The 57671-nt window shown below is 61.6% G+C and carries 51 protein-coding genes (2 of these 51 cut by a window edge); 27 read left to right on the forward strand and 24 right to left on the reverse strand.

The genetic code is table 11. The annotated features are described in order from the left end of the window. The 3 genes from PAA8504_RS16450 to PAA8504_RS16460 all read right to left on the reverse strand — a co-directional run. Window positions 1–1417 carry the 5' portion of a hypothetical protein gene (locus PAA8504_RS16450; RefSeq protein WP_108895294.1) on the reverse strand. The gene continues 302 nt to the left of window position 1, outside the view, so 1417 of the gene's 1719 nt are visible here — the first part of the coding sequence; its start codon is at window positions 1415–1417; its stop codon lies beyond the left edge, outside the window. A 55-nt stretch (window positions 1418–1472) separates the two neighbouring features. Beyond that, window positions 1473–1778: a helix-turn-helix domain-containing protein gene (locus tag PAA8504_RS16455; RefSeq protein ID WP_108895295.1), complete on the reverse strand. Its 306-nt coding sequence runs from the start codon at window positions 1776–1778 to the stop codon at window positions 1473–1475. Between the two features lie 299 nt (window positions 1779–2077). After that, a complete protein-coding gene (locus PAA8504_RS16460) occupies window positions 2078–3316 on the reverse strand; it encodes a GAF domain-containing sensor histidine kinase (protein ID WP_108895296.1) in 1239 nt (412 codons plus the stop codon). Window positions 3317–3624: 308 nt separating this feature from the next. On the opposite strand from PAA8504_RS16460, the gene PAA8504_RS21850 reads away from it, so the two are divergent. Next, entirely contained in the window at window positions 3625–3831 is a 207-nt protein-coding gene (locus PAA8504_RS21850) for a hypothetical protein (protein WP_146190513.1), read from the forward strand. Here PAA8504_RS21850 and PAA8504_RS16465 read toward each other — a convergent pair. Then, window positions 3797–5122 carry an FAD-binding oxidoreductase gene (locus tag PAA8504_RS16465; protein ID WP_108895297.1) on the reverse strand — a complete coding sequence of 442 codons (1326 nt, stop codon included), beginning with the start codon at window positions 5120–5122 and terminating at the stop codon, window positions 3797–3799. The two genes, PAA8504_RS21850 and PAA8504_RS16465, sit on opposite strands and share 35 nt — an antisense overlap. 59 nt (window positions 5123–5181) lie before the next feature. Then, window positions 5182–6075 carry a UbiA family prenyltransferase gene (locus PAA8504_RS16470; RefSeq protein WP_245897670.1) on the reverse strand — a complete coding sequence of 298 codons (894 nt, stop codon included), beginning with the start codon at window positions 6073–6075 and terminating at the stop codon, window positions 5182–5184. A gap of 207 nt (window positions 6076–6282) precedes the next feature. On the opposite strand from PAA8504_RS16470, the gene gmd reads away from it, so the two are divergent. Genes gmd through PAA8504_RS16485 form a run of 3 tightly spaced genes read left to right on the forward strand, consistent with a single transcriptional unit; the run spans window position 6283 to window position 9696 of the window. Further along, entirely contained in the window at window positions 6283–7257 is a 975-nt protein-coding gene (gene gmd, locus PAA8504_RS16475) for a GDP-mannose 4,6-dehydratase (RefSeq protein WP_108895299.1), read from the forward strand. 6 nt (window positions 7258–7263) lie between these two features. After that, a complete protein-coding gene (locus PAA8504_RS16480) occupies window positions 7264–8208 on the forward strand; it encodes an NAD-dependent epimerase/dehydratase family protein (protein WP_108895300.1) in 945 nt (314 codons plus the stop codon). 42 nt (window positions 8209–8250) lie between these two features. After that, a complete protein-coding gene (locus tag PAA8504_RS16485; RefSeq protein WP_108895301.1) occupies window positions 8251–9696 on the forward strand; it encodes a glycosyltransferase family 4 protein in 1446 nt (481 codons plus the stop codon). Between the two features lie 136 nt (window positions 9697–9832). Here PAA8504_RS16485 and PAA8504_RS16490 read toward each other — a convergent pair whose 3' ends face one another. After that, window positions 9833–10435 (reverse strand): helix-turn-helix transcriptional regulator, encoded by a 603-nt coding sequence (locus PAA8504_RS16490; RefSeq protein ID WP_108895302.1) that lies wholly within the window; start codon window positions 10433–10435, stop codon window positions 9833–9835. A gap of 224 nt (window positions 10436–10659) precedes the next feature. Here PAA8504_RS16490 and PAA8504_RS16495 point away from each other — a divergent pair, with 224 nt between their 5' ends. Further along, a complete protein-coding gene (locus PAA8504_RS16495) occupies window positions 10660–12468 on the forward strand; it encodes an ABC transporter ATP-binding protein (protein ID WP_108895303.1) in 1809 nt (602 codons plus the stop codon). A gap of 126 nt (window positions 12469–12594) precedes the next feature. Further along, window positions 12595–13896 (forward strand): glycosyltransferase family 4 protein, encoded by a 1302-nt coding sequence (locus PAA8504_RS16500; protein WP_108895304.1) that lies wholly within the window; start codon window positions 12595–12597, stop codon window positions 13894–13896. 181 nt (window positions 13897–14077) lie between these two features. Here the strand turns inward: PAA8504_RS16500 and PAA8504_RS21855 are convergent, their stop codons facing one another. The 3 genes from PAA8504_RS21855 to PAA8504_RS16510 all read right to left on the reverse strand — a co-directional run bounded on the left by PAA8504_RS21855 (window position 14078) and on the right by PAA8504_RS16510 (window position 16833). Continuing rightward, on the reverse strand, window positions 14078–14344 hold the full coding sequence (locus tag PAA8504_RS21855; protein ID WP_146190514.1) for a hypothetical protein: 267 nt from the start codon (window positions 14342–14344) through the stop codon (window positions 14078–14080). A 442-nt stretch (window positions 14345–14786) separates the two neighbouring features. Continuing rightward, window positions 14787–15689 carry a hypothetical protein gene (locus PAA8504_RS16505; protein WP_146190515.1) on the reverse strand — a complete coding sequence of 301 codons (903 nt, stop codon included), beginning with the start codon at window positions 15687–15689 and terminating at the stop codon, window positions 14787–14789. Between the two features lie 106 nt (window positions 15690–15795). Further along, window positions 15796–16833: a LysM peptidoglycan-binding domain-containing protein gene (locus PAA8504_RS16510; RefSeq protein ID WP_181375836.1), complete on the reverse strand. Its 1038-nt coding sequence runs from the start codon at window positions 16831–16833 to the stop codon at window positions 15796–15798. 639 nt (window positions 16834–17472) lie between these two features. Between PAA8504_RS16510 and PAA8504_RS21860 the strand changes: the two genes are divergently transcribed. Both PAA8504_RS21860 and PAA8504_RS16520 read left to right on the forward strand, forming a co-directional pair. Beyond that, window positions 17473–17949 carry a CFI-box extended C-terminal domain-containing protein gene (locus PAA8504_RS21860; RefSeq protein WP_146190516.1) on the forward strand — a complete coding sequence of 159 codons (477 nt, stop codon included), beginning with the start codon at window positions 17473–17475 and terminating at the stop codon, window positions 17947–17949. Between the two features lie 454 nt (window positions 17950–18403). After that, window positions 18404–18748: an H-NS histone family protein gene (locus PAA8504_RS16520; RefSeq protein ID WP_245897671.1), complete on the forward strand. Its 345-nt coding sequence runs from the start codon at window positions 18404–18406 to the stop codon at window positions 18746–18748. A 34-nt stretch (window positions 18749–18782) separates the two neighbouring features. Here PAA8504_RS16520 and PAA8504_RS16525 read toward each other — a convergent pair whose 3' ends face one another. Together PAA8504_RS16525 and PAA8504_RS16530 are read right to left on the reverse strand one after the other, a co-directional pair. Next, window positions 18783–19529, reverse strand: a complete 747-nt coding sequence (locus PAA8504_RS16525; protein WP_108895309.1) for an SDR family oxidoreductase — start codon at window positions 19527–19529, stop codon at window positions 18783–18785. A 156-nt stretch (window positions 19530–19685) separates the two neighbouring features. Further along, window positions 19686–20222, reverse strand: coding sequence for a hypothetical protein (locus PAA8504_RS16530; protein ID WP_108895310.1), 537 nt, complete (start codon window positions 20220–20222; stop codon window positions 19686–19688). Between the two features lie 626 nt (window positions 20223–20848). Between PAA8504_RS16530 and PAA8504_RS16535 the strand changes: the two genes are divergently transcribed. The 10 genes from PAA8504_RS16535 to PAA8504_RS16585 all read left to right on the forward strand — a co-directional run bounded on the left by PAA8504_RS16535 (window position 20849) and on the right by PAA8504_RS16585 (window position 30798). Then, on the forward strand, window positions 20849–21466 hold the full coding sequence (locus PAA8504_RS16535) for an autoinducer binding domain-containing protein (protein ID WP_108895311.1): 618 nt from the start codon (window positions 20849–20851) through the stop codon (window positions 21464–21466). A 114-nt stretch (window positions 21467–21580) separates the two neighbouring features. Then, entirely contained in the window at window positions 21581–22243 is a 663-nt protein-coding gene (locus PAA8504_RS16540) for an acyl-homoserine-lactone synthase (RefSeq protein ID WP_181375837.1), read from the forward strand. Window positions 22244–22920: 677 nt separating this feature from the next. Then, window positions 22921–23976 (forward strand): glycosyltransferase family 2 protein, encoded by a 1056-nt coding sequence (locus PAA8504_RS16545; protein WP_181375838.1) that lies wholly within the window; start codon window positions 22921–22923, stop codon window positions 23974–23976. A 5-nt stretch (window positions 23977–23981) separates the two neighbouring features. Continuing rightward, entirely contained in the window at window positions 23982–25466 is a 1485-nt protein-coding gene (locus PAA8504_RS16550) for a hypothetical protein (RefSeq protein WP_108895313.1), read from the forward strand. 16 nt (window positions 25467–25482) lie between these two features. Further along, complete coding sequence (locus tag PAA8504_RS16555) at window positions 25483–26226, forward strand: class I SAM-dependent methyltransferase (protein WP_108895350.1); 744 nt, start codon at window positions 25483–25485, stop codon at window positions 26224–26226. Further along, window positions 26223–27119, forward strand: coding sequence for a lysylphosphatidylglycerol synthase domain-containing protein (locus tag PAA8504_RS16560; RefSeq protein ID WP_108895314.1), 897 nt, complete (start codon window positions 26223–26225; stop codon window positions 27117–27119). The genes PAA8504_RS16555 and PAA8504_RS16560 overlap by 4 nt, the downstream gene beginning before the upstream one ends. A 237-nt stretch (window positions 27120–27356) precedes the next feature. Then, window positions 27357–27851: an autoinducer binding domain-containing protein gene (locus PAA8504_RS16565; protein WP_108895315.1), complete on the forward strand. Its 495-nt coding sequence runs from the start codon at window positions 27357–27359 to the stop codon at window positions 27849–27851. A 240-nt stretch (window positions 27852–28091) separates the two neighbouring features. Then, window positions 28092–28376 (forward strand): hypothetical protein, encoded by a 285-nt coding sequence (locus PAA8504_RS16570; protein ID WP_108895316.1) that lies wholly within the window; start codon window positions 28092–28094, stop codon window positions 28374–28376. Between the two features lie 420 nt (window positions 28377–28796). Continuing rightward, window positions 28797–29603, forward strand: a complete 807-nt coding sequence (locus tag PAA8504_RS22130) for a hypothetical protein (protein WP_181375839.1) — start codon at window positions 28797–28799, stop codon at window positions 29601–29603. A gap of 739 nt (window positions 29604–30342) precedes the next feature. After that, window positions 30343–30798: a hypothetical protein gene (locus PAA8504_RS16585; protein WP_146190517.1), complete on the forward strand. Its 456-nt coding sequence runs from the start codon at window positions 30343–30345 to the stop codon at window positions 30796–30798. A 531-nt stretch (window positions 30799–31329) separates the two neighbouring features. On the opposite strand, the gene PAA8504_RS16590 is transcribed toward PAA8504_RS16585, so the two are convergent. From PAA8504_RS16590 to PAA8504_RS16600, 4 genes are all read right to left on the reverse strand, one after another. Then, window positions 31330–32280: an NAD-dependent epimerase/dehydratase family protein gene (locus PAA8504_RS16590; protein ID WP_181375840.1), complete on the reverse strand. Its 951-nt coding sequence runs from the start codon at window positions 32278–32280 to the stop codon at window positions 31330–31332. 457 nt (window positions 32281–32737) lie between these two features. Then, window positions 32738–34012 carry a glycosyltransferase family 4 protein gene (locus PAA8504_RS16595; protein ID WP_181375841.1) on the reverse strand — a complete coding sequence of 425 codons (1275 nt, stop codon included), beginning with the start codon at window positions 34010–34012 and terminating at the stop codon, window positions 32738–32740. Continuing rightward, window positions 34005–34208, reverse strand: coding sequence for a hypothetical protein (locus tag PAA8504_RS22135; RefSeq protein ID WP_181375842.1), 204 nt, complete (start codon window positions 34206–34208; stop codon window positions 34005–34007). The genes PAA8504_RS16595 and PAA8504_RS22135 overlap by 8 nt, the downstream gene beginning before the upstream one ends. Before the next feature lie 86 nt (window positions 34209–34294). After that, complete coding sequence (locus PAA8504_RS16600) at window positions 34295–35527, reverse strand: glycosyltransferase family 2 protein (RefSeq protein ID WP_108895321.1); 1233 nt, start codon at window positions 35525–35527, stop codon at window positions 34295–34297. 230 nt (window positions 35528–35757) lie between these two features. Between PAA8504_RS16600 and PAA8504_RS16605 the strand changes: the two genes are divergently transcribed. From PAA8504_RS16605 to PAA8504_RS16625, 5 genes are all read left to right on the forward strand, one after another. Then, window positions 35758–36522 (forward strand): family 16 glycosylhydrolase, encoded by a 765-nt coding sequence (locus PAA8504_RS16605; RefSeq protein WP_181375843.1) that lies wholly within the window; start codon window positions 35758–35760, stop codon window positions 36520–36522. Continuing rightward, a complete protein-coding gene (locus tag PAA8504_RS16610) occupies window positions 36519–37796 on the forward strand; it encodes an O-antigen ligase family protein (protein WP_108895323.1) in 1278 nt (425 codons plus the stop codon). Before PAA8504_RS16605 ends, PAA8504_RS16610 begins: the two co-directional genes overlap by 4 nt. A 13-nt stretch (window positions 37797–37809) precedes the next feature. After that, window positions 37810–38979 (forward strand): glycosyltransferase family protein, encoded by a 1170-nt coding sequence (locus PAA8504_RS16615; protein WP_181375844.1) that lies wholly within the window; start codon window positions 37810–37812, stop codon window positions 38977–38979. Beyond that, window positions 38976–39944 (forward strand): glycosyltransferase family 2 protein, encoded by a 969-nt coding sequence (locus tag PAA8504_RS16620; RefSeq protein WP_108895325.1) that lies wholly within the window; start codon window positions 38976–38978, stop codon window positions 39942–39944. The genes PAA8504_RS16615 and PAA8504_RS16620 overlap by 4 nt, the downstream gene beginning before the upstream one ends. Window positions 39945–40523: 579 nt before the next feature. Beyond that, window positions 40524–42917: a Wzz/FepE/Etk N-terminal domain-containing protein gene (locus PAA8504_RS16625; RefSeq protein ID WP_146190518.1), complete on the forward strand. Its 2394-nt coding sequence runs from the start codon at window positions 40524–40526 to the stop codon at window positions 42915–42917. Between the two features lie 385 nt (window positions 42918–43302). On the opposite strand, the gene PAA8504_RS16635 is transcribed toward PAA8504_RS16625, so the two are convergent. The 6 genes from PAA8504_RS16635 to PAA8504_RS16660 all read right to left on the reverse strand — a co-directional run bounded on the left by PAA8504_RS16635 (window position 43303) and on the right by PAA8504_RS16660 (window position 48912). Then, the gene (locus PAA8504_RS16635; protein ID WP_108895328.1) at window positions 43303–45168 is read right to left on the reverse strand and encodes an ABC transporter ATP-binding protein; all 1866 of its coding nucleotides are present in this window, start codon (window positions 45166–45168) and stop codon (window positions 43303–43305) included. Then, complete coding sequence (locus tag PAA8504_RS16640; RefSeq protein WP_146190519.1) at window positions 45165–46124, reverse strand: phosphoenolpyruvate carboxykinase (ATP); 960 nt, start codon at window positions 46122–46124, stop codon at window positions 45165–45167. Before PAA8504_RS16640 ends, PAA8504_RS16635 begins: the two co-directional genes overlap by 4 nt. Then, on the reverse strand, window positions 46121–47986 hold the full coding sequence (locus tag PAA8504_RS16645) for an asparagine synthase-related protein (RefSeq protein WP_108895330.1): 1866 nt from the start codon (window positions 47984–47986) through the stop codon (window positions 46121–46123). Before PAA8504_RS16645 ends, PAA8504_RS16640 begins: the two co-directional genes overlap by 4 nt. Continuing rightward, window positions 47983–48411, reverse strand: a complete 429-nt coding sequence (locus tag PAA8504_RS16650; RefSeq protein ID WP_108895331.1) for a lasso peptide biosynthesis B2 protein — start codon at window positions 48409–48411, stop codon at window positions 47983–47985. Before PAA8504_RS16650 ends, PAA8504_RS16645 begins: the two co-directional genes overlap by 4 nt. Further along, window positions 48408–48677 (reverse strand): PqqD family protein, encoded by a 270-nt coding sequence (locus tag PAA8504_RS16655; protein ID WP_108895332.1) that lies wholly within the window; start codon window positions 48675–48677, stop codon window positions 48408–48410. Before PAA8504_RS16655 ends, PAA8504_RS16650 begins: the two co-directional genes overlap by 4 nt. A gap of 97 nt (window positions 48678–48774) precedes the next feature. After that, on the reverse strand, window positions 48775–48912 hold the full coding sequence (locus PAA8504_RS16660) for a putative RiPP precursor (protein WP_108895333.1): 138 nt from the start codon (window positions 48910–48912) through the stop codon (window positions 48775–48777). A gap of 184 nt (window positions 48913–49096) precedes the next feature. Here PAA8504_RS16660 and PAA8504_RS16665 point away from each other — a divergent pair, with 184 nt between their 5' ends. Next, on the forward strand, window positions 49097–50221 hold the full coding sequence (locus PAA8504_RS16665; RefSeq protein WP_108895334.1) for a nucleotidyltransferase family protein: 1125 nt from the start codon (window positions 49097–49099) through the stop codon (window positions 50219–50221). Continuing rightward, a complete protein-coding gene (locus PAA8504_RS16670) occupies window positions 50218–51210 on the forward strand; it encodes a glycosyltransferase family 2 protein (RefSeq protein ID WP_181375846.1) in 993 nt (330 codons plus the stop codon). The genes PAA8504_RS16665 and PAA8504_RS16670 overlap by 4 nt, the downstream gene beginning before the upstream one ends. Window positions 51211–51249: 39 nt before the next feature. Here the strand turns inward: PAA8504_RS16670 and PAA8504_RS16675 are convergent, their stop codons facing one another. From PAA8504_RS16675 to PAA8504_RS16685, 3 genes are all read right to left on the reverse strand, one after another. Then, on the reverse strand, window positions 51250–52413 hold the full coding sequence (locus PAA8504_RS16675; RefSeq protein WP_146190520.1) for a polysaccharide biosynthesis/export family protein: 1164 nt from the start codon (window positions 52411–52413) through the stop codon (window positions 51250–51252). Between the two features lie 18 nt (window positions 52414–52431). Then, window positions 52432–53145, reverse strand: a complete 714-nt coding sequence (locus tag PAA8504_RS16680) for a sugar transferase (protein WP_108895336.1) — start codon at window positions 53143–53145, stop codon at window positions 52432–52434. Window positions 53146–54114: 969 nt separating this feature from the next. After that, a complete protein-coding gene (locus PAA8504_RS16685; protein ID WP_181375847.1) occupies window positions 54115–55350 on the reverse strand; it encodes a glycosyltransferase family 2 protein in 1236 nt (411 codons plus the stop codon). 576 nt (window positions 55351–55926) lie between these two features. Between PAA8504_RS16685 and PAA8504_RS16690 the strand changes: the two genes are divergently transcribed. Next, the gene (locus tag PAA8504_RS16690) at window positions 55927–57102 is read left to right on the forward strand and encodes a glycosyltransferase family 61 protein (RefSeq protein ID WP_108895338.1); all 1176 of its coding nucleotides are present in this window, start codon (window positions 55927–55929) and stop codon (window positions 57100–57102) included. Window positions 57103–57105: 3 nt separating this feature from the next. Further along, on the forward strand, window positions 57106–57671 hold the 5' end (the start) of the coding sequence (locus tag PAA8504_RS16695) for a glycosyltransferase family 2 protein (RefSeq protein WP_108895339.1). The gene runs 1375 nt beyond the window's last position; the window shows 566 of its 1941 coding nt (coding positions 1–566); the start codon lies at window positions 57106–57108; its stop codon lies off the right edge, out of view.

Below are 57671 nucleotides of genomic sequence, written 5' to 3' on the forward strand. Positions count from 1 at the left end.
CATCGCTCTTCAGCAGGCCGAACTTCTCGAGCAGGTCTTCCGTGACCTCGAAGGAGGCGTAGTACACGGTCTTTCCCAGGGTGAAGGTGCTCAAGTCGAGTGACGAGGTATATGTCGAAAAAACCGAAGCCGCCGGCTTGGCCGATGTCATCTCGATGAAGGGCCCCCCTGCTCCGCCATTCTGAGCCGGACCGGCAACCTGCGGTGCCGCACTGGAGGCATTTACCGCCTGGGGCGCGGGATCAGCAGGCGCCGCGGCCCCGACCGCCTTGCGTACGAAGCTCGATCCTTCCCGCGACAGCCCCATATCTTCCGGGGCCGAAGCATGCCAAGGCGGGTTTGCCGCATTTGGAAGAACCACATCCGAGGCCGGGGGAAGCTGGGAGGGAGCGGCGGATTGCCCGATATTCCCGGGCAGGGGCATGTCAGCATTTGCCGTATTCCCCGCCTCCCGGGGGTCGGAATTTTCCGGATGCCGGGAAATATCGATCAGGATATCGATCGGATCGATGCGGGCGACATCATCCCGCGTATCGGGAAGGCCGGTGCCGCTGGGGGAGGATGTCCCGGGGGTGGCCAGCGCCTCGAGCTGCAGAAAAACCTGCTCGAGCGGCGTGTCCTGAAGCAGTCCCAGGCCGCGATCGGACAGAACGCCGATGCCGATGGCGACGGCCGAAAGGCCCGTTGCATATCCGTTGAGCGAGATATGCCAAGGATCGCGTAGCGAAAACGTGCTTTGGGGAGACACCCACCCGGCGGCATCATCGGGACCGGGGGTGCTGTCCGAAACGTCTTCCGCCGGCTGAACCCGGGCTGCGCGCGGCATAACAACATCATCGGTCGCGCCGGTATCCTCTGGATGCGCGCCCGCGCTGAGCGGAAGCGCGACCAGATCCTCGGCGCCCAGGACAAGCGACCAGACCAATGCGGCCAGCATGGCCGCGGGATGCAGCGAGATCTGTCCGCCACCGGCTCTCAGAGAGACGACATTGCCATGCCGCTCGTGCCCATCAGTCCGGGCACCCATGATCTTCCGCGTGTAATCGGCAACAAGCGCGCGAAAATCGGCGCCGCGAATCGCCGTCTCCAAGCTTGGGCTGTCGAGGTAGTAGATCGCGTCGATCCGGCAGAAATGGATGAAGACCTCGCCATCTGGCCGCATGAAGATGAACCACGGATCACCTTCGTCGCTCGTGCCGCGCTCCGTTTCGGTCGCGATATCCGCCTGTTCCAGGAGATACTTGACCCGGTAGAGATCGGCCAGCTCCTGGTTGGTCCAGTCCTGGTCGGGAAGCCGGGGAGCGAGATGGATATCCGCGCAGTCGTTGTCGAAATCCAAGATCTCCCCGTCACTGACGAACGAGAGATCGTCAGCAGGTTCGTGTCGCGCGTGAGGGAACGTTACGATCGTACCCATGCCATCAGGCCCCGATATCAGGTCATGTGCGCCGGGGACGAAGACGTGATCCCGATCACGCGGCGTCGTCCCCGAAGAGGATCTCGTATGTCCCTGGCTCGTAATGGCTCAGAAGCGTTTTCACAAAGGCGCGCGGCTCCTGCCCGAGTGCCTCGGCCCATTCCGCATAGCGGTGGACCGGAATACGCCCGCGCCCGTTCTCGAGTTGCGAGATGAACGTGTAATAGTCAAGCGACAGCCGATCGGCGAGTTCACGCTGCGACAGGCCTGCGTCTTCCCGCACCTGCTTCAACCACAGACCCAGGGTGAGTCGGTGTTCACGCGTCTCTTCGGGATTTCTTTTCAGCGTATCGACAAGCATGCGGGTCCAACCGAGGTTCTGGTGTCCATCCATAACATAGGACTACGTCAAGAAGTATAGCAGTAACTGGGTCGCAGGTATGCGAAAATCGCCCCAGGTGACGCTGCGAAAACCATGATGGCTCCCGACATGCATCCGTACGGCGAAGGGCAGCGCGCTGAATGGACGCTGTCTGCTTGCGCCGCATGATCCTGTTGTCGCGACGACGATCATGCGATCGGCCTACGGGATGCGACCGTCTTCTCTCGTCACGCGCCCGAAAACCGGGCCTCCAGAGGATGAGGGCCAGATTGGGCCTGTCAATTTTTCTCCGGCAGGACGGGCAGTTTGAACGTGAAGGACGTGGTTCCGTCCCCGCACGTGACCTCGATGCGACCGCCATGCGCAACGGCAATGGACGAGGCAATATGCAGACCAAGGCCGAGGCCTTCGCCTTCTTGTGTCCCCCTCCAAAAGGGCTGAAACAGTCGACGGCGCAGGTCGTCGGCAATGGCCTCCCCTCGGTTGGTTACAGAAATCGCGACCTCGCGGTCTCCTGTCGCGCCCTGAACCCCGATCGGGGCGCCCGGTGTGCCGTGACGGACAGCATTCGAGATCAGGTTCGAAACCGCCTGTGCCACGCGCGCCGCGTCGCAGTTGATGGGCCGGTCAAAAGACAAATCCAAACGTATCTCGTGCCCGGGGGATGCGGCCCTGATCTCGCCGACAACCTGCGTTATGGCAACGGCCAGGGGCGCATCGGGCGCTGCATTGACACGAATCCCGCCGCCCAGGCGCGCCTTGGCGTGCAGCATCATATTGTCGATGAGCTCGTGCATGCGATGCACCGAAGATCGCATGAGCGGCAGCATCTTCTGTGCCCGGTCGTTCAGCGGCTGTCTGGCCAGCTGTCGAAGCCCGGCTTCCAGAGCTGCCACTGGATTGCGCAGGTCGTGTCCGAGAACGGCGATGAACTGCTCCTGGGTGCGCGCCAGGTCCCGTTCATGCGCGACGAGCTGTTCTTGCGCTTCCAGCCGCTCCTCGGTTTCAAGACCCCGCCCTATGACGTCGGCGAACATCTCCAGCATCGCGACGACCCTGGGATGCTTGAGGCCACGTGGTTCGGTGTCGATCGCGCAAAGCGTGCCGAAGAAGCTGCCATCGCTGCGACGGATCGGAATGGAGGCATAGCTGACGATGCCGAACTTGGTCGCGATCGGATGGTTGCGATAGATATCGTCGGTTGCCACGTCATCGAACAGGACCTTCCGGGAGGTTTCCCGGACCGATTGACAGAAGGTCGACTCGATCTCGATCTCGTCGCCCTCCAACAAGCCGAAATCGATCTCGTCCACGGTCCGGCAGGCAACCCATCTATCGGCCGTGACCCGGGCAACGGCAGCAAAGCGGGTATCCGTGGCGAGCATGACGGTTTCGAGGATGGTGCGGACGAGATCACTGTTGGCCAGCATCTCGATATCGGCCTGAAAGTCATGCGCCCGGGCCTGGAACGCTGCATGGTCCTGGATGAGACCGCGTCGAAGACCCTCGTTCTGCATGTTCAGCCCTTGTCAGATCATATGCCGCATTTCGCTCGACTTAGAATGAGCGCGAATATCTCAAAATACACGAGGATCACTGGAATGCACTGCGGGGCCTCACGGACTACGTCCTAAAACGTACGCCCGGGCAAAGCCTCTGCCCGCGACGCTCCATAGACGAAAGTCCCCTTCCACCCGGCATACTTGGTGCTACTGACCTGTCACTCAAGGCTGGTTGGGAACCGTCTGCTCCAGGGCTTCTCGACAGGGCAGAAATTGTCCTTGGTGAAAATATACAAACTCTCAGCACATATAGAGGCTGTTTCTTGTTCCTCGAAGACCCCAAGCGTCCAAGCACGCTGCCTTCGCACGATTTCATGGCGGCCTTTCCTTATGCGCACGTCGCCTACACGCTCGACATGGCGGTGATCGATCTCAACTGGCGGCACGGTCAGATGACGGGCGGACCACGCGAAGCGGCGGTGAGGCGCAATCCATTCAAAGAGATAGTCTGTCAGACTGGGCCGATTTGAATCTTTCCGCCCATCCCTGCTCTGCCCGGAGGGTGCGCATTTCGCCCCCCCTCGGATCGGTACGATGGAACGTCTCTGCGTCGAGACGGGCATCCTTGGCGAGGTAGAACCGCCCCTTGTGGGTCGAAGCAATCGCTTCGAGATGTTTCATGAGATCGCCGATCCCCTTCGAGACCGGAAAATCGAGCGCCAGCGTGTAGCCCGCCATCGGAAAGGAAAACCGGCTTTCCTGAGCGCCAAGCTTCTTCAGGACCGCCAGAAAGGATCCAGCGCCCGAAGCTGACACGGCTCGAAGCAAGTCGGCCAGACCAGCTTCGGCCCGGTGAAGCGGCAGGACGCACTGGAACTGCACAAAGCCCCGCCGCCCGTAGATCCGGTTCCATCCCAGGATGGCGTCGAGCGGGTAAAAATAGTTGTCCCACCCGACGAGCCGGGATGTACGCTGCCGCTGGCCGGCCCGGTAGTAGACCGCGTTGAAGGCCCCCACGCTGTAGCGGTTGAGCGTCGCTCCGGGCAAATCGACGGGGACCGACAGGCGCCGCCGCGGGGGGACGTGGTAGGGATACTCGCGTTGCCATGGGTCCAGCTCGGCCAGGCTTGCGTGCTCTCCCAGCTGCAGCAGGGACCTGCCCAAGGATTTGCCGCGGGCCAGGCAATCGATCCAGGCCGCGCTGTAGTGTGACGCGTCCGCGGCCTCGAACGCCGCCATGGTCTCATCGAGCGAGGCGGTCGCGACCGTGGTCTGGCGTATCCAGGCGCTTTCCACGGGGCGCAGACGGATCGCGGCGCGCAGGATGATCCCGGTCAGGCCCATGCCGCCCAGGGTCCATTCGAAAAGATCGCGGTTCCGGTCGCGGCTGCAGACCCGAATGTGTCCGTCGGATCCCAGCACGTCGATCCAGTCCACGAACGCGCCGAAACTGCCGTCCCTATGGTGGTTCTTGCCGTGGACATCGGCCGCGATCATACCGCCAAGGGTGACGTATTTCGTGCCCGGCGTGACGGCCGGAAACCAGCCTTTTGGAAGGAAGGTCTCGAGGATGTCGCAAAGACGGACACCCGCTTCGGCGACCAGTTGCCCCCGGTCGGGATCAAAGGACAGCATGCGATTGAAATGGCGCATGTCCACGGTCGCGGGCCGGCCTATTGCGCTGTCGCCATAGGCGCGGCCGTTGCCCCGGGCAATGACGGATGGTTGGCCGCGCAGGATTCCTTGCAAAGCATCGAGATCGCGAGGGGCATAAAGCTCTGTCTCGAGGACGGGATACCGCCCCCATCCGGAAAGGTTCATGGGCCTGTTCCTACCATGCGGACGCGCTGGATGGCATCGGGACCGCGGGCTGTCGAGATTTAGACATGGGCTGCCGCCAGAACGCAGGCCGCGATCAGCAGCCCGCAGATACGGCTCGCCCCGTCCCGGGCCGCGAAAACGATCGGATCGTCATGCATGAGGCCACGATGCGTGATGAGGACCGTCCGGGTGATCCAGTAGAGAAGGACTGCACATCCTCCCCAGAGCAGTTCGGGCCGGCCATAGAGCCCGGAGACAGCGGCGGATTCGATATAGAGGGCCAGAACGAGCACCGAGACGTAGCCTGCCGCGATCGAGATCATCGAGATGACAGGCAGGTCATGATCGCTGTATCCCCGCCCTGCCGTATTTTTTACCCCGCGCCCGGTGATGTCGACGAGCTCGGCCTGTCGCTTGACGGCAGCCAGAGCCAGAAAGAAGAACAACGAGAACGCGAGCAACCAGGTCGAGGGCGGGATGTCCGTGGCCACCCCGCCCGCGACGATGCGGATCGTGTAAAGCCCCGCCAGGACCACGATGTCGATGACCGCGTATTTCTTGAGGCGTATCGAATAGGCCGTGGTCAGAAGCATGTAAGCCAGGATCATCCCAAAGAAGCCGGGGCCCTGAAGCAGGGCCAGAAGACCTCCCGCCAGGAACAACCCCCCCGCCATCCAGATCCCCCTGGCGACGGGGATCAAACCGGCCGCGAACGGCCGTGTCCGCTTGCGCGGATGCGCCCGGTCGGCGGAAATATCGAGAATGTCGTTCACGACATAGACCCCGGATGCAACGAGACAGAAGGCCGCCAGGGCGAGGGTGGCCTGCCAGAGGATGTCCGCCTCGAACCGATGCCCGCCCAGAACCGGCAGAAAGACCAGCAGGTTCTTGCCCCATTGATGCGGGCGAAGGGCCCTGACATGGGGTCCGGGCCGGAGGCGTGCATCTGTCATTGCGGGCCTTTCTCGAGGTTGCGGAGGAACACGTCTGCAAGGACAGGGACCTTGTCGGGCAAACCGGGCCCCGAGGCCATATCCACCACCCCTGCCGGGCCTGTTGCAATGCATCTGCTGCCCGAGTAGCGATCCCGGGACATATTCACATGGCCTGGCGCGGATCGTCCCTTCGCCGTCCGGGCCCACGAGAAAGGGGTCGCATCCGTGGCAAACCGCACAGCATTGATCACCGGCGTGACGGGCCAGGACGGGGCTTACCTGTCGCAGCTTCTGCTCGACAAGGGATATGACGTCCACGGCCTGATCCGGCGCAGCGCCTCGGCGGATGTCATCGGGGCGCGGCTCGACTGGCTCGGGATCAAGGACCAGATCACCCTCCATGACGGCAACCTGACCGATATCACCTCGCTCATTCGCATCCTGCGTGATGTCCGCCCGGACGAGATCTACAATCTCGGCGCCCAATCCTTCGTGAAATCCTCCTGGCACCAGCCCTTGCTGACCGGCTCCGTCACGGGCATGGGCGCTGCCAATCTTTTGGAAGCGATCCGGCTCGAAGCCCCTGAGGCGCGGTTCTACCAGGCGTCGTCCTCGGAAATGTACGGTCTCATCCAGGAAGAAAAGCAGTCCGAGACGACCCCCTTCTATCCCCGCTCCCCCTACGCCGCGGCCAAGCTCTACGCGCACTGGATGACGGTGAACTACCGCGAAAGCTTTGGCCTGCATGCCTCATCGGGGATCTTGTTCAACCACGAGAGCCCCTTGCGGGGCATCGAGTTCGTAACCCGCAAGATCACCGACGGGGTCGCCCGCATCAAGCTCGGTCTCGAGGACAAGCTCGCCCTCGGCAATCTCGAGGCCAAGCGCGACTGGGGACACGCCCGCGACTACGTGCGCGCGATGTGGGCCATGCTCCAGCAGGACACGCCGGACGATTACGTGGTTGCCACCGGCCGGACCGCATCGGTCCGCGAGTTCTGCGAGCTAGCCTTTGCCCATGCCGGGCTCGAGATGGGGGCCCATATCGAAGTCGATCCGCGCTTCCTGCGCCCGGCCGAGGTCGATGTTCTTCTCGGCAATCCCGCGAAAGCGCGTGAAAAGCTCGGATGGGAGGCGGAGACGACCCTTGAAGGACTGGTGGCCGAGATGGTCGACGCTGATCTCCAGCGATTGTCCTGATCCGTGATGCCTGCCACGCCGCGTATTCTGGTCATCGGGGCCCGGGGCTTCGTCGGACGTCACCTCGTGGCGCTCCTCGAAAAGGAGCACGGACCGGACGCGGTCATAGCGACAGGACGGGACGGTGAAGCCGACCAGCGCCGTCTTGATATCCGCGACACCGACATGACCCGTGTGGCGCTGGAGGAAATCCGGCCGACCCATGTCGTCAATCTCGCCGGCCTGGCCGCGCCGGCCGAAGCGCGGCGTCTCGAGAGCGCCGCCTGGGAACTGCATGTCCATGCGCCGCTCGCCCTGGGGCGTCTGCTCGGCGAGACCTGTCCTGAGGCCTGGCTTTTGCACGTCGGCTCTGGCCTGGCCTACGGGCGGCAGGCGCTGCACGGCGCTCCCGTGCGCGAAACCGAGCCCCTCGAGCCCATGGACCCTTACGGCGCGACCAAGGCGGCCGGCGACATTGCCGTCGGCGCGCTGGCCTCCGAGGGCATCAGGGTCGTGCGCCTCAGACCGTTCAACCATACAGGCCCCGGCCAGAGCGAGGATTTCGCGATCCCTGCCTTCGCCGCGCAGATCGCCCGGATCGAGGCAGGTCAGAGCGCGCCCGTCCTCTCTGTCGGCAATCTCGAGGCCGCGCGCGATTTTCTGCATGTGTCCGACGTGGTCCATGCCTATGCCGCCCTGATCCGCGCCAGCGACAAGCTTGTATCCGGCGACATCTACAACGTCGCCTCCGGCACCCCCCAGGTCATGAGAACGCTTCTCGAACGGTTGCTCACCCTGTCCACGGCCCGGATCGAGATCCGGACCGATCCTGCCCGCCAGCGCGCCAGCGACCTGCCAACGATTGCCGGCGCGGCCACGCGCCTTGAGGAGCGTACAGGATGGAGGCCACGCATCGGGTGCGATGAAATGCTGTCCGATGTCTTGCGCGATTGCAGGTCCCGGACCCGCTGAAAACACCGGACCCGTCGCAAGGGTCCGCGCCTGGAGATCGACATGCCCCAATCCACCCCCCAGAAGAAAATTTTCTTCGATGTCTCCTCGATTCGGGAGTACCTCACGCGGACGACCAGATACTCCGGCATCCAGAGGGTCGTGGCCAATATCCTGTCGGAACTTCTGGCGATTGTCCCCCGGGAGCGGATGTATCTGAGCTACCTCGACCAAAAGACGAACCGCTACGTGGCGATCTCCTGCACGGATATCGAAGCCGATCTGACCGATCCCGAGGACATGCTCGCTCTTCTGCAGCCCGATCTGCCGATGCGCGGCACGGTTCCGGCACTGCGCAAGTACCGCAAGCAACCCTGGAAATACTACTTTCACCTCTACCGCCTGGATCTGGCCGCGATGCGGGGCAAGGACGGCTCGTTGCGTCGCTACGACATGACAATTCCGCAATGGAAGGCACAGCGCCGCGCGAAGGCCGGGAAAGAAATGCCGCATTCCAGGGTATCGACGCAGGATGTCTTCGAGATTGTCACCCCTGGCGACGATCTGATCCTGCTCGATTCAAGCTGGACCGATGCCTTCAAGGCAGTTTTCGCGCAGGCGAAGACCAAGAACATGACCGTCCGGACCCTCGTCTACGATCTCATTCCGATCCTGCATCCCGAAACCACCAACGATACGATGCCGATGATCTTCCACGAGTGGCTCCTGTCGTCGACGGAGTACACGACCTCCTACATGACGATTTCGGAGGCGACGAAACGCGATCTGGAACGGTTCTTCGAGATCTACGACCACACGTTCGAGGTGGACGTCCTGGCCCTGACCCAGGAACGCCTGAAACCTGCGCAGGACCAGGGCCCACGCAAGGGGCCCCTGAGCGCGTCGGTCTCCGAAGATGGCTACCCCCTTCTGGCCCGCGCCGGCATGCTCGACACCCGTCTGCGCTCGGTGGTCTTTCGCCCCTTCGTTCTCGTGGTGGGAACGATCGAGATGCGCAAGAACGTCTGGCGCATCGCCATGGCCTGGAAGAAGCTCGTTGACGAAGGGTATACCGACCTGCCGCAGCTTGTCTTCGCAGGCCGGCTGGGCTGGTGCCGGGAAAATTTCGACGCTCTCCTGGAGGGCACCGGCAACGTCTATGGCTATGTCCATGTCTTCGACGGCCCATCGGATGACGAGCTGACCTTTCTCTACGAGCAGTGCCTCTTCACCATGATGCCCAGCATCTACGAAGGCTGGGGCCTGCCCGTCGGCGAGGCGCTGAGCTACGGCAAGACGGCCATCGTCTCCGACGGCTCCTCGCTGCCGGAGGTGGGCGGCGATCTCGTGGAGTATTGCGACCCCGGCTCCGTCGACAGCATCGCCCAGGCCGTCCGGACCCTTGTCGCCACCCCGGAGCGGCGGTTGGAGCTCGAGCGCAGGATTTCCCAGGCGCACCTGCGCCGCTGGCGGGACGTGGCAGAGGATCTCCTCGAGATCACCGGCTGATCCTGGGCCGCCGGGTCCTATCGTCGATATCGCCGGGCCTGTGATCGGCCTTAGCAGACGTGAGATCGTGACCGGGCAAGAGCGATGCGTCACCGGGTGCAAGGCCAGGGTTCGCGGGCGTGGCGATCCGTGCGTCTCAGATCAGGTTTTCGGCTTTTGCGATCTGTATCGCCTCCGCGGTGGTTTGCACCTTGAGGCATGCGCGGATCGATGTAAGCCGCGCCTTGTATCCCGCTTCCGAGATGCCCAGGCTATACGCGGCCTGCTTTGCCCGGAGCCCATCCGCGGCGCATCTGAGCGCCTCCGACTGCTTCCAGGTGAGAGTTCTGTCAGGCTGGAGCTCCTCGTGGAGGCAAAGAGCTATCTCGCGAACGCAAACGCATTCTTCCTCGGTGAGCTCGCGGTCGGGGCGGGCAACACTGACGATGCTGCGGCAAGTCGCTGGCCCTGCAGAAATCGACACTCCGTATCGGAGCCCGAAGCGGGCGGCCTCGGGCATGATGCCATAGGGATCGGGCAAGGCAGGGTCCGACCATCTCAAAACGTCGTCATGGGCGAAGCACCATCCCAGAACGGGATCGCGCAGGGCATAGTTGTTCTCGTCGTAGCGCTTGATCCAGGCTTCGGGGTACGTTCGAGCCGAGTGAGTGCAGAACAGGCCTCTTACGTGAAGCAAGAGCGAATAGCCGGAAATTCCGAACTCACGAAGCTTCCCGGTGGAATATTCAAGGCAGGCCATTACTGGGTCAGTCCGATATCACGGCTTTTTCGGAAAATTCACCTACGGTTTGCCAGCAAGCCATGCCACCGGCAAGGTCGCGAAGGAGAAACTGAAAATGGGGCGCCTGCCGCCCGGGCAGAACGTGCCTCCTCCTTGGGCACCTCCTCCCCCGGGCGCCTTTCCTCCGTCGCCCCGATCGCTTAGACAGCGCCGGGATCTGGGCAACACGCGGGACGATCCTCATGATGGGCCTGAAACTCGGATCGCTGATCCCCCAAAGCGCGGCGATCCCCCGCCTTCTCAAGGAGGGGCTTCGCCAGCAAGGGCGTCTTTACGCGATCGCAATGGCGGCCATGATCGTTTCGGCTGCGACGTCCGCGGGCGTCGCCTGGGTCATGGAGAAGATCGTCGACGCCCTCTCCCGCCCCGACAGCAGGGCCTATGTTCTGACCGTCGCAACGATGGTCATGGGTATCTTCATCGTGAAGGGCATGGCCACCTACGTCCAGGTGGTGTTCATGAGCCGTGCCGGCAACCGGATCGTCGCCCACCAGCAATCGCAGGTTTTCTCGAAACTGATGCGGCAGGGGCTGTCGTATTTCAACGCGATGGAATCCTCCGAGATCATCATGCGCGTCACTCAAGGGGCCCAGGCCTGCCGGCGGCTCATCGACATCATCGTCGTCTCAGCCGTCCGGGACACGCTGACGCTCCTGGCTTTGCTGGGCGTGATGATCTACCAGCAGCCACTTCTGTCGGCCGTCTCGCTCCTCGTCGGCCCCGTCGCGCTCTACGGCATCCGTCGGATCCTGCGCAAAGTGAAGGAGATCATGGAATCCGAACTCGCGTCCATGTCCGAAATCTACAAGGTCCTGCAAGAAGGCGCGGGCGGCATCCAGGTGGTGAAGATCTTCTCGCTCGAAAATACGATGCGGGACCGTATGGACCGCGCCGTGCGGACCGTGGAGAAACGCGCAAACGCGATCTCGCGCCTCGAAGCGATCACCAGCCCGATGATGGAGACCCTCTCGGGGGTCGTCATCGCCGGCGTGGTGGTCCTGAGCGCCTACAACATCTTCGGCGGCGAACCGACGACAGCGGGACAGCTCATGTCCTTCGTCACCGCCCTTCTCATGGCCTATGAGCCCGCCAAGCGCCTGAGCCGGATGCGGGTCTCGATCGAAGCGAGCCTCGTGGGCGTGCGCATGGTGCTCGACATGCTCGATATGCCCGATACCCAGATCGAGGCCCCGGATGCCGCGCCCCTCGCCCCGGGGCCGGGGGAGGTCGAGATGGCGGGCGTGCGGTTCGGCTATGCCGAGGATACCCCGATCCTGAAGGGGGTGAACCTTGTCTTCCCCGCTGGCCGGATCAGCGCGCTCGTCGGGCCGTCGGGGGGCGGAAAATCGACGCTCATCAACCTCGCGATGCGCATGTTCGACCCCACCGAGGGGACGATCTCGATCGACGGGCAGGACCTGCGGATGGCAACCTTGAGCTCAATCCGGCAAAGGATCTCCTTCGTGGGCCAAACCACCTTCCTGTTTTCCACGACGATCCGTGAAAACATCCGCTGCGCCCGCTTCGATGCGACCGACGAGGAGGTCGTCGAGGCCGCCAAGGCCGCCAACGCGCACGAGTTCATCGAGGCCTTGTCCGAAGGATACGACACACCGGTCGGCGAGAACGGCGCCTTTCTGTCAGGCGGGCAACGTCAACGCCTGGCCATCGCCCGGGCAATCGTCAAACGCAGCGATATCCTGTTCCTCGACGAGGCCACGAGCGCCCTGGATTCCCATTCCGAAGCCCTGATCCAGGACGCGCTCGGCCGGGCCACGCAAGGCAAGACCGTGATCGTCATCGCCCATCGCCTGACCACCATCCTGAATGCCGACCAGGTCTTCTTCATCGAGGCTGGCCAGGTCGCCGAAAGCGGAACGATCGAGACGCTGCTGGCCGGGCCGACCCGTTTCCGCACCCTCTACGATGCCCAGTTCGAGGGGGTTTCGGAGCGAGGGAGCCGTGACCGCCAAGTCCGGTTCAATGCCTGAGACGCCACGCCGGGGCACCGAGGGCAGCATGGCGTCACGGTACGATTTCTGCCGGTACCGGGACAGCAAATCTGCCAAGCATCTTGACCCCGCGGCGCAGAATACACGAAGGACTGCACTGTGAGTATGCGCCCTGATATCGTCTTCGACCTGACCGAAATGCTGCTCGCGACGACCGGCAAGCTCAGGTATTATGGGATCGTCCGTGTCGTGGCCGAGATCGGCCTTGCGCTGGCACGACACGATCCGGCGATCCGGTTTTGCATATATTCAGCCGGTCACCGACGGTTCTTCGAGATCCATCCCGTGCGCGATGCAGACGGCACCGTCTCCTTCGACATCCCCGAAGGCGTGCGCCAACTGCGCATCCGGTCCGTCTTCCACCAGAAGAAGCCGGTGCGGGATGCCCTGGCCGTCCCCTTTCGCGCCATCGCGAATGCCCGCAACCGCCGGGCTTGGGCCAAGGGCGGTGTCGATCTGCCCGAGATCCCCCTCGACGGGAAGACATATGTCAGCTGTGGCAGGCCGAAGTTGATGGTCGAACAGCTCCACGCCATCGCGCACCAGGGCTGGCAGGTGACATTCATTCCGCTTCTGCACGACATGATCCCGCTGCACGACTATTTCGCGCATCGCTCGAAAGCCTTCCCGTCGAACTTCGTGAACGACAATATCTACATTCTGACCCGGGCCAGGGCCGTTCTGACGAATTCCGGGTTCACCAGGGATGAACTTCTCTCCTTCACCGCGAACGGCCAGCTGCCCACTCTGTCCGAAACGGCCGTTCATGCCATTCCGCTGGTTCACGAATGCCCCCGAGGGACGGAAGAGGCAGAGCAGCTTCCCCCGGACAGCCCCTACATCCTGACCGTCGGTGCCACGCTGGGGCGAAAGAATCTCGATACGGTCTTCGACGCCGTGAAAACCCTTCGCAAGGATGGAAAAACCGCGCCGCGGATCGTGGTGGCCGGCGCCCGGCGGCATCGGACCGAAAAGTATCTCGCCTCCAAGGAGATGGACGAGGTCCGCGATCTGGTCGAATTCTACCACTCCCCCAACCAGACCGATCTCGTGGCCCTTTACGAAGGCGCCGTTGCGCTGGTCCTGGGCAGCCGGATGGAGGGCTGGGGCCTGCCCGCGGGAGAAGCGCTCTGGCTCGGTACCCCGGTCATCTGCTCGACCGCCCCCGTCCTGCGTGAGGTAGCCGGCGATCTGGGGCTGTATTTCGATCCCGACCGCCCCGACGAACTTGCCGCGCATATCGCGCATCTGATGGATGACCCCGAGTATGCGAAGGCCCTCAGGGCGCGCATTCGCGCCGGGCATGCGCGCCTGCGGACCTGGGATGACGTCGCCCGGGACATGCTGCACATTCTCGCCGAACCTCGGGAGGAAACACCGTCGGGATCACCGCAGGACATAGACTAGTCGCAGCGTGTTTCGCAGGTCGCATCGGGGCCCCAAGAAAGGATCAGACCTTCCGTGGGGCTCTCGTTTCGGCTCATACGGCATCCAACATGGACCCCCGAAGCACTCCCATAACGCGATCATCGCCAAGGAAGGCTTGCCACAGGTTTTTTGCGGATGCGCCTGGAACCCAGGGATCGCCCTACCAAACGATCAGGATCAAACGCCCCAATACTGCCACCTCGAGGCCAAGAAACAGGACAATCAAGAGGAAGGTATAAAGACGCTCCGTGCGGGTGAAACGCTTCGTTCCAAAACCTTGCCGGGTCATCCCTTTCCGTGCGCCCCTGCGAGTTGAAAGCGCTGTCGTCATACCTCCGCGATGGGCCAAAGCATGCTGCGTCATGTATCTTCTCTCCACATATTTACTAATAAACGATACAATCCACGGTTGGGTTTCTGGCGCCATTTCGGTGTTTCCATGGCGGAATTGGGATGCCCCGCCCCTGCCCCCGAAGGCGCTCGGAGGGGTCAATCTTCGACGCCGATAGGGGGTCAGAATTGGGCGCCGATTGACAGGCAATCGTCCAGATCGCGCCCCTTCTCCGGGCCGAGAACGAGGCGTTGCACCGCCAGATTTCGACGCTTGAAGAGGATCTCGCCAGCATGGGCGCGTTAGTGCAACAGGAGCGAAACGCCGCCTTCGCCGCGCAGAGAGGCAAATCGGCGCTGACCTACGTCAACAACGGCGGCAACGATACCAGTCAGCTTTGCCCGGTCGCTCAATACGTCGTCGGGGCCAGTGGGCGGGCAACGCAGGTGGATGTTGCGGAATCATGTCCTGGTGGGCGCCCGTATGTCGACCGTTATAGGGCTGGTAGTCGACCGACCGTTGCGGGCTCCCGCCTCGGCTACTTCTGCTCGAACATGCCAACGGGAAGGACGCGTCCGGCCTCCACGACTGTTCGGTCGAGGCCATCGAGAAGTCCGGCGGCGTCGGAAGCCAGGTTGAGGGCCTGCACCTCTTCTCCCGAGATATTCCGGGCGACGGAGCCGAGCTCTCCCCCGAGGAGATCGCTCAGGACGCCCCGCAAGCGGTCGGCCTCGTCGATCTCTCCGTGAACGAATTCGATATCGGTCGCTCGCGTCGCGCAGTGGCGCTGCGCGGCTGGTTCGGGTATCCGCTCGCAGTTTTCGACCGGGGCGCGAATGCCAATCATCTCGTAGAAGGTCGACAGTAATTCCATGAACTGACGGTGACAGCTCGAGCGCGAGAAGACGCCGCTCACCCTCAGGCGAAGGGCCACGGCCTCGCCGTCGCTTCGTGTGAGAAGCCCGGTCTGCGAGGATTTCAGTCCATGGGCCTGGAGGCGCTGCCACACGCGGCGCATATCCGCGCGTTCCGGGCGGCCCGCCTCCCGGGACATCCGCTTATCGAGATCGCCCACGGACCATAGTCTGGGCACCTCGACCGCGCGCGCCGCCGCGGCCTCGACGCGTTCCCGGACCTGCCTCCTGCTGGCTTTGTCGACAGGTGGCGGGGCGAACGTCATAACCTGCTTGCCGTTGCCGAGGGTCCAGTCCGGATGAACCCTGCAATCGCCCTCGAAGATCGCCGGCGCCGATGCGAGCATCGCGGCCTCCCGCAGGATATCCGCCAGGACCGGGTCGTCCAGCGTATCCATCGGAAGGAGCAGGCCGCGGACGAGCACCGTGCCGCCGGGGAGGGGCATGAAGCTGCCGAGGAGGTCCGTTGCCAGGTCAATTCCCTGCGCCTCCGACCGCCCCGGGGACGAGGCGGTGGCCAGGATCAAGGAAAAAAACGCCCCGATGAGCGGCTTACGCAAGACCATGGTGACGGGTCCTTGGATTACCGGCCGGTCCGGGTGGCCGAGGACCGCCCGGACCGGACTGGCGGAATCAACTTCCGCTCAGATGGGCCTCCGAGACGTCCTGGAAGGTCCCGTCGTCGCGCATCCCGATCAGGCCCTTGTTGATCCTGAGGAGATTGATGCGGCTCTGCGGATTCGCCTTCAGGCCCACCGCGTGCAGGGACTGGACCGTGGCCAGGTTGATCACCTCGGCGACCTGGTCTCGGATGCCGAGCTCGGAGATGATACGGTCGGAGGTATCGGCATTAACGGTCACGAGATCGACTTCGCCCGAAGCCAGCCGCTCGAAACAGTCCGTCGGGCTGTCGCCGGCCACCCGGACGATGTCCGGCGGAGTCAGGCCCATGACCTCGAGGTCGTGGGTGAAGTAGCCGCGCGGCCGGCAGATCTTCTTGCCCATCGCGTCTCCAGGGGAGGAGATTGCGGCGGCCGCTCCGGACCGCGCGTAGAAAGTCACCACCACGTCGTGGAGATTTTCCGACCAGAGGAGGTTCTTGCAGCGCCATTGCGAGGCTTCGCCTAGTTTGTCCATCTGGTCGCAATCGGGCCGGAACCACGGGAAGCCGATATCGTAGGCCCCGTCGGCGATCAGAGGCTGGAGGTGCGAACCCCAAGCCGGGATAACGTCGATCCTGTAATCGGCCGGCTGGTCGCCGTATTGCATTGCCCGCTCTACGAGTTCGTAGCTGTAGCCGCCCTGCCGGAGGCCCTGGTCAACATAGGGCGGGTAATCCTCGCCGGTCAGGATCTTGATCCCGTCGTCCTGGGCGCTGATCAGGTCCGGAAGGGACGGGCGAGAGCTCGTCCCGTCCACGACCTGCTTCGCCTCGCAGGGAATGTAGAGCTGGATCCCGACCGGAAGGCTAGACGGGTTGGATAGGACACCCGGGTTGTAGTCAAAGATCTGCTGGTAGGCCGTGTCGCGCCCGTAGGCGCGGCGGGAGATCCTTGAGAGACTGTCCCCCGACTGGGTGGTGTAGACGCTGTCGCACTCGAGATCCTGGGCCATCAGGGTGGCGGGAGTGGTCATGAGAGAAATCGCGCTGAAGAAGAAGATACCGGTCAATCGCATCGAGTATTGCTCCAGTTAACCATTCTTAATATTCTTCACTAAAGCATCAGGCCTCGCGCCGATCAATAATTTCTCTGCGCGGTATGTTTTCCGAACCGCGTCCTCCTTTCGTTGCGCATGATTTATGACGTGTTTTTCGAGGGATAATAAATGGGATCAATTTCAAGGCGAGTGCTTTTCGCACTCGGTATCGGTGTAGTTGCTACGAAGCGACTTCGGGCACAGGACTCGTCATCGGAGCCTCTTCCGACCTGCCGTCTATCAGGCAATCGGGGCGATTGGGAACTGACCTCGGAACTGCGATCGATTGCCGATGGTATCCCGAAGGTGACGGACATGTTGCGGATTTCCGATGCAAACCACGTCATCTCGATCGAAGCAAACCGAAAGGGGTCGGACCTCTCCAGCGGACGGCTTCGAATCGTGATCCGCAATGCCCCCTATCGGGGGTCCAGGGCACTCGGTTGGGCGCAGCAGCCCGTGGGGCTCGTCGTCGACGGCACCGCGGTGCGCGTCGGAGACATGTCTCTTGATCGAAAGACGAGCGGGAGCGACAAGGGAAAGGTTGCCGACTTCCTCCTGTTGGAGGAAAATCTGGCATCTCTCCTTGCGCAGCTGGAGAGGGGATCTCGGATGGTGGTTCAGTCTGCCATCGCATCCGAAGGTTCGGAGGAGCTCTCCAACGTCGCATCGGTCTTCGATGTCGCACCACTCCATGATATCGATCAGGTCTTCGACAGGGCGCATGCCTCGATGGAGGCGTCCCTGCGCGCGCGTCAATGCGAACCTCAGACGGGCGGCTGCCACCTGACCACGGTCTGTTGCGGGATGGCCGGTCTTGCCGACGATTGCTGGGAACTCAGGACGCTGCGCGCCTTCCGGGACGGGTGGCTGGTCCACCAGGAGGGCGGCCGCGCGGATATCGCCCGATACTACCAGGAGGCGCCGAAGATCTCCCGGGCGTTGGCCGGCGATCCACGCGCCGCGCGCAGGGTCTATCTCCGCTTCATCCTGCCTTCTGCCGTAATGGCGTATCTGCGCTGGAACCGGGCGGCTTGGGAGATCTATCGCCGGGGGGCGGCCCACGCGTCGAACCGGTGCAGAACCTGACCGCTCGTCGATGTCGACCCTCGGAGAGGGGAATGGGGGCATTCGAGCGTTTGCAGGTGCAGGTCGAATGCGAACCCTTGTGAACCGCAACCTCGAGGTAGGCGGTCGCCGAGTCGAGATGGCTCGAATGCCCGGAGGGTTCCAGCGGCCGCCGAACCGGAATGCGCCTTCCCCGGTGTGCCAAGTTGGGGCGTGGCGCTCCTGGTTGATGCGCTAGAACCGGATGCCCCTGGCCCGATCCGGCTGCGCGACTGGGAGGCTACGCCGCCTCGGGCCAGCTTTCGGTGCGCTCAGAGGAATCAATCTTCGACGCCAATAGGGGGTCAGAATTGGGCGCCGATCGATACCCCGGGCCGGGGCGCGGCTCGCGACCCGTTAAGATCGATCCGACCCAGAGCGGAAAAGTTATTGTAACGGCGTTAACTTTTTTGGCATATCTCATTGAGACAAATTGATGAAAAGGACCATCATGGCTGGCGCCCGTATCTCCAAAGAAGAACTCAATTCCATGTCGCTTCAGGAGCTCAAGGAGATGCGGGATGCCGTGGAAACTGCGCTTGCATCCCTCGAGCGGCGTCAGAAAGCCGCCGCTTTGGCCGCCATCGAAGCCAAAGCCAGGGAGTTTGGCTTCAGCCTCTCCGAACTGCAAAACGGCAAACGGTCGGATCGCAAGAAATCCTCTCCGAAATACAGGAACCCCGCGAATCCCGATGAGACCTGGACCGGACGCGGTCGTCAGCCGCAATGGATGAAAGACGCGCTCGCAGCAGGGCAGAGCAAGGACCAGTTCGCCATCTGACCTCGCACCACCCGTCGCTCCCCGGGGCAACGGCTCAGAGGTGCAGTCTCTTGAAGAGACTTTCGGGCAGCAGGCGTATGACAGCCATGATCGGCTGCCAGACCCGCCTGGTGTAAACGATGTTCCGCCTACGCATGACGGCCGTCCGGATCGCTTCGGCCACCTCGTCCGGCGCGGCCGTCAGGCGAGCGGGAAGCTCCATGCCTTCGGTCATCTTCGTCGCGACGAACCCCGGCAGGACCGTGACGACATGGACCCCGCGCCCGTGGAGCCGGTTGCGCAGCCCCGACAGGAAGGCCGTGAACCCGGCCTTGGCAGACCCGTAGACATAGTTCGTCGCCCGGCCCCGCTCCCCGGCGACCGAGCTGATCCCCACGATCACACCCGTCCCGCGCACCGCGAACCGTTCGGCAAGCCCCCCCAGAATGCTTGCTGGCCCTTCATAGGTACTGCGCATGACAAGGCAGGCCGCGACCGGATCGCGTTCGCTGGCCCCCTGATCGCCCATCAGCCCCACGGCACAGATCGCGATCCCGGGCAGCGCCGGCAGGGCGTCGACGAAGGCCACGTGCGTCTCGATGGCCAGCACGTCGAACTCGTGCAGGGTGACGGGCACACCATGGCGCAGCGCCAGATCCGCGCGCATGGCTTCGAGCCCCCGGACATTCCGGGCGGCCAGCTGGATCGGATGGCCGGTCCGGGCAAAGACGTGGGCCACGGCCCGGCCGATATCCGAGCGCGCGCCCAGAACGAGTACGGGCACATGATCCGGGGTGGTCATATCTTGATCTTTTCCATGGTGGGGCCGGAACAGGGACATGCTCTTCTGCCCGGGAAACTGCCCCCGTCCAAGCCGGTATCCACGCAGCCCCGTCGTGGCCTCGCGCAAGGGGGGCGTGCCCTTGCCCCTCCCGGCGGTACCGTCTTGCGTATGCTGTCAGATCGAGCGCGCCATTGCGACCATAGCGCTGGTCTTGGTAAACAGCCGGTCGACGAAATTGGCGCTGTCCTGTCCGAACCGGGCGAAAGGGCCGGACGCCGGGCGCACTTTCGGATCGGGCGGCGCCAAGCTGCCCTGTTCGACGATGGCGCCGTTTTCCGTCACGAAATAGCTGTTGCAGTGAACCCATTTCACCCGGTCGGAGGGCAGGGCATCCAGGACGAACCGTGTCGCCGCCGTACAGATATGAAACCGCTCGAGAGCCAACGGGGCGGCCGGGACAAGCCGTTCGGGCGTTTCGACCGCGACGGTGATCTCCTGCGGCCGCTGATCGTCGACGCAGACGCTCAGAACATGAGTTTTCGAGCGCAGTTCGATCTCGTTGCGAGACACGTAGGCAGTCTTTCCGAAAACATGGCCGTGATCGGCCAACCGATCGAGGATCTCCAGTGCAAGAGGATTGGCTCGAAACGTGACCACCCTGCCATACTGGATGACCGCGCGTGTTTCGTGGTGATACTGCTCTGCCGACATGCAACCCCCCGTTGCTTTTTCATGTCGGAACTCTTCTGCGCGGATGTGCCGAAAATATGGCCAGAAAACGAAGATCCATCCATATTGAGGAAAATCCTCTGAAACAGGGATAATTCGTCCCGATCAATCAACCAGAAAGCCAAATTCCCGCAGCGTGGCCATCTGATATGCGTGCGTGCGCACCTCACAGCCTCGGGTTGTCGCAAAGAGATTGCGAATCGCGGTCCACGTGACAAGATGGCGAAGAGAGATGAGATACATCGGGTGTCCTATCAGTTGTCTCACTCTAACGACCCAGACCGATCCGCGCCTCATGCACATAAGTTAGTTTTCGGACGCCTGCCCGATCCAGTATGCCAAGATCAGCCTGTTTGTTCACGCACGGCGGACAGCAACCACACGAGCCGCTCTCGACACCCGCCCGGGCCTGGGAAAGCCCCCTCAAAGTCTCCGCCCCTGTTTCACGCGCCAACGCGGAACCGACCTCGCCAGCAGCACCGATTGGCCACATGATTCAGCGTCAGTTGTCTTCACATCTTTCGGCACGCGTGATGCGTGTCATATGCTCAAAGACGCCGGGGCGTCTCGACCGCGACCACGGCACTGCCTGACGGAGTGACGAGTTGATGAACGACCTGGAAGATTTCCTCCAGGAAAGCCCCCTCGAGGCGCTCGCGCCGAGCGGGTACCACATTGCCCTGCGCGTGGGCTTCGCCTTTCCAGAGGTCGAGCATAACACTTTCCCCCGGGCCTGGATCGAGACCTATACCCAATCTGGCTTCATGCTCCACGATCCGGTCATCCGATGGATCTACGACAATGTCGGTACGATCTCGTGGAGCCAAGTCGCCGGTGCCGACGCCCGCGGCGTGCTCCAAGTGGCCCGGACCTACGACCTTGCCTTTGGCGCCGTCGTCAGCATGCGCGACGAAGAGGAAACGGGCATCCGCTCGTTCGGCAATTTTGCGCGCGCAGACCGGGAGTTCACGGCGGACGAACTTGCAATGCTGCAAGATCTCGTCATCGATCTCCATGCCAGGACGCGCCCGCCACAATCGCTGACCTCTGCGGAGCTCAAGACCCTCGAACTTCTCGGCACAGGACTCTTGATGAAGGAAATTGCCTATCAGCTGGGCATCAGCGAAAGTGCCGTGAAACAACGCCTGGCAAATGCCAAGGTGAAGATGTCCGCGCGCACCACGACCCAGGCTGTCCTTCAGGCCACGCAACTGGGCTGGATCTGAACCTCGTTGCAACACACGCGCCATCGAATGCCCGGAATACGGGAGAATGACGTGCCAAATTCGCCATACCACCTTCATATGAGAGGCAAAAAGCAAAATCTCTATCGAGGCAAAATGGCAGGCAACATCACCGGAGCCACGTTCGGCTTCCAGGACATGCATCTTCACGGATCCGCGTTCTACGACTTTCTCATGCTCAGAAAGCGCTTCTTCGTCGACACCTTGGCCTGGAACATCCCTCACAACGACGCCGTGGAACTGGACCAGTACGATACCCCCGTCTCCTCCTATTCCGTAGCCCTGCTCGACGGCCGCGTCGTCGCGGGCGCGCGGATCATGCGCTTCACCGATCGCTGGGGGACGCATGGCTGCATGCTTCAGGATGCCGCCGACGGCAAGCTGCCGGGCATTCCCACAGATGTCCTGCCCCAGGGCCGGACTTTCGGAGAAGCGTCCGAATGCACCCGGCTCGTCCTGAGCGATACCCTTCCCAATAGCCAGGTCCGGGAGGAGGCGCTCGCCCTCGTTGTGCGCGGCCTCGTCGAGCTTGCGATCGGGCACGGATCACACGAGCTCGTCACGCTCACCGTTCCCGCCTTTCGCCGCTCCCTCCGGCGCCTGGGCTATGCCGTGGACCAGATCAGCGCCCAGTATCACAGCCCGCTTGACGGGCGGACATACGCCATCCTGCGTATGCCTGCGCGCCATGCCGACCGGCAAGGTGGGGATCGCGAGATCGCCGCGCTCTTTCCCCTGCCCGGCCGTCTTGGCCTTTGACACGGTCTTGCCCCAAGATAACCTTGCGCTTTTCCAACTGCAGGCCCCTTCCGGCCCTATGCTCAGACGGGAAACAAAGGATCACGGGGCATGCGCCGTACAGTCTTGCACACACATACCCACTACTTTGACTGGGATGCCGTGCTCCTCGTGAGCCCGACCGCGAACCGTAACGCCCCCCCGGCCGCGGTCGGGCATACCACAAGCGAGCCCCGCCGGCCGCGGTCCTGATCTCCTGCCGGCAGAGACAGCCGAGACCAAAGCCGTCGTGACGGTACAGAAGCGCGCGCCAGACAGGACCCATCCAGCCTGGGCGGTAGGAGGCAAATCTCCGTTGGACAAAGAGAAACCCCGGCCGGGCCAGGGTTCCAGCCGTTAGGTGCGGCAAACTGCATTGCTTTCAGTTGACGTTGTCTACCGGGTTACCCGACTTCCAAAGCTGACCGGGCGTCTGCGTATTTTTTCAGCCGCTGAATGCGGCGAACACATCTTATCTACCCGCCCCGACCAGACGCATCGGAAAAATCGAGGCCCCTTCGGGAAAAACGGCCCCATCGCCAAACCGCAGGAAATGCAAAGGGATGGCAAATAGGCCGGATATCGTCATTCCAGAGCCACATTGTCCGGCCACGCAGCCCCGAAGACCGGCGGAAAGGAACCGGTATCAGGAGAGCCAGATGTCGTACGCGTTTCGCACGCCGGGACCCCGTAGCCCCGCCAACAGCCCCCCCTTGAAGCTGATTGTCCAGGTCCCCTGCTACAACGAGGCCGCGACCCTGCCCGACGTGCTGGCCGACATCCCACGCGAGATCGCGGGAATTGCTCGGGTCGAAATCCAGGTGATCGACGATGGATCCTCGGATGCGACCGCCGAGGTGGCCCGGCACGCCGGGGTCGAGCACGTCCTGCGACAGAAGACCAACAAGGGACTGGCCGCAAGCTTCCAGGCCGGGATCGACAATGCCCTGGCCCAGGGCGCCGACATCATCGTCAACACCGACGGCGACAACCAGTATAGCGGCAGTTCGATCCCCGACCTGGTCCGCCCCATCCTCGAAGGCCGGGCCGATATCGTCCTGGGCGACCGGCGCCCTGGCCAGAACCGCGCGTTCTCCCCCACCAAGCGCTTGCTGCAACGTCTCGGCAGCCGGGTCGTGCGCCAACTCGCCGGGATCGAAGTTCCCGACGCGGTCACGGGCTTCCGCGCCTATAGCCGCGACGCGGCCATGTGCATCAACGTCATGACCCGCTTCAGCTATACCATCGAGACGCTGATCCATGCCGGGCAACGCGGCCTGACCGTCGTCTCCGTTCCGGTGCGAACCAACGCGGCGACGCGCCCCTCGCGTCTGTTCCGATCGATCCGGCAGTTCGCCGCCTGCCAGGGGGTGACGATGATGCGCAGCTGCGTGATGTATCGCCCCTTGCAGACCTTCATGAGCCTCGGCCTCCTGATGAGCGTGATCGGCGCCCTGCCGATCCTGCGGTTCCTCTACTTCTACGCCACCGGCGCCGGGGACGGGCATGTCCAATCACTGGTCCTGGGCGGCGTGCTTCTGCTGGCGGGATACCTGACGATCGTGATCGCTTTCCTCAGCGACACGATCGCGACGAACCGCAGATTGACCGAAGAAGCGTTGTTGCAGCTGCGCCGGATCGGGGCCGATCGACCGAGCGCGGCGCCGCTCGGCCCGCATACGCCCCCGTCTTCCTTCGAGATCGCGGCCGAATGACGGGCGTGACAGCCATTTCGGAGACCCGTCCGACCCTTCCGAGCCCGTCCGTCGCGATCGCAGGGATCGGCGCCGGGCTCTACGCAGTCTTTCTGTTCCTCTCCGTCCGGATGGAGTTGCCGGCGTTCGGTCATGACTTCTACGACCAGGTCTGGCTGGCCCTGCGCGAGGGCCGGCTTGACCTGCCGGCCCGCGTGGTGCGGCTCGAAGGACATTACACGCCCGATGGAACCGCCCATTTCTACCACGGCCTCGCGCCCCTGATGACCCGGGCCTTGCTCGCCCCGGTCATGGCGATCGGACAGGTCAGTCTCGCCCCCTTCTCGATCTGGCTCTGGGCCGTAATCGGCAGTACGCTCTACCACGCCGCCTTTCTGCAGGTCGTGCCCCTGGCCGTGCCCCGGGCCCGTGCGATTGTCTCCTTGCTGACCTGGTTCGGCGGTCCCGGCATTCTCCTGGCGGGCAGCCATGCCTTCTACCACGAGCCGATCGGCCAAGCCTATGCGCTTGGCGGGGGCTTCGTGCTGATCTGGGCCCGCGCGGTACGGGCAGGACGGATGTCGGGGGCTGCGCTGATGGGCTTGGCGGCACTCGCCGCGGCCTGCGTCCATGCCCGTCCGAGCCTCGCCGTCGCCTTCTATGCGGGCGTCGTCCTGGCCGCAGGCTGGGCGCTCCGGGCCGGCGGTTCGCGCCGGCTTGCACCCCCCCTGGTGGCCATTTCGATACTGGGGGTCGGCGGCGGGGGGTACCTGGCCTTGAACGAGGCGCGGTTCGGTGCGGTGTCCGCGACCCATGGCAGTTTTGAAAAGAGCGACATCCAATACGGCACCGTGTTCTGGGGCCTGGAGGACGAGGACGACCTGCGCCCCCGAGCCTTCATCGACCACGGGCGCCTCCACGCGGGGCGGATCGTGCCCAATGCGCTGGTCTATGCCGCCCTGCCGCCTGCGCAGATGATCGATGCGAACATTTCGGCCCAGCTGCTTCACGCAAGCTACACCCTCCCACGTACCGGTTTTACCCGGATCGAGGCGCCCGTCGCGGGCCTTCTCTTTCTCTGGACCGGATGGATCGTCGCGGCCAGCGCCGGGATTGCCGGGCTGCGCCACGCCGCGCCGGGGCAACGCATGCTGGCAGGCGCAACCGGGATCGGCGCCATCCTGATCCTGGCCTATGCCACGATCACCCTGCGCTATCTGCTCGATCTGTGGCCGTTCCTCGCCGCGCTGGCTCTGATCGGCCTGCCGCGACTGGTCTGCAGGATCGGGACAATGTCGCGAAGGCGCGCCATGGTCCTCGCCGTGGCCACAGGGATCGGCATGGGTCTCAATCTCCAGGCGGCCACGGACTACCGCCAGATGTTCCGCGAAGACCCGGCCTCGGCATTCGCCGCCTGGGACGCTGCATCCTGCCGCGCACGGGCGCGGACCGCGAGCCTGCCCGCAAGCCGGATCGGCGAGATCTGCCGCGATCCACGGGTTGGGACATGACATGGGAGGCCCGGCCATGGCACATGCCCTGCGCCTGAAAAGCAGTTACATCTCGACGATCCGGGGCCTCGCGACGCTGTCGCGCGGAACCGGCTTCACCCGGTGGCTGGATGCCCGGCAGGACCGGTCCCGGCTGGCACATTGGACCCGCTCGCTCGGAGCAATCCACGATCTCGACGCCATGATCGCCCTCGACGTGCCCTGGTGGACCTATCGCGCCATCGATGCCGTGACGCTCTTTCTGGCAAGCCGCCCCGAGGCACGGGTCTTCGAGTACGGATCTGGCGCAAGCACGGCCTGGCTCGCGCGCCGGGCGGGGCATGTGACCAGCGTGGAACACCATGGCGGGTGGCATGACCGCATGCAGATCGCACTCGCCGCGCGGTCCGATCTCGGTCCGGTCGATCTGTCTCTCGTGCCACCCGACAACACCCCCGCATCCGACATGAAATACCGGTCGGCAAAACCCGGCGAGACCGGCAGGAGTTTTGCCGCCTATGCCCGCACGATCGACGACGGCCCGGCCACGCCCTACGATCTCATCGTCATCGACGGGCGCGCGCGGCAAGCCTGTCTCGACCATGCAGCGGATCACCTCGCGCCCGGCGGCATGATCGTCTTCGACAATTCAGCCCGTCGCCGCTACCGCCGCGCGATCGCGGCATCCCCGTTCGATGCCATCCCCCTGCGTGGCCTGACCCCAGCCCTGCCCTATCCAGATCAGACAACGCTGCTCTTCCGCGCAGAGCCGGCAGCATGACGCGCCCGGTCCGGTTCGCAAGGCTCGCCGGGGCCCTTGGCCTGGCGGTCGCCCTGGCGTTCATGCTGTACGAGGGGCTCGACCACCGCGCAGCCTTGGCCGATTGGCGGCCGGGATGGACCATGGCCGCCCTGCTCGGCGGCCTTGCCCTGGTTTATGGCGCGGCACTGTTCCTGTTGGCGGAAAACTGGCACCGGATCGTCGCGCTCTACGGTACAGAGCCCCGAAACCGCACTTGGCCCTCCTATACCACCACACTCATCGCCCGGTATCTGCCGGGCAACGTCGCCCATATCCTCGCCCGCGCCGCCTGGTTGCGCACCGGCCCGCTCGGCAAGGCCGACCTGGCCCGCGCCAGCGCGTTGGAACTGATCGTGACCCCGCTTGGCGCCGGGCTCGTACTCGTGCTCCTGGCGCCGGCGCTGCCCGGTTCCGTCCTCCCATCGGGATGGGACGCCGCCGTGCTCCTTCTCGGGGTGCCGACACTGGGCCTCGGGACCGCCCTGGCCATCCGATGGTTGCAGCCACCCCAGGCGCGGACCGCCTGGACACCGCTTTTGGGGCCGTTGCTGCTCTCGATGCTCTTCATGGCAGCGCTCGGCGCGATATTTGCGGCCATTTCCGGCAGTATCGCCGGCACCGGACCCGCCTTCGCAATGGCGGTCGGGTTGGTCGGTTGGCTGGTGGGTTACGTCACGCCCGGCGCGCCGGGTGGCCTCGGGACCCGCGAGGCCGCCATCACGCTCCTGCTGTCGACGACCGTACCACCGGAGGCGGCGATCATCACGGCCCTAGCTTTCCGGTTGGTCACCATGCTGGGCGAACTTGCGTGCTTTTTCACCGGGGTCCTCGCGCGTCCGCGCCGCCTTGGAGCCCCAGCCCAGACCGGCTGAACCGCGGCTGGATCAAGCTCTTGCCTGCAACCCATGGGTGATGACTCTCCTTGCACTTCGCGCCAAAAGAACTTCAGATGAGCGCACCATGTGGATCCCGATTTTCCCTGCCCGCCAGAATACGCATGCGGCCGATTTCGACGGCGCCCGAACAGGATCGCATGGCCAAGTTTCCCCGAAAATGATACCATCAGGTCCAACCCGGTCGGTCCGGGCCCGGCTTTCCGGCGGAACCAGATGACACTGACCGAAGAACTGCGTGGCCTGCTCGAACGCCTCAAAGCCGAGGCGCCAAAGGGGTTTGCCGCCGCGTTCCATATCGATTTCACGGCCCCCCGCTACCTCTTCCAGACCTATGACGAGGCCTGGCGAACCTACTATTCCACCGCCGGCCTCGTGATGAAGGACCCGGCCGTGAAATGGGGATTTACCCATGACGGGATCGCCCCCTGGTCCGACCTCGAAGACCTCGACACGGAAGGGGTCTTCACCACGGCGGCAGAATACGGGCTTCATTACTGGGCCGTGATCGCGACCTCGACCGGCGGCAGCAAGAGCATCGGGGCCTTCGCCCGTGGCGAAACGGCCTTCTCGGACGCGGACAAGAACCGGATCCAGGTCCTGTTCGAGGAGCTGCACGTCCTTACCCGCAAAGGCATCGACGTCGACCCCGAATTCGGGGCCATGCTGAGCGCGCTGTCGGTGACGCTGACACATCGCGACGGCCAGTAGCGGCGCGACCTCCCGCGATCAAAGGCGCAGCCCGACCGCGGTCCGCGCAATGCCCGTCATCGAGACACGAAAATGGCAGAATGGTCATAATTCAGACCCCCGGGCCGCCCCTCGTTCTCGCTGGCGAGAAAGACCCGGCTGGCGCAGGACATTGTTTCAAGACCGACCTGCCCATTTTGCCATGTGTGAATCCAACGCCGCACCCGGCATTCATGGCGCGAACCCAGAGCCGGAGTCCCCATGTTTCACAGTGTCGAAATCACGGCTGCGCAGACAGCCGAGGGCGAGACGGTCTTCGACGTGCATCTCCATCATGCCTACGGACATCGCGTCTTCGCCACGCGCAGCGCGCAGTATGAAAACGCCATCCTGAGCGCCGAAATGCTCAACGGCGATTGCGGCCCGGTTACCGACCGCGTCCACGAAATCGCCCCCTCTTATCTCAATACCCCCCGCAAGACAGCAAATTCCGTCGCATCCGACCGCCTGGCAGAGGTGTTTCACGGCGTGACAAACAACCAGTAGGTCTTTCCAACCGGTTCGATGGGACAGTGAGGCCGGATCATTGCAGTGACAGGTGATCGCACCCCAATTCCGAAAAACGCGGAGATGATCAGGGGGAGTGACGACGACACGCCCCCGCGTTCAGGGGACCTGGGGAACGGTCCCGTCTCAGGCGAGCATAAGATCACCCGCAAAGCTGCTGATGCAGAGCAGGATGTTCGTCTCCAATATCCCCGCATCCTCCCGCGGGAGGTAGCCCCATGAACTCTTCCAAGCCGACCTGCCGCGCAGGCGACCCTGGCAGGGCCGGTCACCGCCGGGCGCGACATCACAGGGCGTTGTCCACATGTTTCGGACCCGCAAAACCCGCCCCGGTATTGCCCCAAGGCCCCCGGATGGAGGATCCTGCCCGAACGCCAAGCCGCTCCGGGAAAGAAGCCGATGACCGAGATCGATGATGTCGAACCCGTCCTCTCCGAGGACCCGCTCCGCTGGGGCGCCCTGATGCTGCCAGCGCTTTCCAATATCACCGCCCCTCCCGATCGACGAGTGGCCATGGTGCCCCCGTTCGACGGCTCGGCCATGCCCGCCGCGATGATGGCCGCGCTGAACCGGATAGACGCGGACCGGTTCTCCACGCGCGGCGACCGGGACACCGGGGCACACAAGGCCAGGCCGGGAAAAAGATACAATGTCGCCAACGCGACGAAAACCATGGCCACCCTCCTGCGGATCGCCCGGTTGCAGCTCGGCGCCCGTGGACCCGCGCTCGATCATCTCTACGACGCATACGCAACGCGCGAGGCCTGGATGAACAACAGAATCGGCGCGGTGAGCGTCTGGGCCGAAAACCTGCGCCGCGCGTACAGTCACCTGCCTCTCTTCAAGACCGCCAAGGTGACCCAGATCGCGCTTGCTCGCAGCTTGCGCCATCAGATCGGCGATCCCGCAGGGCCGCACGCGGCTGCACGCCTCCTTGGTCTCCATCGGGCCTGGTGCCAAGGGATCGGCCTCCCCTTCGGCGGGACATCCGAAATGAACGGGCTCCTGGGCGCGATGGGCGATTTCAGCAAGCATTCAGACGCCCAGATCAAAGCAACGCTGCGCAAAATCGCGAAAACCGCCCCGCAAGGCAAAACGTCGAACGACGATATCGGACAGTTCATCACCCCGATCTTCGCCGAGGTAAGCGACGTTCTCGCCCCCATATTCCCGATCCGGCCCCTTGCAGGTAACGTCGGAAGGTAGACCTGGAGACCGGAATGCCGATACCCGGGAATGCTGCAGCGCGTCCCGCCAGGCGAACCGATAGGCAAAGCATCCAGGGGCCGATCACGCACAGGACGAGGGCTCCAAGACCGACGCGACCGCGAAGACGCCGCCTGCGGCCGCGTGCGGGTCATACCTGCCGCCAGCCACACGCGGGTGTTCGCCGGGACAAAGCATGCGGACAGCTCCCGGATCAACCGGGTCAGCGCCTCAGGATCGTAGGCTCCGCTGATCCACAGCCGGATAGTGCCTCAGCTCGTGGTGTAGGAGGCCGCGCGGTGTCGATCTCGATCGTGCATGCCACAGGCGCGGGATCGGTGGCAGTTCCACTATCGTCATGCACTGGCCGATCGACGATCTCGACGGAAAGAAACAGGCCGCATCCGGCTTTGCCGACGCCTTCGACGCATGCGCGGGCCGCGCAGCCACTTGAAGATCAGGTTGGTATTCATCGAGCAGCGCTGCACCACCCACGTCACCGACACATCCGGTGCCGTCGTCTGCAAACAGATCGACCGCTTCTCCTCATCCGTCCAAAGACGCTTTGTCGGACGCGCCATCACGTCCTGATAGTCGCGGCAGAGCAACGATGCCGGAGGCCTACTCCTCGCCTCGCATTCCAGATCGTTTTCCCGTCCAACCTCGGGAGGTAGACCCGGAGATCGGGACGACGGCTTGAAGGATGCTGTGATCTCTCAGTCCCTCAATGGATCGCAACATGGAACCGCTTGTCGAAACCGTCCCTCCCCGCTACCTCCGAGCAGGCTACTGCCTGCGTCTTCTCGCCTCGTGTGGCCTGCACACCGATCCCGATACGGCCGTGGTCCGGATCCGCGGCCTCAGCGACATCTGGCATGCCCGAACCCACGACGGCATGCTAACCAACTGGTCCTTCTTTCGCGAGCACCTGCGCTGCGACCGGGCCAGGCAGGCACCGCAGCGCAGGTCCTGGCGTATCCGCCTGCGGCGCCTCGCCCACCGTCCCGCGGTCTGGCATGCGGCGGCCGTCTTCATGCGCCAGCGACACATCCTCGACGAGACGCACTTCATGAAGCAACGCGTCCTCTTCTGTCACGCCATCCTCCATGCCGACACATTTGCCGAGGCGCGGGAGATGGCCGATGACGCCTCCTACTGCCTCGAGGATGCTCAGGGCCGTGCGCCTTGGGACTAGGGATGAGCAGCGTCACGCCCGGGACTGAATGTAAAATTTTCTGGAAGAGGCTTTTTCGCACCCATGACGCCTTCCTCGGCGCGATCGCCAAACGGTCCACGGGCGTGAGAACCCGGCGTCGGCGACCGCGCGCTCCGGCCTTGCAGTCGACCCGGCAGAAGGCCCCACACCTCCGGCAGACTGTCGGCAAAGATCCCGCCCGTCGAATGCCGATGGATCACCAAACGCCAGCCCGTCCTCCATCTTGAAGGAAGACGTGAGAGCAGCACGGCGATGCGTCCGATCTCGATCGCCGTGGTGTTTCCCGCCCGGTTGCAAAGAGGGTAACGGCCAGCAGCTCGTCGATGCTGCCAAGTGTCGTTTGCGGAAGGCTCGAAAAGACGATCGATCCTGTCGTCGCAAAGATATGATGGTGGGATCGACAACGCTGACGACTCGGTCGGCAAGATGCATCGACCCGAGGCCTTGTCCTGCGGCGCGGAGCAACAAATCCGGCTGCATTGCTTGCCCATCAGCAATGCACTCTCGCACTCACCCCCTGGCGTCGAAAAACCAGTCGTAGCTCGCGGCCAGACCATCCGCGAGACCGATCGAGGGTGACCATCCCAGCCGGGCCAGCAGACCGGCATCGAGAACCCGCGACGGTCGGGTCTCGCGCCGCGCCGGGTCGCGCACGATCCGGCCCGAATAGCCCGTCACGCGCGATGCCAGCACCGCCAGATCGGAAACTGAAATCGCGTGCTCGGAGCCAATATTGAGATATCCGTGCCCGGCAGCAGCCGTATACTCCGCCTTTGGCAGATCGAGGACGAAAAGCGCCCCATCCGCCAGATCATCCACATGCAAAAAGCTGCCCAAAGCATCGCTCTCGCCGATTGCAACCTGATCCTGACCGGCGTTCCGCGCCGTATGGAACCTATGCAGGAAGGCCAATGGCAGATCCCCGGTCTCGGAATCGAAATCCCCTCCGGGCCCGTAAAGATCGGCTGTCACCATCGTGCGATAGTCGGTCCCGGCCTGCCGGTTGCAGTAGTCACACAGTTTCGTCCCCGTCGCCTTGGCCGTGGCATGGGGATCGCTCGACGCCGACAGCATGTCGATCAGGGACCGGCTCTCTTGCGCCGGGCCCTCCTCGCCTGCCGGGTAAATACCGGCAGGAACGAACCGCACCATCCGTTGCACCCCGGCCGAACGCGCCTCGTGGATCACGTTCGCCTCCATCATCAGGGTATCGTAGATGAAATCCGCAGGCGCCGTCGCGCGGACCGCAGGCCCGCCCGATCGGCCCGCCGCCATGATGATCACGTCGGGGCGCGTCTCCTGCAGGAAATGCCGTACCGCCGCCTGCTCGCGCAGATCGAGCGCGTCCCGCTCCCGCGTCAGACAGGTGATCTCCTCTCCGCCCATGCGCCGCTCTTCGAGCCGGCGCAGGATCGCCCGCCCCACCATGCCTTCATGGCCCGCCATGTAGATCGTCGTCATGCTGGTTCGTCCCGTTCCAAAGCCAATCTCCGCTCCGGACCCCTGCAACAGGGCCCGCATCGCCTCTCCTCCCGAATACGCGATCGACAGGCCAATGCCAGCAAAAGCCGAGGCCTTGCCGGTGGCGACACCCGCCAGGCCGCGGCTATCCCTATTAGCCGAGCTCCGTCCCCAAGACCCGATATCGCCGTGATGTAGGAACGCAACAAAATTGCAGGACACAAGTCACACAAAGACGGCGCCGAGCTGGAGGAGATACGCACCAGGCTCTTTGTGAACTATAGCTCACAGGCCAGACGGATTCGCCCCCTTGTCGTAGGGCAGCAGATCAATGCTAACCAGACTCCGGTCGCGGCTGGATGGAAGACCAGTGGCAGGTCAAATGGAGCGCGCAAACCGCCTCAAGATATAGTCGTCAAGAGGATCGGAGGTGACCGGCATTACGCTCACTTCGCCGTTATTCATTTTCGTGGGAAATCTCAATATCGTTGAGCTGCTCTTTTAGCCAGGTTACAAATTTTTCTTGCGCAGCTGAAGCGGAAAAGTGCTTCTTGGCCTTTGAAAGGGCTCTTTGCCCCATCTTGATCCTCAAATTTTCGTCTTGTGCAAGAGCTATGACCGTCGACGCAAAGTCATCGGGGTCGTTGGCTTTACATACAGAATGGGTTGCGATGTCCTCAACGCCTTGCAATGTGATTGATGTGGCGACGATCGCCTTTCCCAAGGCCATGGCCTCGATCAGTTTGATCTTGAGGCCGGATCCGAATGTAAGGGGAGATATAACAACTCCTGATCTATCATACATCTGCGCCAGGTCGTCGACGACACCCAGGAAGTTTACCGACGGAGTGCCCGAAAAATCCCTCATCCCTAGGGAAACGGTTCCGGCAACGTTCAATTTGGCACCTGGCACTGAATCCAAAACCTTCGGCCAACAATTCTGCAAAAACCACTTCAATCCGGAGATGTTGGGTTCTGTATTGCTTCCGACAAAAAGGATTTCCGCGGCATTGCCGGGTCGAGGTTCGTGTACTGTCGAGAATGATATCGGAACGGTTATGACCGGTTGCCCGGGCAAGTTCTCTTCGACAAACCCTGCCTCCGATTGTTGTATTGCGATTACGAGGTCGGCACGACCGAGCATTGCGACCTCGTCCACCATATTGATGGAGGCAACGGAGTCAGTGGTTCCCTTTGTGACAGCCATTTCGGCACGGGGGTGAAAAAGATCATGCATGATGGTCGCGGTGGATCGCGCCTTGGGTCCAAGAACATCGAACACTTCTGTCTGGAAAATATAATCTGCAATGACGATCGAGCCATCGGGTATATGGCTTGCGGCGTAGGCTTTGTCCGCCTGTGTCCAGGGCATTGCAATACTGTAAGGCGCTTTTCGGTCCTGAAGCCATTTGAGATTTATACCTGCGCGTCCTGCCGCCTTTGCCAGGACACCGTGGACCGCCGATATCCATATGGAGGGACTCAATGCAACGAGATATCGCCCAAGCCGGATCGAACCGCGCACATGGTGACGGGAGAATATGCTCATTTCAGGCCGAAGGCGAAGAATAGGCATCCGACCGAATAGTGAAGGGGAAGGCTGGATCAGGCTGGATGTCAGTCCAGCGCGGTCCACGGCATTTGCCAGATCTAGCAAATAGGCTGAACTGCCATTCGTGCGTCCGACCAAACGCTGCCGGCTGACAAACACCACATGACATTGTTCAGGCACTGGAATCTCCAAACGCAAGGTAGTTTGATTGCAGCTCTGAGTGAAACGCGAGCGCGAGTAAAGCAGGTTTGGCGATGGATTGAGTGGCTCGGCCATTCCGAGCGTAGAGTAAGGACGTGGCTCCGGAGGCGGCGACGTACAGCTTCTCCGTATCGGTGACGACGATCTGATGGCCGTGATCCAGCGGGTCTTCCATCGAGAAGTGACCCCCAACCGGATAATTCAGGCCGCATATTCGGCTCGGCAGGGCGACAATCTGACCTCAAACCGCGGGCAGTCATATTATCTATGCTGCGGGATGAGTTCCGCACCCGCCGGGAGGGGGAGGTCTTGTGTCCCGATCTCTTCTGCCGCCAGTTCAACACGGGCCTCGCTCCAGGATGGAACCAGCCACAACCACCATAGCCCGGCGAGCCCCTGCGCCGTGACCGTCAGTCTGTGAGCTGCAGCCAAATCGGATAGTTTGGCCGCAACCGAAGCCGGTGGGGAAGCCCACTCCAGACCGGGAGAGGGAGGCTGCTCGAGCCGCACATCCTCACAGGGTCCGCCCGTGGCCGCCCGGATACGGATTTCCAGAGGTGATCTTGCCGCCGGACGACGGCGCCGTAGCCGTTCTGAGAGCGATGTGAACAGATCGATGACGGATCGCGGTCGCCTCAGGAGCCGGCGGATCGCATCGACTTTCCGGCGCGCCTTCAGGCTTTCTACCAGACCTTGATACTCAAGCGCCCCGCTCAGGGCGCCGATACGTCTTCGAAGGGCGTCTGCCAAGTCAGCCGCAACGGTCTGTTGAGCAACCATGCGTTCCTGGGCCGCGAGCATGCGGCCCAACGCCCTGGTCGACAATCGATAGGAAAGCGATGCTGAATGCCGTCTGTAAAGATACATCGGCTCCGGGAGCAAAAGGCAGTCACCCCTTTGCAGCATAAGGCGCGTGTAGAAATCGAAATCTTCGGCAATTTCCAAGGTTTCATCGTACCTCAATCCATTCAACGCATCACGAGCGATCAGCATCTTGAGATACCCGAAGGGCGGCTGGTTCTGCGCGGGGTCTTCGGAGGCGATGAGATCCGCTGCCCCGATACGATGGGGTGATTTCAGACCGAGGGACTGCAGAAGCGTACGACCGGCCCCGTCGGGAAACTCCGAGAAAAACAACATGTCGTCCGCGACCATGGAAACGCCAGCCTGGCGTGCGGCGACAAGCAGGCGGCGCAACCGGTCGGGGTGGATCAGATCATCGCTGTCCATGATGGCAATCCAGTCGCCCGATGCCTGATCGAGAGCCCGGTTGCGCGCGGCCGATACCCCGACATTGGTTTCGTTCTCGAGGAGAACGACCCTTTCATCACGGGCAGTCCAGGCTCGTATCACCGCCACGGACCCGTCCGGAGAGGCGTCGTCCGTGATGAGTAGCTCGAGGTCGGCATGCGTTTGGCGCATGACAGACGCGATCGCGGCCTCGATGTAGGCTTCGCCCTGGTAGTTTGCCATGATCACCGAGACCTTCGTCATGTCCAACCCCAGTCAGCAACAAGTTCCATACAACGCGCATAAGGAGTGCCCGATCTGGGGATGGCAACGATGTTTTCCACGGTCAGCACTTGCTGAAATCAAGATCTCGGGGTCTCGGGCGATCTGCAGAGCTGTCATTTTACTTCAGCCGTCATACCTACGAAGGTAAATTACGCCACGGATGGAAGCCGTTCCCCATGTCACTTCAACCTTTCACGACAATTGCGCGTATGGCTCTACTCGCGGGCATCCTCGTCACGCCGCTTTCGCCTTCGGTCGCGCAGGATACGTCGCGCGTGACCACCTCCCCAATCCTCGACGAGTTCGAGCGGTTCGACCGGAAGCGGTGGTACGTCTCCGAGGGTTGGAGCAACGGGGACCACCAGAATTGCACCTGGTCGGGCGACGCATTGGCAAAGTCGCAAGACAGAGGCGTGGAACTCAAGTTCCTGTCGGCCGACGTGACCGGTGGCGACCCGCTCTGCGCCGAGATCCAGACCCGCGCATGGTTTCGCTACGGCACTTTCGAGGTTCGCATGCGCACCGATCTCGCATCGGGTCTCAATGCGGCCTTCTTCCTCTACGCCGGTCCAGTCCATAACCAGCCACATGACGAAATCGATTTCGAACTCCTGACCAAATCTCCCAACCTCCTGTGGCTCAATCACTGGGTGGACGGGGATGACAGGGGGGAAGGCGAAACCATTACCTTCGAAGGCGATCCCGAAGGGTTTCATGACTATGCCTTGATCTGGGAGCCAGACCGGGTGAGATGGTTCGTGGACGGGGAGCTCGTCCGAGACGTAACCGATCCAATTCCGTCCCGCCGCATGAAAGTCTATTTTAGCCACTGGGGAAGTGGGACGCTTTCGGAATGGATGGGAAAATACGAAAAGCCCGGTACGCCCGTCGTGATGGAAATCACGCGTTTCGCCTACACGCCCCCTGGCATGGACTGTAGTTTCCCCGATTCAATCACCTGCGACCTGCCGTGACGGGCCAGTCCTATACCCTGACGATCTCCCCCAGCGCCGTTCTTCTGGGCGCCGGCTTGATGGCTCTGCATTTTACGGTCCTGTTCGGTTCCATGGCAGCGGTCCTGTTCCTGCTGACATGCTTGAGCCTGGTATTCTCCCGGCCCGGAGCCGTCCTGCCAGAGGTGCGAGCATCTCTCTTTCTATGGGCGCTGGTCGCTTGGTGCTGCCTGTCTTTCCTGTGGTCGATGACGCCGCCGGCGTCCTTGCGATACGGGATCCAGCTCGGTCTGACCTTTGCAATAGCGATTGCAGCGGCTTACCGTCTGTCGATGACATCCCTCCTCCGGGTCGTCGTCGTAACGGGTCTGCTGGTGGGGCTGGCCTGTCTGGCGTTGGAGCGCTCGAGTGCCGGCGGAGCCTCCGTGGGCATATTCGGCTCGAAGAATGCGCTGGCCCAGTTCTCCACCCTCAACATTCTCGTGGGCCTGGCCATAATCCTCGATCACCGGTTCGATCCGCCGTGGCGCTTTTTGGGAACGCTCGCACTGGCCATGGGTCTGTTGCTTCTAGTGAGAGCCGAGTCGGTGGGGGCCTTGATTGCAACCGCCATGGCCTGTTTCAGTGTGCTCGTCATTGCAAGGCTCCATCGCTTTCCACCGATCTACCGGATCGTCATGGGGGTCTTCACCGGGCTCCTCGTCATGCTGACGATCGTGATCATCCTCGGTAATTTCGAGGCTTTTTCCCGGTTCATTCTCGATCTCACGGGCAAGGACGTGACATTGACGGGGCGGACGGTCTTGTGGGAGATCGCATTTGCCGAAATCGCCCAGTATCCGTTATTGGGACAAGGATACCAGGGATTCTGGGTCCCCGGGAACCCGATTGCGGAAGATATCTGGCGTGAATTCGGGATCGCATCGAAACAGGGCTTCCATTTCCACCATACGCTTATCTCGAACGCGGTGGAAATAGGTCTGGTAGGTGTCGCACTCCAGGCTATCCTGTTCTATTATGCCTTTTTCGTAATATTACGGTGGGCGATTGTCAGCCCAAGCGCAGAGACACTTTTCTTCGCCGGGTTCATGGTTCGGCAGTTCATCCTCATGAACAGCGAGGTGGTCTTCTTTTCCCAGTTCAACGTGGTGACGATCCTGACCGTCATGGCTGTAGTATATGCGCAGCGACATTCCCGGGAGATCGGCACGCAAACAGCCCTGTTGCCGGGAAATCGTCCGGCCCTGCCTGAAAAAGCGCGACGAGGCACTTATACCCGGGCTCCCGCATTCTGATGGACGATCTTTCTTGAAAATACTCTATCTCGCCCATGATCTCGACGATGCTGCGATCTGGCGCCGCGTCACGATGCTGGAAGCTGGGGGGGCTGACGTGGCTGTCGCAGGTTTCCGCAGGGCAACGGGCGCTCTTCCACGCGACGCGTTGGTACTTGGGCGGACACGAAATGGACAGATGGTCGCCCGCGCCCTGTCTGTTGCGCGTCTGCTTCCGTTGATCAGAGGGAAACTGCGCGCCCAGGAATTGGATTGCGTGGATCTCGTGGTGGCCCGGAACCTGGAGATGTTGCTCGTCGGACGCGCAGCAGTTCGAGGCCCCTCCCCCCGCCCTGCCCTTGCCTACGAACTTCTCGACATTCATCGCATGATGTTGGGACCGGGACGGGTGGCAAGAAGCTTGCGCGCCCTCGAAGCAAGGTTGTTAGGCAGCTGTGCAGCGCTTCTGATCTCGTCACCCGGGTTCTTGAAGAACTACCTTGCACCGTACGGGCAGCCATCGCCTCAGTTGATGATCCTCGAAAACAAGGTCGTCACGCTGACGGGCGTACCTTCACGGCCCGCCCGCCTTCTTCCAAAGGAGCCTGGACGCATAACCATTGGGTGGTTCGGCATTCTTCGATGTCGCTGGTCGCTTGAAACACTTGACGCCATGACCCGGGCCACCCCGGGACGGTACCGCATTGTGCTGCGCGGCAAGCCCGCCCTCGACGTCCTTCCGGATTTTCACGACCGGGTCTCCCAAAACCCCGATCTCGAGTTCCACGGCCCTTATTGCTGGCCGGACGATCTTCCTGAAATCTACGGAAGTTGCGATCTTGCCTGGCTGATCGACAGGTTCGATGCCGGTAGCAATTCCGACTGGCTGTTGCCGAACCGGCTTTACGAAGGCGGGTTGTTCAACGCCGTTCCGATTGCACTCGCGCAAGTCGAGGTGGGACGAAAACTTGCGGCGCTCAACTGCGGTATTCTCGTTCCCAATCCCGGCCAAGACGCTGTTATCGACCGCCTCGGGGCTCTGGATGCGGAAAGCATCCTAGCAGAACGCAGCAAGATGGCGGCCTTGCCAGCTGCGCTATGGTGTGCCGGAAAAGAGGATTGCACTTCCTTGGTCGAGGCATTCCGAACGATTTCAAGACGCCCAAAGCCTTCCCCCGCCGCAACCGGACGAGGGTATATATGAGCGTGCTAATTGCCATTCCGACCCTCGACGAGGAACGGGATATCGGGGCGGTTATCGAGACGTTGGTCCCGTTTGCCGAACGCTGCAGCGCCCTTGTCGTGGTCGCGGATGGCGGCTCCTCCGATGGGACATGTGCCATTGTGCGGACGCTTGCGGCAAGACATTCTTGGCTTGCATTGATCGACAATCCAGGGCGCTTTCAAAGTGCCGCAGTCAACAGAGTGGTAGAACAGTTCGGTGACAGCCGGACTTGGTTGATCCGCATGGATGCCCATTCGAACTATCCTCCGGACTTCTGCGACATTCTTCTCGCCGAAGCGGATGCAACGGGGGCGGACAGCGTCGTGGTGCGGATGAACGCAGTCGGTCACACCCCCATGCAAAGGCTGGTGGCCGCCGCACAGAATTCCCGGTTCGGGAACGGCGGTTCGGCGCACCGCAACCGAGGTCATGGCGCGTGGGTCGACCATGGACATCACGCCCTCATCCGCATCACGGCATTTCAGGAGGTTGGTGGATATGACCCCTCCTTTACCCACAATGAGGATGCCGAACTCGATCACCGTCTGATACGCGCTGGATGCAAAATCTGGCTCACGGCACGTAGTTCGATCGACTACTACCCTCGGGCCTCCATCCCGGCATTGGTACGGCAATACTTCAAGTTCGGCCATGGCCGGGCCCGGAACCTCTCCAAACACGAAATGAAGCCGGCAACACGTCAAAAAATAGTGGCTGCCTTGGCCCCGGCCGTTCTTTGCAGCTTCCTGGCGCCTATCCACTGGATTTTTGCACTTCCAGCAGCATTGTGGGGGATGGGGTGCGTCGCGGCAGGGATCATGATTGCTCTTGACACCCGTGACCCGCGCAATTTTTGGTCAGGGCCGATTGCAGGCCTCATGCATCTGGCATGGTCGCTCGGGTTTTGGGTGCAACGGCTGTCACCTTCGGCGAAAGCAGTCTAACAGGAAGCCGAGATCGGCGCAGCCTAAATCGCGCAGTGACAATATCTTCTACCACGAGTTCCCAAGGGCCGGACGCCCTCACCAAAACGATTTGCCGTCGAGATCAACAGAAGGTGGGCCTGCTACTGACATGCGCAGAACGCCAAATACCAAAAACATCCGCATTCCGCGGCGCGCTCTTTCGGAACCCGCCTTGATCGGTGAGCGGTCCTTGGCGCAACCTGGCTCCGGCACGGGTGCCGATGAAGCATTTTTTGGCCCCCCAAAGTACGGCCGAAGGGGCCGCGCGGGAACTCATGGCCGCAGCGCAGCACGGCGCATGATGTTGAGGGGGGCGAAGAGACGCTCTGGAAGTCGTCGGACCAACCCGCTAGGGGAGCCGCGCCCGGGCCGAAATGCATTGCGATGCCCGGTGTGCCGCGTCTCGGCGTCGAACGCTCTTGGCGCCCTGTTCTTCGTATTATTGAATAGTATGACCTTGATCCGGATTTCCCTGCATACCGAAATTTCCTCGGCTTCTTGCATGAGCCGGGCTCGCTATACCGAAAATGCAACTTCCAGGGAGGTGAGTTCGGCGACGTGAAGAAACTCGGCTTTCATTTCAGCGACGGTCCTTCCGAGTTGAGGGAAACACGCAACATGCAGACGGCAACTGTCGATCTTTCCAGGCTGCTCGCCGCTCTCAGGAGGCGGAAGTTCGCGATCGTGCTCGCCTTGGTGGCATGGGTCATTCTCGGACTTGTCTACGTGGTTACCACGCCAAAATATTATGACGCTTCCGCAATGGTCTTGCTCGACCGCAATATCGACCGTGCCATTCAGCAAGTCTCCCCCTTCGCGGATCTGGCAACGGGCGATGCCGCAATGGAAAGTGCCCGGCTCGTCATTACTTCGGACCCGGTCGCAAGGCGCGTGGCAGAGCGTCTCGAACTATATGACGATCCCGCGTTCATCGCCCCGCCATCCTCCCTGCTGGGAAAAGTCATTTCTTACGTGCGCGGGACCGTAAGGCGGCCCATCGAGCTGATGACGGAGTACTTCTCCGCGGTGGATGACCCGGATGCCGGGCTTTCCCAAACACCCTCCGAAGATCAGGTCCAGACCCAGGAGCAAGCCCGCATCACCATGATCACAACGGTTCTGCAGCAGAATGTGAATGTGTACCGCGTCGGTCAAAGCTCCGCCTTCGGCATATCCTATCGGTCTCACGACCCTGTCCTTGCCGCAAACATCGTGAATGCGTTTGCCTCTGTCTACGTGTCCGATGTCCTGGACGCCAACTTCGATGCCACGGAGCGTATGACCGAGTGGATGCAGGGTCGCTTAACGGAGCTGGAAACGGACGCCCGGGAGGCCGCTCGTGCGGCAGAAGAGTTCCGGGCGGAGAATGGACTGGTGACGAACCGGAATGCCTCCATTTCCCAGGATGCGGTGGCGACAATCAATTCTGAGCTCTCGACAGCGATTTCCGAGGCCGCCCGCGCCCGCGCAAGGGTCAGTGCCATGCAGGCTGTTGTCGACCGCGGGCAGGATGTCTTGCTCAGCGGGGCTCCGTCCGGCCTGCCTTCGACCGAAGATGAAGAATTCGAAACACGCCGTATTGCCTTGGCCAACGCGATCGCTTCCTTTGAACGAATTCGCACTCGCTTTGGTGAAGACAGCCCGCAATTTGCCCCCAGTGAACGCCTCGTGGAACAGGCGGCCGACCGGCTTTATGCCTCCATACAACGCCTTCTTGAACAAGCCCGCGGGGAGGAAGCCCTCGCAGAAGCGCGCGTTTCCGCTCTTCGAGAGAGCCTGCAGGATGCCGTAAGCGAGGATGTCGATCTCGGTCCGGCGCAGGTTCAACTTCGAACACTCGAGGATCGGGCCGAAACTCTCTCGACCCTGTATCAGACCTTCCTGGCCCAGTTTCAGGAGGTCGATCAGCAAGGAAGCTTTCCGATTTCCAACGTACGCCTCCTGAGGGAGGCGCAAATTCCTCGATCCGCTTCCGGACCAAGTACAAGCAAAACCCTTGTTCTCTGTCTCGTCCTAGGCGCGATGACCGGCCTGGCCATAACGACAATAGCCGAGTGGCGCGACCGTTTCCTGCGAACTTCCGATCAGGTGAATGCCGAACTCGGTGTCCCGTTCCTGGGATATCTGCCCCGGGTCAATCTGCCCAATCTACCCAAGACTGACCAGAGCACCTCGTCCAAGAATACCACCGTCTCGTTTGCCGTCGGAAACTTGTCGCCGATCTATGCGCCATTCCATATGAGATCGCAGTATGCGGAAGCTCTGCGAACGATCCGCCTCTCGAGCCAGCTTAGCCTGACGTCGGGGCAATCTTGTGTCTTGGGAATCACCTCCGCGCAGCCAGAAGAGGGTAAAACACTGACCTCCCTCAATCTGGCAGCTGTTATTGCCGAAACGGGATCGTCAGTCATTCTGATTGATGCCGACCCCCACCGTACCGGACTCACAAAACTTGCAAGACTTGCCACAGGCATGGGACTACGCAGCCCGAAAGGGCTACTCGATGTGCTCACCCGAAATATTAGATGGGATGAAGTTTGCCGCGATATCGACAGAACGCGCGTCGATTTCATCCCCTGTGTGGTGCCTGATGAATTCTCGCATGCCAGCGAAATACTGGGCAGCGCCGCATTCAAGGCGCTTCTCGATGACCTACGCCACGAATACGACTATATTCTTCTAGACCTAGCACCCATGGGGCCAGTTACTGATGTACGGGGCATCCTTGGCGAACTTGACCAACTCGTCATGATCGCCGAATGGGGCAAGACAAGTAAGAATCTCGTAAGCGGCCTGATACGCTCAACCCCAGGGCTCGAAGAAAAGCTTCTGGGCATTGCCCTGAACAAGGTCGATCTCAGACGGCTTAGCGCATATGCCAGCGAAACCGACAGCGCGAGATATATGGCCGACTACGACTCCTATCTCAGTGGCACCAATCCAACAGCTTGACAACAATTCTCCCAAGAACGTCACGATTCAACTTTAGGTTGATTGAGCTTTTGCTCAAGGTGTCAATTGGCTATAGAAGAGTGGGGGAAGCGGAAGTCATGCGTTTAGGAAACTATCTTCGGATCCTGGGGCTCGTTCTGATTGGACAGGCCGTTTTCATGGCCGGAGCGGGGTTCAGTCTTACCATGATACTGGTATGGTGTCTGGTGACATTGGTTATGTCCCAGATTGTCTACCTGGGTTTCATCGTGGGCATGGCGGTGTCGGAGAAGCGCAGAAGGCGTACCCTTCAAGCCGACCGTCGTTCCGATGAAATCGGATTGGACCACCATAGGGAAATGGATACCTGAGGTCGCCGGCATGCGTGATATCCGCTTGATCGCCGTCAATCTGGAACCGTCGTATTCTCTTTCACCATCATATCGAAAAATGCCCCGCTGCGCCTGGTCAGGAGTTCCTCTCCCCCGCCGAATTCGACAACGCGTCCATGATCCAGAGCGTAAATCTCATCGGCGAAAGAGATCATGGATGGTCGGTGTGCGATGATGAGAACCGTCACTCCTGACGCCGCGAACCGGCAGACAGTCTGCGAAATACGTTCCTGGGTCCGCCAATCGAGCGCGCTGGTCGCCTCATCCAGGACAAGAAAGTCCGGAGACCTGAGGAACGCCCGGGCGAGTGCAATTCTCTGGCGTTGCCCGCCGGAGAGCTGAACGCCCCGATCTCCGATCAGTGTATCAAGTCCGTGGGGCAGAGCAGACACGAAATCGACAGCGTCTGCCTGCTCAAGCGCGTTCCATAGACTGCGATCATCCGAACCGAAGTTTGTCATGGCGATCAGATTGTCGCGCACCGAGCCACCGGTCAGGAAACTATCCTGCGACACGTAAGCGATGCGCGCACGCCATCCATTGATCTCCTCCGGCAACAGCTTGCGCCCGTCAAACAGGAGATCACCTTGGCTTGGCCGGATCAGCCCCGTCACCAGATCTGCGATAGTACTTTTCCCCGAGCCGGAAGGTCCGATCAACGCGGTAATCCGACGGGCCCTGATCTGCATAGTGATGTCGTTCAACGCCGGCGTCTTAGAGCCTTCGTAGCCGTAGCTCACCCCGCGGAGCTTGATACCGTCCTTGAGGGGAGGGACATTCACTCCATTCCGGATCGAATCATCCCTGTCGGCTGTTAGGGATTGTTCCAGATTGTATATATAGCGCCATGCGGGAAGATCGATGAGAAGCTGTTGAACCTGGCCTTGCAGCCCAAGGAAGCGAGGGGCGATCCGTAAACCGATCACCAGAAGAACCGCGACCCGGGCAAAATCCAGTTCAAGCCATATAAAGGAGGCATATATGAAAAATGCCGCTCCACCAGCCACCATCAGCTGGAAGATTCCCGATCCCATCGCCTCGTAGCGGACATACGTCCGCGCATCGGCCTTGTTTCGCACGAGGAGATCGGAAAACGTGAAATAATAGGCGTCCTCACTATTGGTTGCCCGAGCGCCTTTGAGGCCGCCGACAAAATCCGAGACTGTCCGGAATTGGCTGCTGCGGCTTTCCTGCAGGAGTTGGCCGAACAACGCAGCTCGCTTGCGGAACGGGCGCATGAAAACTGCAGCCAATATGCCGAACAATAACATACCTGCCGTCATTTGCGGTGAGGCCGCAAATCCCAACCCGACGTAAATACCGATCATCACCAAACTTTGTATGATGGAAAGAAGGCAGAATCCGCATAGCGAAATGCGCTCGATTTCTCCGGTCAATGCATGTTCGACCCGAGAAAGCGGCATTCTGGTGATGCGGTCCCACCGGGTGGAGCCAAGAGCCTTGAACAAGGACAGACGCCGCCGGTTCGAGAAATCGTAAAGAAGGTCGCTCAGAAAAACGGATTTGAAGCGGTTGAAAAGCGTTTGCATCACGACCAGACCAACAAAACAGATCAGGATCCCTGGTAGGGTCATCGTGAAATCCGGAAAGGAAAGACCTCCTACGTCCACTCCCAAGTTCACCTCGGCCGCGTCTTCAGGGGACTGTACCAGTCGCTGCAAGAGGGGAAGAAGCGCAAGAATGGAAATGCCTTCTGTCAAACCTCCAAGAACGAGGAACCCCAGGGCCAACCAGAACTTTCTGGACCCGGACGCGCGCAATTCGCGCAGGATCTGCAGAAGATCGGTTTTGAAGTGGACAGATCGGCTGGAGTTCGCATCCACATGCGAAGGTCCGGCCTGATCGGGACTGCCACTCATTCGCAGCCCCCGAGATCATCGAAGAGATCCCCGCGAAGCACATTCAGCAGATCCTGCAAGTGCTCCATGCCATCCGGCACAACGAGACGCCGAAGGGAGGTCGCGGTCGTCAGGCTGACCGCAGATCGAAAATGGCGGGCGGCCGCAGGGCCTTTCAACAATTTCTCACCAAAACGGGCGGCATAGGCAAATTTCAGAAGTTCAGGAAGCGCGCGATCGACATCAACCGGTTCGATCCGGGGGATCGTGATAGGCCCGCGTTCCAAGACGTAGAGCCGGCGCACCGGAACGGCCGCCGATAACAGGGTATCGGAAACCATGACCCGGGCCTTGTCGATCGCCGGATGGGGTTGGGGGCGCACCACCCAATCATCGCGCGTTGCCCGCGGCGGAAGATTGTGAGGAGAAAGCTTGAGTTGCGCAAATCCGGGTTGAGTGACAGCCGTGACCGGATCGATCGCCACCAGGTCGTCGGCAACGATTCGCGCCCCCTGATCCAGGAGCGCGGCGCCTGTGGTCGACTTTCCCACACCCTTATCTGCGAGAAAGGCGACCGCCACCCCGTCGATTTCTACCGCACTTGCGTGAAGCACAAAAAAGCCGCGGCGCCGAAGAACTTCCGACAGGACCGGACCCAAAAGGGGAAAGGCAGCCATGTCGTCAGACACCCCGTCCGCAACCTCGATGCGGATCGAATGCCCCTGGGCATCGACATGAAACCCGCCCACGGTGCCCCACCAGAAAAACGACCCTTCTTCCGTGAATTCCGACCAGACCGGCAGTGCCCGGATTTCCGGCGGCAGACAGAGAAGATCACGCCGAATATCAAGGACAGCCCCGGCCACTCTCGATCCGTGGCAGGCCGCCAACTCCGGTAGAGCCATTTCGGAGATCACGTCAAAGCCATAGCAGTGATAGCGAAATTCAGACCCGCCACCGTTTGACGGATCGATCATTCCAGACATGCTTCTACCTTGGTTGTTTTCGTTTTCTCGCGGCGTTCCAGCCACCGGTCCAGCCAGTAGACCCGAGAGAGTTTCATCAACGCCTCGGGCCGTTCCGCAGCACCATCCAGAAACCTTATGGTACGCGCCAGTCCATCCGGGTCGACATAGCCTTCCAGACGCTCCGGAAACCCCTTGCGGTACGCCTTGAAATGACCGCCCGGGTCTGCCGCGTAGCTCCGCTCCAACTCGGCCATGAAGTCGGTCTTGTCGCGGCGACATCGGACGACTTCCGGCAGAATGCCTCGCATGGCGTTTCTCAAAAGTGCGCGCGGAACCCCATCTGCAATCTTATCCGCATCGGAGCTCCCCAGGCAAATCTCGACGACCCGTCGGTCGTAGAATGGAAAATGCAACTGCACCCCGGCCCGGGAAGCGCTCCGGTCAAGTATTTCGAACCCGTCGGATGTCGCCGGATTGACCATGACCGACGCATGCCGACGCGCTTGCGCGGGAAGGCCTGCATGGCATCGGGCCAGCGCGGCATTTACCCGTTCCACGAGAGCGCTGCGGTCCGCCAGCCCGCGATCAACGAGATCGCGCCAGGCGGATGTATCAGACGGTTTCTTTCCCAAACGCAAAAGCGATCGGATCGGCCATGGCGCGTGCTGGCTTGCCAGCAAAAGCAGCGTATGGCGGCCCTCCGAGACATGCGAGAAGCGGTCATGATTTTGCAGCAATCGCCACAAGGCACCCCACCTGTGCAGACGTGCCAGCGTTTCGAAATGCCAGGTTCCCGCACCGACGACTTCGTCACCCCCATGCCCGTCAATCAGGCCGCGCATCCCCTGCCGCGCCGCATGTTCAAGACCTTGACGCAAAGTTGCAAGGTTCGGCGCCATGACCGGAAAACCTTGTTCTTCGAAAAGCATGTCCGCCGCTGCGAAGCCCTCTCCCAACCGAGGGTAAATATCTACCCCGGATATGTTGCCGGTTGATCGGACCGCCGAGATGAAAGGCCCCTCATCGAGTTCCGGCAAGGCTTCGTAGCGCAGCGAGTAGGCTGTGATGCGCCGTTTCGTCGTGCGAGCGGCAAGGCAGGTCAATGCGCTTGAATCCAGTCCACCGCTGAGAAGCGTGCCGGTCTTGTCGGTCATTCGCTCTGCCACGGCGGCTTCCAGAGCGCCGGCGAGGGCATCAGGAGCCTCTTTTGCAGGGAGCACCCGCGGCGCGAGCTGCCACCATTGGCGCACTGAATACATGTCTTTGCGCGCGATCAGGACATGCCCGGGGGCCAGTCGCTCGACGCCCGAGAAAGGAGTTCTCGTCTCGGAGAAGTTCTGCCCGCCAAGAAACTGAGCGACCCAGATTTCGTCAATTGCCGCGTTCGGACCGGTCAGGGCCGCCGGTTCGCTGGAAATTCGAAGGCCATGCGGATCCCTCGAGAACGCCAAGGGCCGAATGCCGAACCGATCCCGGACCGCATAGAGTGTTTGACTTGCCGGAACCCAAAGAGCGAAGGCAAACTCGCCTTCCAGCCGGCTTACAGCATCCTCGCCCCAACGATCGAAAGCATCGAGAAGCGCGACCGAGTCTCCCTGGTAGCGGTTTCTGGTCTCCTCGGCGAGCGCCGGGCCGTTGGTAAGCGCCAAATCCCCTGTCAGAACAGGGCCGCCCTCACGAAGCTGCAAGGATGCCGTCGCGGGAGAGGCAGGTTCCGGGCCACCAAACCGCAGAAGGCCGACCCGGTCATCCTGCCAGCATTCGGGCTCCCTCGCCCCGCGATGCCGTAGCCTGTTTCGCAAGATCGGCAGTGATCGTGATACCCTTCCCGAATTTGCCCCCCAATCGACAACGGCGGCGATTCCGCTCATCTCACCTCTGCCACGGCTTTGAATGGGCGATGCCGGATGTATTCGTCCCTGGGCCCTCCCAGAACGATGACATCCCCATGCATGAGCCAGGCATGAGGCCTGAAACCGGAGCCTTTCTCGACGGGAAGGGTCAATCGGATCTCGGTCACATGGCCCCTGCGGCCAAGTAGCCATGACCCGGCAAAAGCCTGAGTAAGACACGTTGCTCCCGGAACAAGACGGCTTGCGGCCGAGACGGACCAGGAAACCTCTCGCAGATCACGGACCTCACACCCGGGCACTGGAGAGTTCGAGGCGGCATACCTTGCTATGCGCGTTTCAAGAAGACCGGTTTTGCGAAGACTCAAAGCAGTCCGTACGAAAACCAGGACCCAGAAAGCAACGAAGACAAGTTTCACCTTGTTCGGAAATTGACGGAGACTCATTCCCCACCGATCGGTTCAACCAGCTTTCTCTGCGCCATATCGTCAAGCAGGCGCTCCGTATCAGATCGGCAGGTAGACGGCGACACGTCGTACTCGCCCACGATTCTCGAGACGATTTCGTCGGTGTCGCATCCCTCGGCAAGGGCCGTCCAGATCACGGCGCTCACAGGATTGAGCGTATAATAAGAGTTTGAGGCTATATCGAGTATGGCGATGCCATCGCCATACTCGCACGCGACACAATCAGGTGCGGGGCGATAGCGCATGACAGGCAAACCTCTTGGGACACTGCTTGGTTGTCAACAAAAGACGGACCTGAACGGATGGTTGCGTCCAGATCCGTCAGATCAGAAGCATGCCTGCTCAGGAGAAGGTAAGTTCTGACACCAGAGTCCCGGCGCCGAACGCGGCGTCAATTCGGGTTCCGCTCGACTGGCCATGCGTCAGCGCTTCCAGTTTGCCTTCGAACTTGAGTTGTGGTGCAGTATACGTCTTCATCATTCGTTATCCTAAAACTTTGATTACCGAGTAAATGTCATGTTAGATCTGATCCTGACCATGTCAACGAGCTCCACGGGCCAAACCGCCTCACACTGGGCGCAAGGAAGCCGAAATATGAATAATTCATGGATATAGACAACCAAGGGTTGAATCCCCCCTCAGCTCTTTCGCCCATTTCTAATCCATGACTTTCGCACCATTTCAATACGCCAAGGTCGCCGGCGAATCTTGCGACGGTGAAGTTGCGTATACCCTTTTCGCGACCCGCTCCCCGACCGGAAAACCGCAGGCCCCACCCTCGCCCGGATCGATCGATCCGGAACGGCTTTTTGAGCTTGCGAGGCTGAACAAGGTGATCCCCATTCTACCAACTCATCCGCAGGATCTGCCGGAAGGTTGCGGCGAACTCGCTTCCCGAATTGCCCTGGTCCGGTTGCGCACCCTTGCGCTCAATCGGCGCGGCTTGCTGGAGGGCATGCGGGTGTCGGGTCTACTGCGCGATGCCGGTATAGAGCATTGTCATCTCAAAGGCCCCCCCCAACAGATAGCGCTGTACGGAACCTACGCCCGCAAACCCTCGGCCGATATCGACATCCTAGTGCGCCCCAAGGACAGGAAGGACGCAATCACCCTGCTTCGGAAGGCCGGTTTCGAAAAAACTGAGCGTAACCTTTCGTTCTGGTGGACCCATTTTCTGGAAGAGATCCACCTGACCCGTCCCGACCACGAAGCCGTCCTCGATCTTCATCATGGTCTCGGGCAGGCAGGTCTTCCTCGCCCCCTGACACCCGATCGCTTCATCGACCGGCGGGTGGAGATCGAAGCCGAAGGGACAATCGTCGAAACCCCCTGTGCAGTCGATTGCTGCCTCCTGGGGGCCATAACAATCGCCAAAGCCTTTCGAGCGCATGAACCGATGCTTGCAGCGGTCCTGGATTTACGGGCCGCGCTACATGCGTTGGACCCATGTCAACTCCGGGCACTTCCCGATACGGCCAGGAAGGCTGGCCTCGAGAAGACACTTGCTTTGAGCTTGCGTATTCTCGACGCTGTGCATGCAGGCAGCTTGCCAAGGCCGATTGCGCCGCCCCGAACGCCGTTTTCCGGTCTGGGCGTGGAAGATCTACGTCGCATGGCCATAACGCCCTGGGTGCCTGGGCTGCCGTGGCCGCGGCAGCGTATCATCCTGTTCGAGCTCTGTGGCGAGGATTATCTCGGCTTCGGCCGGGAAAGTCTGCGCTTGATCCTGTCCAATTTGTTCCGCAGCATTTTGACCATGGCCCCGGCAAGAAAACGGAAGACCCGATGACAGGCGTCTTACCGGCCAAGCGCATCTGCGTGATCATTCCCGCCTATAATGCAGAGGCCACGATCACGGATGCCGTCAAATCCGCCTTGGCTCAACCGCTCGTAAGCGAAGTCGTCGTGATCGATGACGCCTCGAACGATGCAACCGGCAAAACCGCCCGCAAGGCAGGTCAGGAAGACGAACGCCTCAAAATCCTGCGCCCGGAAGAAAACATCGGTCCAGCAGCGGGCCGCAACCTGGCCATCGCCAACAGTTCCGCACCATTCATCGCTATTCTCGACGCTGATGACTACTACCTCCCCGATCGCTTTGCGTTTCTACCCGATCAGGGCGCATGGGACATTGCTGCGGACAACGTCCTGTTTGTCCCCGAAGCCCGGGAATGCCCCGTGGCACCGGGCGATATCGACAGAGGGAATGTCAGGGCCCTGGAAATGTTGACGCTCGAAGAGTTCATCCGCGGCAATATTCCCCACCCGAAAGCCACGCGCTCTGAACTGGGCTTCCTGAAGCCGGTCATTTCCCGCGCCTTCCTCCAGACCCACGGCCTTTCCTACGACGAAACTCTTCGGCTCGGTGAGGATTGCGACCTGTATATCCGCATGCTGCTGCATGGCGCAAATTTCGGGGTGAGTTCGCGTGTCGGATACGTGGCGCGCGTACGCCCGGACAGCCTGTCGGGCCGGCACCGCGGAAAGGATCTCGAAGCTCTCCTCACAGCGTCTCTTCGCTATCCTCACCAGGACCTTGACCCTGAGACGCGCAGTATCCTGAACGACTATCTGGCCCATCTGCGGCGGCGACATTGGCTGCACGCATTCCTCGAGATCAAGCAAGAGCGCGGCATGAAGGAAGCGCTCCACTTCGCGACCCGTTCCCTTCCCGCTTTTTCCGCCATCAGCCGAGGTGTCGTGCGGGACAAAATCCATGCTGCCTGGCCGGGATCAAAAGACATTCCGCCGGCAAGATACCTTCTTTCTCCGAAGTAATTGGATGCGAAGGCTCGCGGCCCGATTTTCAGGACAGCTTCATCCGGAAATTTCGACCGGCTTCAGACGTATTTCGACAATATCTCCGGGAACAAGAATCGTATCCAACCCCTGAAGCATGTCCTCTCGCCCACGGCGGATCGTGACTTGCAGAGCCTCTTCGGGATCTTCGACCGCTGTCAGCATGGCGGCGATGCGCCGCTGGAGCTCGCGCTCGGAGCGTGTGTCTTCCAATTGTGATGTGGTGGTCTGCAACTCGCTCAAACGCCGGGCGGTACGACCCTGAACAATCTCAAGACGCTCGGCCTCGGCGCGGGCAATATCCTGTTGGGCCTGCAAAATGGCGCTGCCGGCGTCGAAATCCTGCGATTGCAGCGAGGTCACCTGCTGCTGGCTGCTCAAAAGCCGCGCGTTGTTTGCCAAACCTCGTTCGGACAGACCTCGGGTCGCCTCCAGCTGTTCACGTGCCGTCGCAAGTTGGTCATTGATGAGCACGAGCTTTTCCCGAAGCGTCTCGATCTCGTTCTCCAGCAACCTGAGGCTGCCCTCGATCAGCGACAGCCGTCTTTCGGTCTCCTCCCGGTTCATCTCGAACAGCCGACGCTCCCTCTCCCGCAAGACGCCATTGGCCGCCGGATCAAGCAATGGCGGGAAGTCAATGGCGTCCAACCTGTCGACTTCGGCCCCGAGACGCGCCGCCCGCGTTGCAAGCTCGTCTTCCCGCCGGCGAAGATCCTCGAGCCGGTTCTCCGCTTCAAGCCGGGCGCGCAAAGGGTCAGTGCTCTCGATGCCGGTCAGGGGAATGCCACCCGCTCGCGCCAATGCCTTGCGCGCAGTCATGCCATCCCGGTACTCCATCGGCCCCCCATCACGGACCAGCCCCGATACGAAAACAGGCGGGCGTTCGGTGATCGTGACCGTGACAGCCGGCTCATCCATCAACCCCAGGCGGTCCAGAAGCCTGTTTGCAATACTGCCCCCCAAATCTGCAGGACGGGTTTCGGCGGCTTTGAGCGTTCCGAGAAAGGGCACAACGATCGCTCCATCGGCATCAACTGTGTATATGCTCGTCCACCCCGACCAAGCGACCATTTCTCCTTCGATCGCGTCCCATTCCATCACCCGTATTTCGAGCGTGTCATCCGGCGCGATCGTCTCGGCCAGAACGGGCAAGACACCGGCCAGAAGGCCGGCGACTATCATCCAGAAGAGCTTCACGAACTACCGTGCCCCGCGTGCCTTGAGCACGGCGGGCAAGGTACGGACGAGAATCCAAAAATCCAGAACCAGGGTCCAGTTGCTGATGTAATACCGGTCCAGCTTGACCCGATCGCGGTACGACGTGTCGGATCTGCCGGAGACCTGCCAGGCGCCTGTTACACCCGGGCGGGCCTTGAGGTAGTAACCTGTCGAGCGCGCATAGTTGTCCAACTCGTCCTTGACGACCGGGCGGGGTCCCACGAGACTCATTTCACCGTTTATGACGTTGATGATCTGCGGGATTTCATCGAGGGACAGCTTTCGAAGCACCACCCCGATCACCGTGACGCGGGGATCCTGGGGCAATTTTCGCTCCGCCATCCAGATCGCCAGATCGTGGGGATGGGCAGCGAAATGTTTCCTGAGCAATTCGTCGCCGTTCGTGACCATCGTCCGAAATTTCCAGCACTTGAAGGTACGCCCCTCGAAGCCGACCCTCTTGTGACCAAAGAAGATCGGCCCCGGATCGGTGAGCTTGACCAGCAAGCACAAGCCCACGAACAACGGCAGGAACAACGGGATGAGCACCAGACAAATGGCAAGATCGAGGCTTCGCTTGGCCACACCGCCGACAGGTTGCCTTGAACGCGCCCTGATCGAGTCATCGGGATAATTGTCGCCCCGGAGGCCAGAGTTTGGATCAGCCTCGTATTCTTCGAGCTCTATCAAAGACATAATATTCATCCATTCACAATCATTACAGACCCGACTAACACCGCGCAGGCTGTGGTCATCGCTCACTGATGCCGGTGTATTCACGATACAGCATCACCTTCTCGCTGTAGCCTTCGGGCCGCATGTAGACGCTGCGATGCGGCGGTCGAGTCCTTCTGCCCTAAAATTGCCACGATCGGGTGTTTTCCCAATACGGGATCGAGATAAATCGCGCTCTGCCGAATGATCAGGCACTCCGGGCCACGTACTGCTCGAAAGTACGGTTAACTTCACGTTGATCTGGAGTTTCAGATAGATCGGCGATTTCTTGCCTGCCTATTAGAGCTGAAAAAACAATACGTTTCCGCCCAATTTCAACTCAAAGGTGTATTATATTTTAAATATACCGCTCAGGGTTGCAAGATGTGCGCCCTCCAGCCTTCCGAGTCCTTTTTTTTGCGTGGGCCATCCTTGACGCTGGGCGCATTAGCGCACTCGAAATTCTTTCGCCACGCCCTCGAAAGGTTGCGCCACTCCTCTGCCCCGCCCCCCGGGGAGGGGCCGTCCAGGTGCGAGGCCGAAGGACCGGGCGGGCTTGAAGGAATGGCGTGACCTGCCAGCGCGCCCGTCCCTGCCCCACCGGCCGTCCGCATCTCCCCCTTTGCCGCATCCCCCGGTGTCCCACAGGCGCTGTCGGCACTCACCAGACTGCGGAGATGACCCGGGTGTCGCGCCCGCCGATCGCAGCATCGGGCAGGATATGGGCGGGGCGCGTGATCAGTCCAAGGACCACGCCCCCGCGACACCAGCCAGGCCCCGGGATAGCACAGCGCCCGCACCATCGTCGTAGCCGTCCGCGCTCCCTGATCGGCAGGGCCCTGAATCCGCTGCCCGGGCCAGTCCTTGCGATCTACACGGGCTTCGTATGCCGGGTTCTCGACTGCGCGACCCCACCAAAGTCAGCATCCCGCCCCAAGGAACGCTTAAAAATCAGTGGGACAGCACCCGCTTCGTATTCCGATCGAGGATCTCGCGCAGCGCCATCAGGTTTGCTCGCCACGGCATCAATGTCTTCCATGTCGCCAGCGCTTTGCTTGCACGCCGCCTGTCCCCTTCACGACGCGCAATCTTCAGCTCGTGCAAGAGCGGCCGCGATAGCGTCACCAGAATTTCGGAGGTATGCGCGCTGCGTTCAGCGATCCGGCGCAGCTCGCGCGGAATGCCGGGATCGTCATAAACTTCCTCTATCCCGTAGCGACAGCCGAGCATCTTGGACAAGATCCGGCGTTCTTCCGACATGAGCGATATGTCGGGCTGTAGCTCGACGCCGTCGCGAAATGCTTCCATAGCAACCGGCCACAGCTTCTTGCGCGCGGCAATAACGCCTTTCTGGAACAGCGCACGGCGCCGTTCTTGGCGATCGAGAACGGGCGCCACCTGGCCCGGCGCTCTGCTTTCTCGGGTATACGCGCTCAGCGGCAAATCCCGCAGCAAAGGGCCGATCAGCAACTTGTCATGCGCAATCCACCGGGCATTGCGGTCGGCCTCTTCGTAGCGCAAGGCGCTTGGACCACGGCTGCCGCGATGTTGGCGTTGACGCAGTACAATACGATCGACGAACGCCGTCCGACCTTGCATCGCCACGCCGAGATGGAGGTAATAATCCACCGAGGCGAGGATGTCGCGGCGGAACGGGCGCATCGCCTCGAGCGCAGTACGTCGGACGAGCACGCAGGGATGACCGGTAATGAAGCAATCTTCCATCAGGATCGCGAGAAACGGTCGGTCGTCCGGCAGAGGATACGACACCGGGATATCTGCCTGCCGATCAGTCTGGCCATCCTCGAACCGTGACATGCGCCCATAGCTCATCACCCGACCGGGATCCGCAGCCAGTGGCTCTACAAGGAGTTCCATGGCGAGAGGATCCGCAAGGTCGTCATCGTCCATGATCCAGACGAAATCGCCTCGCACGTGATCGAGACCGCGGGCGATGGCAGCCAGCTTACCCCTGTTTTCCTGGTGCAGATAGGTGACCCGGTCGCCGAATTTGGCAACGACGTCGGCAGTTTCATCGCGCGATCCGTCGTCGACGACCACGATCTCGCGCAGTTCCTGCGTCTGGTCCAGAACCGACTGGAGAGCCGCCCCGATATACCCGGCGCGTTCGTAGGTGGCGAGGATGACCGATATTCCAGCATGGGGCAGCGGTTCGTCTTTGGACAATTTCGGATCCAACCTATCGCAGACAAACCTACACTCAGGGGCCGATCCCACTGCCGCGGGTGCGCGTCTAGCGAATGGATCGGAGCGTGAGATCAAGTTAGCAAGCGGCCTGCCGGGATCAAGGGCGGCGCAGCGGGGGTGAGGGCGGGGCTTGCCATGCGCGAACAATGCGGGTGCAGAAGCATTTGCTTCTTGTTGCCGGCCTTCGAGACCGATCCGGCGTCTGCGACTGCAGACTGCGCTGTCGAAGCCGTTCCGGCACTCAGCGTCTGCGCGATCATGGACAGGTGTCCCGAAATGTCCGACCTTCGTGCCGAGCCAGACAGAGAAGCTGCGACAGGCCGGCGTCAACGTGACGGTGCACACTGGCCGTGTGGCGATCCGGTGTGAGTTCTGCGCCGGCCCCGCAAGACCCTCAGCCTGGTGGATCAAGCAAGGCACACGGTCGAGACCGGATTGCACGCCGATCGACGAGCCTGTCCGGGGCAACGCCGGCGATGGACCGGTCGATCGCAAGGATTCATGCACTAGTATCCAGATGAATGAGGCGCAAAAAATAAAAAAGGTGGGGCAGTCATGCTTGACGCGGTGGCCGGCAAGGTGCGCAAAGGTGCCATCGGGCTATGTGAACATGGCGTCCGGAACGGCCTTCCGCCGTCTTGGTTCGGGTGGCGTTGGGTGCGCGAAGAAACGCTTCGTGACTATTTCGCCACCGGCGGAACGGGCGATCTCACGGTCATCCATCCCGAAGGCCACGCCACGAACCCGCTGCCGGTCAACATCGACGATCCCGCACAGCTCTCCGACGACCCCGACTGGTTCGGGTATTCGCAGCGCGATGTGCTATCCCGGCCGAGCGGCGAAACGCTGCACGCCACGGTGCCGGGCTGCCGTGTGGTGAGCTTCACCGACGCGCCCAAGGCGCGGTTCTGGCCAACGGTCATCAACAGTCGCGATAAGGCGTTTGAGTTGCGGGAAATGCGCTTCCGTCCCGGCCATGGTGGAACTTTGCGCGAAACTGGCCAACCTCGCCGCATCGCGCAAGCAACCTGGATTACTGAAAGGGTCTACACCAACTACTCCCACTGGCTCAGCGCGCATTTGCCCAAGCTCTGCCTGCTGACGCAGCGCGGCGAGATGGAAAACCTGTTGCTGCCTGAAAAACGGCCCGCGTTTATCGACACATCGCTGCGGATGCTCGGCTTCAATCCGCAGGACTTCGCGACTCACGGCGCAAAAGAGGTCATCGAGGTCGACGATCTGACGCTTCTGCAGACCGACCGCTTCCGTCCCGAACTGCTGTGCCCGGTGCGCGACCTGCTGGGCCACCGCCCAGACCGCGCGCCCTGGCGGCGGGTCTTTGTCAGCCGGAGAAGGGCAACGATCCGGCGTTTGTCGAACGAGGCCGAAATCACGGATATGCTCGAAAAGGCCGGCTTCGCGTTGGTCACGATGGAAGATCTGAGCTTCGAGGAGCAGATCCGGCTGATGGGCGAGACCCGCGTACTGATGGCCCCGCACGGCGCGGGTCTTACCAACATGATGTTCTGCGCGCCCGGCACACAAGTCGTCGAGATCTCGGAGCCACTCTACCCGAACCCGAATTTCTACGCCATCGCCGTCGCCATGGGTTTGGACTACTGGAAGATCGACGGCACTTTTGCGGGTCGCGACGACGTCCATCGCCTGGACCGCGATCTCTCGGTGCGCCCTGATCGCGTCGACGCCGTCTTGAGGAAATTGGCAGGCTAGTTCATGCGCATCTCGATCATCATTCCGGTACATAACGGCGCGGCGTTCCTGCCCCAGACTCTTCTGTCGGTTCTGAACCAAGGACGTGTACCTGACGAGGTGATCGTAGTTGACGACGGCTCGAGCGACGAAAGTGCGAAAACCGCCGAAGGCTTCGGTCCGCAAGTGTCGGTCATCCGGGGCTGCTACGGCGGGGCCGCAGCCGCCCGCGTCGCCGGGGTCGCACACGCGACCGGCGACGCGCTGATGTTCATGGATGCTGACGACCTTCTGGGGCTCGATGTGATCTCCGCGCTGGAGGCGACCTTGTCCGGGCATGATGGCGCCATCGCCTGCTGCGATTGGCTGCGCTACGAACGCATCGGCGCCACATGGCAAGCACAGCCTGCCTCCTGCGCGCCGCGCCGCCCCGGCCAGAACGCGCTCTCCGCCTGGCTGACGGGCTGGTATCATCCGCCCTGCTCTGTTCTGTGGTCCCGCAAGGCCTACGATACGAGCGGTGGCTGGAACCCCAAAATCCTGGTGAACAACGATGGCGACCTCATGATGCGCGCATTGGCGGCGGGCAT

It is taken from the genome of Palleronia abyssalis (assembly GCF_900302445.1).
GTDB lineage: Bacteria > Pseudomonadota > Alphaproteobacteria > Rhodobacterales > Rhodobacteraceae > Palleronia > Palleronia abyssalis.

Excerpts from the sequence above, each read along its gene's own strand:
- PAA8504_RS16470 (WP_245897670.1), bottom strand. The coding sequence starts at position 6,075 with ATGACAGATGCACGCCTCCGGCCCGGACCCCATGTCAGGGCCCTTCGC.
- PAA8504_RS16635 (WP_108895328.1), bottom strand. The coding sequence starts at position 45,168 with ATGAGTGGCAGTCCCGATCAGGCCGGACCTTCGCATGTGGATGCGAAC.
- PAA8504_RS16455 (WP_108895295.1), bottom strand. The coding sequence starts at position 1,778 with ATGCTTGTCGATACGCTGAAAAGAAATCCCGAAGAGACGCGTGAACAC.
- PAA8504_RS22135 (WP_181375842.1), bottom strand. The coding sequence starts at position 34,208 with ATGGAAGACCCGCTGGATCACGGCCATCAGATCGTCGTCACCGATACG.
- PAA8504_RS16585 (WP_146190517.1), top strand. The coding sequence starts at position 30,343 with ATGGAACCGCTTGTCGAAACCGTCCCTCCCCGCTACCTCCGAGCAGGC.
- PAA8504_RS16565 (WP_108895315.1), top strand. The coding sequence starts at position 27,357 with ATGACACTGACCGAAGAACTGCGTGGCCTGCTCGAACGCCTCAAAGCC.
- PAA8504_RS16555 (WP_108895350.1), top strand. The coding sequence starts at position 25,483 with ATGGCACATGCCCTGCGCCTGAAAAGCAGTTACATCTCGACGATCCGG.
- PAA8504_RS21855 (WP_146190514.1), bottom strand. The coding sequence starts at position 14,344 with ATGGCGCCAGAAACCCAACCGTGGATTGTATCGTTTATTAGTAAATAT.
- PAA8504_RS22130 (WP_181375839.1), top strand. The coding sequence starts at position 28,797 with ATGACCGAGATCGATGATGTCGAACCCGTCCTCTCCGAGGACCCGCTC.
- PAA8504_RS16560 (WP_108895314.1), top strand. The coding sequence starts at position 26,223 with ATGACGCGCCCGGTCCGGTTCGCAAGGCTCGCCGGGGCCCTTGGCCTG.
- PAA8504_RS16650 (WP_108895331.1), bottom strand. The coding sequence starts at position 48,411 with ATGAGTCTCCGTCAATTTCCGAACAAGGTGAAACTTGTCTTCGTTGCT.
- PAA8504_RS16680 (WP_108895336.1), bottom strand. The coding sequence starts at position 53,145 with ATGTCTTTGATAGAGCTCGAAGAATACGAGGCTGATCCAAACTCTGGC.
- PAA8504_RS16530 (WP_108895310.1), bottom strand. The coding sequence starts at position 20,222 with ATGTCGGCAGAGCAGTATCACCACGAAACACGCGCGGTCATCCAGTAT.
- PAA8504_RS16480 (WP_108895300.1), top strand. The coding sequence starts at position 7,264 with ATGCCTGCCACGCCGCGTATTCTGGTCATCGGGGCCCGGGGCTTCGTC.
- PAA8504_RS16460 (WP_108895296.1), bottom strand. The coding sequence starts at position 3,316 with ATGCAGAACGAGGGTCTTCGACGCGGTCTCATCCAGGACCATGCAGCG.
- PAA8504_RS16645 (WP_108895330.1), bottom strand. The coding sequence starts at position 47,986 with ATGAGCGGAATCGCCGCCGTTGTCGATTGGGGGGCAAATTCGGGAAGG.
- PAA8504_RS16495 (WP_108895303.1), top strand. The coding sequence starts at position 10,660 with ATGATGGGCCTGAAACTCGGATCGCTGATCCCCCAAAGCGCGGCGATC.
- PAA8504_RS16670 (WP_181375846.1), top strand. The coding sequence starts at position 50,218 with ATGACAGGCGTCTTACCGGCCAAGCGCATCTGCGTGATCATTCCCGCC.
- PAA8504_RS16675 (WP_146190520.1), bottom strand. The coding sequence starts at position 52,413 with ATGATAGTCGCCGGCCTTCTGGCCGGTGTCTTGCCCGTTCTGGCCGAG.
- PAA8504_RS16600 (WP_108895321.1), bottom strand. The coding sequence starts at position 35,527 with ATGACGAAGGTCTCGGTGATCATGGCAAACTACCAGGGCGAAGCCTAC.
- PAA8504_RS16665 (WP_108895334.1), top strand. The coding sequence starts at position 49,097 with ATGACTTTCGCACCATTTCAATACGCCAAGGTCGCCGGCGAATCTTGC.
- PAA8504_RS16500 (WP_108895304.1), top strand. The coding sequence starts at position 12,595 with ATGCGCCCTGATATCGTCTTCGACCTGACCGAAATGCTGCTCGCGACG.
- PAA8504_RS21860 (WP_146190516.1), top strand. The coding sequence starts at position 17,473 with ATGGTGGTTCAGTCTGCCATCGCATCCGAAGGTTCGGAGGAGCTCTCC.
- PAA8504_RS16535 (WP_108895311.1), top strand. The coding sequence starts at position 20,849 with ATGAACGACCTGGAAGATTTCCTCCAGGAAAGCCCCCTCGAGGCGCTC.
- PAA8504_RS16640 (WP_146190519.1), bottom strand. The coding sequence starts at position 46,124 with ATGATCGATCCGTCAAACGGTGGCGGGTCTGAATTTCGCTATCACTGC.
- PAA8504_RS16605 (WP_181375843.1), top strand. The coding sequence starts at position 35,758 with ATGGCTCTACTCGCGGGCATCCTCGTCACGCCGCTTTCGCCTTCGGTC.
- PAA8504_RS16570 (WP_108895316.1), top strand. The coding sequence starts at position 28,092 with ATGTTTCACAGTGTCGAAATCACGGCTGCGCAGACAGCCGAGGGCGAG.
- PAA8504_RS16660 (WP_108895333.1), bottom strand. The coding sequence starts at position 48,912 with ATGATGAAGACGTATACTGCACCACAACTCAAGTTCGAAGGCAAACTG.
- PAA8504_RS16540 (WP_181375837.1), top strand. The coding sequence starts at position 21,581 with ATGGCAGGCAACATCACCGGAGCCACGTTCGGCTTCCAGGACATGCAT.
- PAA8504_RS16485 (WP_108895301.1), top strand. The coding sequence starts at position 8,251 with ATGCCCCAATCCACCCCCCAGAAGAAAATTTTCTTCGATGTCTCCTCG.
- PAA8504_RS16655 (WP_108895332.1), bottom strand. The coding sequence starts at position 48,677 with ATGCGCTATCGCCCCGCACCTGATTGTGTCGCGTGCGAGTATGGCGAT.
- PAA8504_RS16465 (WP_108895297.1), bottom strand. The coding sequence starts at position 5,122 with ATGAACCTTTCCGGATGGGGGCGGTATCCCGTCCTCGAGACAGAGCTT.
- PAA8504_RS16520 (WP_245897671.1), top strand. The coding sequence starts at position 18,404 with ATGAAAAGGACCATCATGGCTGGCGCCCGTATCTCCAAAGAAGAACTC.
- PAA8504_RS16525 (WP_108895309.1), bottom strand. The coding sequence starts at position 19,529 with ATGACCACCCCGGATCATGTGCCCGTACTCGTTCTGGGCGCGCGCTCG.
- PAA8504_RS16590 (WP_181375840.1), bottom strand. The coding sequence starts at position 32,280 with ATGACGACGATCTACATGGCGGGCCATGAAGGCATGGTGGGGCGGGCG.
- PAA8504_RS16490 (WP_108895302.1), bottom strand. The coding sequence starts at position 10,435 with ATGGCCTGCCTTGAATATTCCACCGGGAAGCTTCGTGAGTTCGGAATT.
- PAA8504_RS16620 (WP_108895325.1), top strand. The coding sequence starts at position 38,976 with ATGAGCGTGCTAATTGCCATTCCGACCCTCGACGAGGAACGGGATATC.
- PAA8504_RS16545 (WP_181375838.1), top strand. The coding sequence starts at position 22,921 with ATGTCGTACGCGTTTCGCACGCCGGGACCCCGTAGCCCCGCCAACAGC.
- PAA8504_RS16690 (WP_108895338.1), top strand. The coding sequence starts at position 55,927 with ATGCTTGACGCGGTGGCCGGCAAGGTGCGCAAAGGTGCCATCGGGCTA.